Origin of the sequence: Micromonospora sp. M71_S20 (genome assembly GCF_003664255.1) — a bacterium.
Classification (GTDB): domain Bacteria; phylum Actinomycetota; class Actinomycetes; order Mycobacteriales; family Micromonosporaceae; genus Micromonospora.
Genome location: NZ_RCCV01000005.1, coordinates 1 through 56,379 on the forward strand (window position 1 = coordinate 1; position 56,379 = coordinate 56,379).

The window sequence follows — 56,379 nt, forward strand, 5'->3', positions numbered from 1 at the left end:
AGTCGGCGTAGCGGTAGCCGGTGGCCACCAGTCCCCGGTCGAGGGCGTCGAAGCCGGCGATGCGGACCAGGTGAAGTCGTCGCCCGGTGCCTCGCCCTCGCCCTTGACGTAGTGGGTCGAGCCACTGCACGGTCAGGAAACTTCAACGCGGTCCGAGTCGGTCTTCGGACCCTCGCCGCCGTCGTGCCCTGCCGGTGAAACCAGGCCACCCGGACGGGCGTGCCGGCGGCGGCGATGCCGCGCGCGTTTGGCGTCCGCCTCGCCGAGCGGGAAGAGGGTGTCCGCCTCGCCCTGCATCCAGCAGGGTCGCGCCTTGATCCGGTCGAGCACCCCGGCCGGGCTGGAGCGGCGCAGCAGGTCCACGGCGGCCTGGTCGGGCCCTACCGGTGGTGGCGATCCGCAGGTACGCGGCGCAGATGTCGGCGGCGAACCGGCCGCAGGCCGGGTCGGCGGCCCCGGCGGGGGCGCGCCCCGGTCCGGTGCCCGGACCGGCGCCCGGCCCCGGCTGGGCGGGGCCGGCGGAGGCGGGCGCCCCCTCGGGCTGGGCGGCGCTGGTCCCGGAGAGCCCGGCCGGCCCCGGAGCCGACGTTGCCGCCGCCGCCGAAGAAGAGGCCGGCCCCAGCCGGACTTGAACACGCCCTCGGTGGGCTCCTTGCCCGTGCTCTCCGGCAGGAAGGAGCGGGACAGGTCGTTCCAGGTGATCATCGGCACGATCGCGTCGACGCGCTGGTCCTGCGCCGCGAGCAGCAGCGCCAGGCCGCCGCCGTACGAGCCGCCGACGACGCCGACCTTCGGGTCCCCGGCCGCGTCGGTGCGGATCTCGGGCCGGGCGGCGAGCCAGTCCAGCAGACGTTCGGCGTCCCGGACCTCGTAGTCCGGGTGGTCCAGGTGGATCTGCCCGCCGCTGCGGCCGAAGCCCCGCGCGGTCCAGGTGAGCACCGCGTAGCCGCGTCCGGCGAACTCCTCGGCGTCGGCGCGGACGGACTCCTTGGTGCCGCCGAAGCCGTGCGCCAGCAGCACCGCCGGCACCTTGTTCGCCGCCGAGGCGTCCTCCGGCAGGTAGAAGGTGGTGTCCAGGTCGACGGGCTCGTTCCCGGCCGGCCCGGAGCGGGACGTTCACGAACGCCGCCTCGGTGCGGACGGCCGGCTCCTGCGGCAGGACGGCCCAGGTCACGGCGGCGGCGAGCAGCACCACGACCACCGTCGCGGCGACGGCGCGTCGGCGGGTGGGCAGGGCACGCCGGATCCACGCGGCCGACAACGGCGATCTCATTCGGCACACGGTACGGCCCGGATCCTGAGCGTTGGCTGAGATCCTCCGTACGTTCGTCCGGCTGATCCGATCGGCGTCGCACCGGCGCGGTCCAGACCGTCCCACCGAGATGAATTCGGATCACGTGAATTCCGATGTTCGTCGGAAATCCTCTCCGATCCATCCTTGTCACTCTCTGCCCCGGCACGCACGGTGCCCGACGGGTGACCCAACGGCTACTTCGGGCTTCATGACGCAAAGCTGACCGTCCGGCGGCCGGAACGGCCCCCGCTGGTCGGTTAGTTTTCCGGTCCGGTGCACGGGACTTCACCGTCGACCCCCGACACCCCACCGATCCCGTGCTCCCGCCGGAGGAGACAGACATGACCGTCCCCGCACCGCCGGCCCCCCGGCGGCCCACCACGGTGGGCCGCGTACTGCCGCTGCTGCTCCTCGTCGCCCTGCTCGCGCCGATGGCCCTGCTCTTCGTCCAGACCTGGCAGCTCACGGCCGATGACCGGGACCTGGCCGGGCGGGAACGGCTGGGCGTGGAGTACCTGCGCGCCCTCGCCCCGGTCACCCACGCCCTGGTCGACGCCCAGTCCGCCGCCGTCGCCGCCCGGCCCGTCACCAGCGAGGCGCTGACCCGCGCGGTCGAGGCCGCCGCCTCCGTCGACGCGCGGATCGGCGACGAGTTGCGCACCCAGGAACGCTGGGCGGGCCTGCGGGCCAGGATCGAGGCGCTGGGCGCCCGCGGCCCCGCCGACCCGGAGGCGGCCTTCACCGCGTACGGCGAGGCCACCGACCTGCTGCTGGCCCTGCACGGCAAGGTCCGGGAGACGTCCGGGCTCGTCCGCGACCCCCGACCGGACTCCTTCTTCCTCCAGCACGCGACCCGGGACCTGCCCGAGACGGTGGTGGCGACCGGACGGCTGGCCGACCTGGCCGTGCTCGCCGCCCGCCGGCCCGCCGCTGACCGGAACCGCACCGCCGTCGAGATCGCCGCCCTCCGGGTGGGCGTCCTCACCCCGGCCGGCGACCTGGTCACCGACCTGCGGGCCGCCGTGGACAGCTCGGAGAGCGCCGACCTCGGCCCGAGCGTGCTGAACCCGCTCGACACCTACCAGCGGGCCGTCGAGGCGTTGGCGGCCCACTCCGCGCCGGCCGGTCGCGACGCCGAGACCGACCAGGCGCGGATCGCCGGCGCCCGGCACAACGCGCAGACCGCCGCCGAGCAGCTCCAGCCCGTCATCCTGGACGAACTCGACGCGCTGCTCGCCGGACGCTCCCGCGACCTGGACCGGGACCGTTGGCTGACCGTGGCGGCCGGGGTGCTGGCCGTCCTGCTGTGGGCGGCGCTGGGCGCGGTGTGGCTCGCCGCCGTCCGGCGGGCCTCCGGGCGCGCGGCACAGGCCCGGCGGGAGCGGTACGGCGCCGACGCCCCGCCGGAGGACACGCCGTGGCAGCCGGGCGCCGCCCGGGGTACGGAACCGCGTCAGCTCCAGCCCGCGGGTTCGGCCCGCGAGCCCGGGAGCGCGCAGTGGGGGACCTTCGATGCTGCTCGCTAGGCTCCGCATCCGGGGCAAGCTCGCGCTGCTCGTGGTCATCCCGCTGCTGAGCATGGTGGCGCTGGCCGTGCCGGCGGTGCTCGACCGCGTGGCTGCCGCGCAACGGGCCGGCGAGATCGCCGACCGGGTCCGCGTCGCCAGCCGGATCGGCAGCCTCGTGCAGGACCTGCAACAGGAGCGCGTCCTCTCGGTCGGGCTGCTGCTCGGCCGGGTCACCCGCAGCGAGCTGATGCAGAAGACCGCCGGCGTGGACGATCGGGTCGCCGACCTGCGGGCCGCCCCGGCAGGCCTGCTGCCGCCGGAGGTGACCGAGGCCCTGCACGGCGTACGCGGGCTGACCGACCTGCGTGCCGCGGTGCTCGCCGGCACCGCCAGCCCGGACCAGATCATGGCCGCGTACGGGCCGGTCAGCACGGGACTGATCGACGCGCTGCGGCTGCCGTTCGGGGTGGACACCGACACGGCGGCCGGGCGGCAGGTGCTGGCCCTGGACGGGTTGCTCCGCGTCGACGAGGCGATGGGCGCCTGCGCCACCCTCATCGTGCTCGTCAAGGCCACCGGCTCGCCCCGGGCGAGCGCCTCGTACGTCGCCTGCATGGCGGGGCTGCGGGCGGACAACCAGGGGTTCCGCAGCCTGATCACGCCGGAGCAGCTGAAGCTGGTGACGCTCAACGACGCGGCCGTGGCCGCCCGGACCAGCGCGGACTTCCTCACCAGGAGCGCGCTGGACCCGGCCGGCGCGACCAGGGACATCCCGTTGGACGCGCTCTTCCCGTCGGTCCGCTCGATGATCACCTTCGGGCAGTTCATCGAGAAGAAGCTCGTCGCCGACGTCATCGCCGAGGTGAGCGGGCAGCAACGCCGGGCGCTGACCGAGGCGTACCTGGTGGGCGGGATCGTCACCCTGATCCTCGCCCTGGTGGTGCTGCTCAGCGCGGCCGTCGCCCGGACGGTGGCCCGGCCGCTGACCCGGCTCACCCGCTCCGCCGACCGGGTGGCCCGGGTCGCCGAGGCGGAGCTGACCCGAGTCGCCGACGACGAGACCGAGGGCGCCGCGCCGGTACGCCTCGACCCCGTCGACGTGCGCGCCCGCGACGAGATCGGCGACCTGGCCCGCGCGTTCGACCGGGTGCAGAGCACCGCCGCCCGGCTCGTGGAACGGCAGGTCGCCGGCCGGCGCAACGTGGCCCAGATGTTCGGCCACGTCGGCCGCCGTACGCAGAACCTCGTCGGCCGGCAGATCGCGCTGATCGACCGGCTGGAGCGGCAGGAGACCGACCCCGGCCGACTGGAGCACCTGTACCGGCTCGACCACATCTCCAGCCGGCTGCGCCGCAACGCCGGCAGCCTGGTGGTGCTCTCCGGCTCGGCCGGCGCCGACCCCCACGTGGCGCCGGTGCCGCTCGGGGACGTGGTCCGGCTGGCGCTCGGCGAGATCGAGGACTACACCCGGGTCGACGTGCAGGTCCCGCCCGGCGTGTCGGTGGCGCCCGGCACCGTCGGCGACCTCGTCCTGGCGCTGGCCGAGCTGATGGAGAACGCGACGGTCTTCTCCCCGCCGCACACCCGGGTCACCGTGGGCGGTGAGCCGACCGGCTCCGGCGCCCGGCTGACCGTGGTGGACCGGGGCATCGGCATGGCCCCGGAACGGCTGTCTGAGGAGAACGCCCGACTCACCCGGCGGGAGCGGCTCGATCTCGCGCCGACCGAGGTGCTGGGGCTCTTCGTGGTGGGTCGGCTGGCCCGCCGGCACGGCTGGGAGGTGCGCCTGACGCCGACCGCCGGCGGCGGGGTGACCGCGCACCTGGACGTCCCGGAGACGTCGCTGGTGGTCCACCGCGCCGAGCGGGCCGGCGTGACCGTGGCCCGGGCCGCCGTACCCGCCCGCGACCGGCGCCCGACCGACGCGCCGGAGGCCGCCCGGCCCCGCGCGGCGGCCGGCGCGGCCCCGGCCGGGTCCGACGCGGCGGTCGGCGCGGCCCCGGAGGCTACGCCGTCCGGGTTCGACGCGGCGCTGCTGAGCCGCGCCACCCGCAGCCTGGAGTCCGGCGCCTCCTGGGACGCGTTCAGCTCCGGTGGCGAGCCGGCCGGCGTCGAGCTGCGGGCACCGGCCGGCACCGGGCCACCCGCACCGGCCGCAGCCGCTCCTCGGGGCGTCCGGCAGCGGGTGCCCGGCGCCAGCCTGCCCCCGGCCGGGCCGCCGGCCGCCCCGCCGAAGCCCGGGCCGGTGGAGGTCACCGACGCGGACCCGGCCGCCGCCCGCGCCCTCGTCGAGGCCGTCGAGTCGGGCGTACGCCGGGCCGGAGTGGGCCGGCGTACGCCGGACGGTGCCGCACCGGCCGGGCTGACCCGGCGGGTGCCCGGGGCGAACCTGACCGCCACGCCGGCCCGTCAGCCCGTCAGCCCACCGGAGAACCCGGACGAGGTCCGCGACCTCCTCACCGCGTTCGAGGCGGGCGTCGCCCGCGCTCTGCGTGAAGTCAGCCAAGACCGCCGCTACGAAGAGGGAACATCACGGTGACCAGCCCCTTCCTGCACGACAACGTCGACCACCAGAACCCGGGCGCCGGGGACCTGAGCCCGGAGGCGCGCACCTTCAACTGGTTGCTGGACTCCTTCACCTCCAGCACGGCCGGCGTGCTGGAGGCCATCGCCGTCTCGTCGGACGGGCTGCTGATGGCCATGTCGGCGATCAAGGACCGCTCCAACGCGGAGCGGCTCGCCGCGGTGGTCTCCGGCATGACAAGCCTCGCCGGCGGCGCCGCGAGCTGGTACGCCCTCGGCGGGCTGAACCGGGTGGTCGTGGACATGGCCGAGGGCTACCTGCTGATCAGCGCGATCAGCAGCGGCTCCGTGCTCGGGGTGGTCGCCGACCGCTCGGCGAACCTCGGCACCGTCGCCTACGAGATGACGCTCTTCGCCGGGCGGGCCGGTGGCGCCCTCACGCCGAGACTGATCGCCGAACTGAAGAACGCCGCCCAGCAATGACCCCCGAGGTCGCCGGCGAGGGTCCGGACCCGGAACCCACGGTCCGGATCCGGCCCTACCTGCGCGCGTCGTCCCCGCACGACGCCCGGCCCGGCCTGCCGGCCACCCCGGCCGCGCCGGCGACCGAGGACGGGCCCGCCGGCCCGCGCCCGTTCGTGCTCACCGCCGGGCGGGTGGCCGGCACCGACCCGGCGATCGGGCTGGAGACGCAGGTGACCGCCCGGCCGGCGGCCGACCGGGCGGCGCCGACCTGGCTGGCGCCCGAGTTGCAGGCGATCGTCTCGCTCTGCGACGAGCCGATCTCGGTCGCCGAGATCTCCGCCCGTACCCGGCTGCACTTCGGCGTGACCCGGGTGCTGGTCGGCGACCTCCGCGCCGCCGGCCACCTGGACGTGCACGAGGGCGCCGACGCCCTCGATCCCGACATCATCCTGCGAGTGATTGATGGACTCCGTGCGATCTCCTGAATGGCCGGTCGCCCCGCTGGGCGGGGTCGCCGCCAACAGCGCCGCCGCCCGGTACGGCTCCCCGACGGGGCCGCAACCCGCCGCGTCCGCTCCGCCGCCGCACCGGGCGCCGGCCACCGGGGTGGCCGCCGTGCCCCGGCCGGCGCCGGCCGCCGCACCGCCGATCCCGGTCAAGATCCTCATCGCCGGCGGCTTCGGGGTCGGCAAGACCACCACGGTCGGCGCGATCTCCGAGATCGCCCCGCTGACCACCGAGGCGGAGATGACCACCGCCGGGATCGGCGTCGACGACCCGGGCGTACGCTCCGCGAAGACCACCACCACGGTGGCGATGGACTTCGGCTGCGTCACCATCGACCGCAGTCTGAAGCTGTACCTGTTCGGCACGCCGGGGCAGGCCCGGTTCGGTTTCATGTGGGACGACCTGGCCCGGGGGGCGCTCGGCGCCCTCGTCGTGGTGGACAGCGCCCGGCTGGACGACTGCTACCCGGCGATCGACTTCTTCGAGCGGGCCAGCCTGCCCTTCGTGGTCGGGGTGAACGCCTTCGACGGACGGCTGGCGCACGACCTCGACGCGATCCGGTGGGCGCTGGCCGTCGGCGACCACGTGCCCCTGGTGCAGTTCGACGCCCGGGACCGGCTCTCGGTGCGGGACGCCCTGCTGGTCGTCCTGGACCGCGCACTCGAGCGGGCCACCCGGGAGGGGAAGTCCTGAACCGTTCCGGCGGTTCGACCCGTTTCACGAGAAGGGGTGGTCGTGATGAGAGGTGGACTGGACGAGACACTGGCCCGGATGGCCCGCCGCGAGGAGGCGCTGCGGCGGCGGGCGGCCGACGCGGAGGCGGTCGCGGCGTCGGAGGCGCGGGGCGGATCCGACCCCGGGCGTGCCGACGTCCGGGGCGAGGGGCGCAACGCCGGACCCGGCTGGGCCGACGCGCGGCGGGGCGCGGAACCCCGTGACCCCGTGGTGGAGATCGCCGAGGCGGTCCGTCGGGTGGTGGCCGGCCACCCCGGCACGGCGGTCAGCATCCGGGTCGAGCACGACGGGCAGGCGTACCCGCTGCGGGTCGCCTGGACCGACGCGGGCGTGACGGTCGACGCGGAGGCCCCCGCGCCGCCGCCGGCGTGGCCGATGTCGGTCAAGACGGTGCCGGCCTGGACGCCGGCCCAGGAGGGGCTGACCCCCGACCCGGCGGCGCGGCTGGCCGAGCTGATCCGCCGCGACCCCTCCCTGCTCAGGGATGGTGACGCTCCTCGCGGAGCACGGAACGCGCCGGGGGCGGGCAGGGCGTGACCACGGCGGCTAGGGTCGGGCGGTGGCGGAACCCGACCTGACCCTGACCGCGAGCCTGCGGCCGGCGGCCCTCGACGCCCGACGGGGCGTCGTCCGGCTGCACCCGGAGGTGCTCACCGCGCTGGCGCTGCGTCCCGGCGACCCGGTGCGGCTGGCGGGCCGGCGGGTGACCGCCGGCATCGTCGCGCCGGCCGAGCCGACCGCCAGCACCGCGCTGCTCTACGCCGACGACCTGATGCTGGGCAACCTCGGCATCCGCGACGGCGCCCAGGTGGCGGTGAGCCGCCTGCCGGTCACGCCGGCCCGGCGGGTGCTCCTCGCCGGTCCGGCGCAGATCGCCGCCGTGGTCTCGCCCGAGATGCTCCGGCTGGCCCTGCTCGGCAAGGTGGTGACGACCGGGGACGACGTGTCGCTGCTGCCGCAGGACGTGCTGCCCGACGCCTCGGTGCGCAGCCTGGTGGAGGCCGCCCGGCGCAGCCTCTCCAACAGCGTCGGGTACGCCTGGACCAGCACGCTGCTCGCCGTGGTCGCCGCCGAGCCCGACACCGGCTCGCTGGTCACCATGGACACGGTGGTGGGCTGGGAACACGGCCAGGCGACCCACGGCTCCGCCGGCACCGGGCCCGCCGGGCGGGGGCGACGCCTCGACGCGGCCGGCCCGACGGCGAACGGGACCGCCCCCGGCTGGCCGCCCGCCACGGGCGGCGGCCTGGCGGACGTACGCCCACCGAGCGCCGTGGACGCCACCGGGCGGACCGCCGGGAGCGTCGACGACGCGCCGCCCGCGGTGGACGAGCTGCCCGGGCTGCGGGCGCAGGCCGATGAGCTGACCGAGCTGCTCGACCTCGGCTTCCACCACCGGGAGGTGCTCGGCCGGCTGGGCACGACCGTCTCGCTGGGCGTCCTGATCGCCGGGCCGGCCGGCTCCGGCAAGGCGGCGCTCGTGCGGGCCGTGGCCGCCCGGGTCGGGGCCCGGGTCAGCCCACTCTGGGCCCCCGAGGTGGCCGCGCTGACCAACCAGGCCGCCGCCGACCGGCTGCGCGCCGCCGCCGCCGAGGCGCGCGCCGACGGCCCCGGGGTGCTGCTGGTCACCGACGTGGAGGCGCTCGCCCCGGCGGACGGGCCGGGCCCGGTGGCGACCGTGTTCCGGCAGGTGGTCGCCGAGACCGTACGGGCGGGGGCGGCGGTCGTCTGCACCACCGGCCGGCCCGAGGCCGTCGACCCCGCGCTGCGCGCGCCGGACCTGCTCTCGCTGCGGATCAGCGTGCCGCTGCCGGACGCGGCCCTGCGCCGGGAGCAGTTGACGGTGCTGACCCGGCAGGTCCCGCTCGCCGACGACGTGCGGCTCGACGAGGTCGCCGGGCGTACCCCCGGCTTCGTCGCCGCCGACCTGGCCGCGCTGCTCCGCGAGGCCGGGGTGCGCGCGGCGCTGCGGCAGAAGTCGGCCGAGACGCCGACGGTGTCGATGGCCGACTTCACCGCCGCGCTGGAGGTGGTCCGCCCGACCACCATGGCCGCCTCCACCCTGGAGCTGGCCTCGGTGACGCTGGACGACGTGGGCGACCTGACGGAGGTCAAGGAGACGCTGACCGAGTCGGTGCTCTGGCCGCTGACCTACCCGGACACCTTCGCCCGGCTCGGCGTGCAGCCGCCGCGCGGGGTGCTCCTCTACGGCCCACCCGGCTGCGGCAAGACCTACCTGGTCACGGCGCTGGCCGGCTCGGGGCGGGCGAACGTGCTCTCGGTGAAGGGCGCGGAGCTGCTGTCGAAGTGGGTCGGCGAGAGCGAGCGCGCGGTCCGCGAGCTGTTCCGCCGGGCCCGGGAGGCCGCCCCCACCCTGATCTTCCTGGACGAGGTGGACGCGCTCGCCCCGGTACGCGGCCAGGCCAGCGACGGCGGCACCACCGACCGGGTGGTGGCCGCGCTGCTGACCGAGCTGGACGGCGTGGAGACGCTGCGCAACGTGGTGGTGGTCGGCGCGACGAACCGCCCCGACCTGGTCGACCCGGCGCTGCTGCGCCCGGGACGGCTGGAACGGCTGGTCTACGTGCCGCCGCCGGACGGGCCGGCGCGGGCGGAGATCCTGCGCGCCTCGGCGCGGAACGTGCCGCTGGCGCCCGAGGTGGACCTCGTGGAGCTGGGTGGGGAGCTGGACGGCTTCTCGGCGGCGGACTGTGCCGCGCTGGTGCGGGAGGCGGCCCTGGCCGCCATGCGGGAGTCGCTGACGGCGTCCACGGTCACGGCCGCGCACGTGGCGGCGGCCCGCGCCCGGGTCCGCCCGTCCCTGGACCCGGCCCAGGTCGCCTGGCTAGCCGCGTACGCCGAGAAGCGGGGCGGCTGAGCGCCGGCTCCCACGGCGCGGCCGGGAGCGAGGGTGTGCCCGCCGGGGCGCTGTCGGGCTGATGTCGTGGACGATTCGTCAGTCGGTGGGCAGGAGGGGGCCGAGGGGCCCGAGGTCGAGGTTCAGGTCCTCGGGGGTGAGGCCGAAGTACTCGCGCAGCCCCGTCATCTGCTCCTCGAGGGCCATCAGCGTGGTGCCGATCCGTTCGACCTGCTCCTCGGTGAGGTCGCCGAGGTCGACCCGGCGCAGCGCCTGTCGCTCCATGAGCTGCCGCAGCAGCTCGATCACAGTGAGCACGAGGCTGGCCAGCCCCCGCTCGACGGAGTCCCGGTCGACGGCCAGCCGGCGGTCCAGCGGCGTCACCCGGGGCGGCTGCCACCGGGTGTCGCCGAGCGCGGCGGCGAGTTCGGCCGCCTCGTCCCGGCGGGGGCCACCGCCGCCCGCGCGGCCCACGCCCGCTGTCCCGGCCCCGCCGCCCGGGCCGTCCGGGCCGCCCGCGGGATCGCCGGGGGCGGTCATGCCGGCGTTCCCGGCGGGACGTCGGCCGCAGCGGCGTCCCGCAGCTCCGGCGGGGCGAGCGCGCCGACGGAGGCGACCAGTGCCCGCAGGGAGATCCGGACCAGGTCGACGTCGGCGATGGCGATGGTGATGTCGCCGCTGATCACCACGCCGGTGGCAAGGACCCGGTCGAGCAGGTCGACCAGGGCCACCGGCCGGTAGGCCAGCGGGTCGTCGGCGCTGCTGGCCGCGAGCGACGTGGTCACCACGCCGGCTCCCGTACGGTGAGCGCCGGCCCGGGGGGCCGTTCCTCGGCGAAGGAGTACGGCGGCCACGGGCCGGTCAGCTCCAGCCGGATCTCCGGATGCCGCTCGGCGAGCGCGCCGACCAGTTGGCGGAATCCGGCGACCGACCCGTGCCCGACCAGGTACGCCCCGTTGAGCACCATGGCGGTGGGGGCCCCGGAGAGCCGGCGGTCCTGCGGCGGGTGGCGTCGGGCGGCCGTCGCGTGCCCGGCCAGTGCCCCGTGCACGGCGGAGGCGGCGTCGGCGGCGATCCGCTGCCCCTCCTCGCGGGCGGTGAGCTGGGCCCGGCGCCGCCGCAGGTACGCCGCCCCGGCCCCGCCCGAACCGGCGGGCTCCGCCGGACGGGGCGTCGCGCCCGGCACGACGTACCCCTTGACGCCCCACTCGTCGTGGCCCGTGAGCCGCTCCAGGACGGCGGTCAGCTCGACCCGGCGGGCGGTGAGCTGGCCCGCCACCCGGGCCTCGTCGTGGTGGACGGTGGCGAGCCGGGCGGGCACCACGGCGCCGCCGCGGGACAGGGCCGCGACCACCGCGTGGTGCGTCCGGGCCGCCCGCTCCAGCCAGGCCAGGTCCTCCAGGTTGCGGCGCAGCGCCTCCTCGCCGTACTCGGCCAGCGGCGCGGCGCTGACGACGGCGACCAGGCCCGCGGCCCGCACCGCGCGCACCGGAGCGCCGTCCATCCCGGCGGTCGTGGCGAGCAGGGCCGGGTCGACGTCCCGCGCCACGCCGTGCAGCCACACCCCGACGCCGAGGCTCGCCGGCCCGGTGGCGGGTACGAGGTCAGCGGTCGAACTCATCCCGCTCCTCCCTGCGGGCGGCCTCCCGGGCGACCCGGGGACGGCGTTCCGCCTCCACCTGCTCCGGGTCCCGGGGGCCGGGCTCCACCGGCGGCCGCGCCCGGGAGCTGAGCCACGGGTCGTGCTCCCACCAGTCGATGCCGATCTGCCGGGCCGTGTCGACCGAGGCGATGACCAGTCGCAGCTTGAGCGTCAGCAGCTCGATGTCGAGCAGGCTGACCCGGATGTCGCCGGCGATCACGATGCCCCGGTCGAGCACGCGTTCCAGGATGTCGCCGAGATTGGCCGGCTCGTGCCCGGCGGGCAGGACCTGACCGGAGTTCTGCACCACCGGCGGCGGCTGCACGCTCATCTCAACCCACCTCGCCCTTCCCGCGCTGGTAGCGCCGTACCCGCCGGTAGCCGAGCAGGCCGCCCTCCAGGTCCAGCTCCACCTCGTAGAGGCCGAGCAGGTCGGTGGAGCTGGGGATCCGCCGGTCCTCGATGACCTCCACCCCGATCAGCCAGCCGTCCCGCGACGACTTCAGCGAGGTCGTCCCCACCGGATCCCGGCCGGTCAACTCGACGATCTGCCGCATCCCCTCGCGCGCCGCCTCGACGGCCGAGATCGGTTCGAGGTACTCCTCCTCGTCGTCGTACCGGTCGTCGACGGGCTCACTCCTACGCGCCCGACCGCCGTCGCCGCGGATCAGATCCACCACCGCGCTCACCTCCCTCGCCGCCGCCGCGCGGCACCCGCCGCGCCCGTTCCGTACCGGCCTGCCGGGCCCGTTCCGTGGCGCCCTGCCGCGCCCGGCCCGTGCCGGGTTGCCGCGCCCGTTCCGTGCCGGGCTGCTGCCGGGTCCCGCCGTTCTCCCGGCGGGACCCGGGGCCGTTCCGGGCCGGGGTCCGGCCCTGGGCGGGCGCCGGCCGCCGGGCACCCCCGGTCAGCCGCTCCAGCACCTGCTGCTGCCCCCGGTCCCGTTCCGCATCGCTGATCTCGCCGGCGGCCGCCGCCGCGTCCAGCGCCTCCAGTTCCCGCCGGACGTCGACGGGGTTGTGCTGCCGCGACTCCGCCTCCCGGGCGATGACCTTCACCACCGCGGTCAGCCCCCGCATGGGCGCGTACGGCAGGGTCAGCAGCGTCCACAGGATGTCCACCGGTCACCCCATCAACTGGTGGGCGCTGACGAAGTCGTACGGCGCGAGCGGGCCGAGCAGCCGCATCCGGATCAGCTCGCGGCGCTGCTCGGCGTACTCCTCGACCGCCGAGACGAACTCGTCCTCCCGGTCCTGGTCGACCAGGAAGGCGGCGTTCGACGCGTCCAGCTCGTTGCTCGGCGGCCGGGGCGCGCTCGCCACGACGAGCGGACCGAGGGTGTCGACCAGTTGCCGGTTCTCCGCCTCCCGGCGCAGCTCCACCGCCTGGCTGATGATCTCGCCGAGCCGGATCCGCTGCGTCCGGGTGGCCGCCTCCGGCTGCCCACGCACCTGGTCCGCCAGCTCGGCGGCGGCGGGATTGTCCGCCAGCACCGCCGCGATCAGGTTCGCCTCGTCGTAGCGCCCGTGCACCGTGTACTGGATCCGGCCCTCGAACTCGTCGAGGGCGGCGGCGAAGCGGTCGTGGTGCGCGTCCAGCAGGTCGGCGACCGCGTCGGACCCGGTGACGACCGTGCCGAAGCGCACCGGCAGCACCGGCGCCACGGCCGCCGTACCGTCCACCAGTTCCTGGTACGCGGTCAGGTCCGCCGGCCGGCCGATCGGCTCGGTCAGGCTCACCTCGCTGACCAGCGCGGCCAGGTCGCGGTGCCGGACCGCCGCCACCTCTCCGGGCGGGTCGCCGACCCCGGCGGCGTCCGGGGTCGGCTCCACGTCGGAGGGCACGATGCCGTAGATGAACATCCCGGTCTCCTCGGCCATGTTCAGCGCTCCTCGTCCCGGCGCCGCCGGGGCCGGTCGCGGTCCCGGTCCCGGTCCCGGTCTCGGTCCCGGTCGTCCGAGCCCAGCTCGTCGACGGCGTCCTTGACCGCGCCGCCGATCGCGCCCACCGTCTTGCCGATCCCGGACGCCGCCTTGCCGGCGCCGACCGCCCCGGAGGCTCCCTCGACCAGGTCCGGCAGCCCCTTCTGGTTCTTCGGCGTGATGTCGAACCGGTCGACCGCCTCGGCGAAACGCAGATAGGTCTCCACGCTGGCGATGACGATCCGGGCGTTGATCTCCAGTAGCTGGATGCCGACCACGGCGACCGAGACCTGGGCGTCGATCACCACGCCCTTGTCCAGCACGGTCTCCACGACATCGGCCAGGCTGGAGCCCGCGCCGCCGCGTTCCAGGGCGCCGCCGGCCTGACCCTCACTCGTCGCGATCGTCACTCCCGCTCCTCCCGTCGACGGCGGACCACGGGGCGCCGGGGCGCCTCCGGGGAACGGCGGGAACGGGGCTCCTCGCGGGGCCGGGGCTCCTCGCGGGAGCGGGGCTCCTCGCGGGGCTGCGGACGGCGGGCCCGCTCCGGGGCACGGCGGCGCGGCGGGGGCTGCTCCTCCTCCGGCTCCTCGTCCTCGTACTCGTCGTACTCGCCCTCGTCGTACTCGTCCTCGTACTCCTCGTCCTCGGCCGGGCGACGGCGCTGGGGCGGCCGGCGGCGGCCACGCTCGGCGGGCCGGCGCTCCTCGCGCGGCTCCTCCTCGGCCTCCTCCTCGGGCTCGGGCTCCCGCCGGCCGCGCGGCGCGCGCTCCTCCTGCCCCTCGCCCTCCCGCTGCTGCTGCTCGCGCTCCTCCTGGCGCTCGCGCTCCTCCTGCTCCTCGCGCAGCGCGGTCTCGTGGTCGCGGACGACCTGCGAGTCCTCGATCTCGCCGCGCCAGCCCTGCACCGATTCCGGATCGAGGACGGTCTGGGTCATCACGTGCCGGACGAAGTGCTTCAGCTCCAGCCGGACGCGGCGGCCCTGGGCCCGCCACAGGTTGCCGGTGTGCTCGAAGAGACCCTGCGGGTGGTACTCCAGCACCACCAGGATCCGGGTCAGGTCGGGCGACAGCTCGTGGAAGCTGACCGTGCCGTCGACGGAACCCTTCTCGCCCTTGGAGCGCCAGTGGATCAGCTTGTCCGGGATCTGCCGGACGATCGTGGACTCCCAGGTGCGATGCGACCAGAAGACCTGTGCCTTCCAGGTCAGCTTCTCGTCCGACTCGGTGTCGACGTTCTCGACCTTCTTCATGAAGCTCGGGAAGTCGCCGAACTGGGTCCACTGGTCGTACGCGACCCGGACCGGCACGCCGACCTCGATCGCCTCCACGATGTTGGTGACCTTGAGCTTCTTGCCGCCGCCCTTGCCACCCTTGCCGCCCCTGCCGAGCGCCGACATGACCTTCTCCTTACCGCCGGCCAGCCCGGCATGGACCATCGCCTTCACCGGTGAACCGCCCTCGGCGAGCTTCTGCGTGCCGGTGGCGGCGGCGATCAGGCCGGGACCGCCGCCCTGCTTCGCGTAGTCGCTCAGCCGGCCGGTCGCGCCCGTGATCCGCTCGGTCACCACCTGCATCGCGCGTTCGCCGATGGCGCTGGCCAGGTTGCGCGCCTCGCCGGCGAGTTGGCCCCGGAGCTTGTTCCCGAGGCCGCCGGGGTTCGTCGTGTCCGGCATGGTCACCGCCCCCGCTGCTCGTTGCCGGCGCCGCAGTCCCGCTGCCCGCCACCGGCGTCGCGGTCCTGCTGCCCGCCACCGGCGTCGCGGTCCTGCTGCCCGCCACCGGCGTCGCGGTCCTGCTGCTCGGCGTCCGTGCCCCGGTCCGGTCCGTCGCCGTCGTCGGGGGTGCCGGCCCCGCCCTTGCGGCGCAGCGCGTCGGCCGAGCCGCGCAGCTTGCCGCTGATGGCGTCGATGCCGCTGCCGGCGGCGGCGGTCGCGGCCGCCTTGGAGGCGGCGGCGAGCGGACCGCCCAGGCGGCCGACGTTGCTCAGGTGGGGGGACTTCTGAAGCAGGTTGCCGCCCGCCTTCAACAGTCCGCCGGGCTCCCGACTGGCCCGACCGGCCGCGACCGCGGCGGCCAGGGTGAGGGCGGTACGCAGCTTGCGCCGGCGGCCCAGCAGGTAGCCGAAGCCGACCGCGAGCCCGATTCGTGCTCCGCTGTTCATCAGTTCTCCTCCGCTCCCCGGAGCGCCGGACACCTGACGGCAATGGTCGAAAGAAATGGCCGCCGGGGATCAGCACACGCCGGACCGCACATCAGGTGTCCCGTTTAATCGGACCCGACGGGCAGTACCCGTTGACCTATCGGCGAAACACGCCGCCGCTTTGTCGACACCATTCACACGGATTGGAGCAGCCCGTCGGCAACCACGCAAAGCGGACAGGCAGGCAGCGCCAAGCAGGAAGAACGTCAGAAAGGAAAGAATTGGGGAATGGGCGTCACAGGGCCGGCAGCGTCGAATCGAGGCATATCTCGGCGTGCACCTTGCCGCCACTCTCGTGCAATTTGGCGCCGCACTTCTCCAGCACGGAAACGGCGCCATGGTTGTCGGCGGTGGTCTCCGCGACCACCAGTCGCATTCCGGCCGCTGCCGCCTCGTTCAACAGTTCACGCAGCGCGACCGCGCCGATTCCCTGACCCCGGGCGGAGCGGCCCAGCCACATCCCGGTCTCGACCGTGCCCGGCTCGTCGCGGCGGGTCATCCGGATCATGCCGACCACCTCGCCGCCGGCCAGGATCGCGTACATACAGGTGCCGGTCGGGCCGTCCAGACCCCCGAAGCTCGCCCGGTGGAACTCCCGGAACGCCTCCCGCCGGGCGCACGACCACCCCGCAGGGGCCTCCACCGGCGGCATCACGTCGCCGGGCTCCGCTTCCGCAGCCGCTACGGAGAGCAATGGTTCCAGGTTATGCTCGTCCACCGGCTCCAGCCGCACCGTTCCCGCCACGTGCCGCAGTCTGCCGGCCCCACCGGCCCAAGTCCACCCCATCGGGCCCCGACTGGCGGTCCGGCGGAAGGTACCGGCCGGTCGGACCGCATCGTGTTCCGCCTCACGCTCCGCTGTCGGCCGCCGTCCGGCCAGGGTAAGGGGCGGGCGGGGGGGATGCGCGGGTCCAGCTCTTCGGTGGCCTCGACGCGGCGACTGCACGGCGAGGCCGAGCAGCCGGCCTCGCGCGGCGGACCGCCTGCCCGGAGGCCGGTCAGGGCTCCTCGGCGTCGAACTCGCAGAGCACCACGGAGGCGTCGTCGGCCGCCTTGTGCCGGCGCAACCGGCCCGGATGGTCACGCTCGGCGACGCGTACCCGGTCGATCAGCGCGCCCGGGCCCTCGGCGGTCGCCACGTCCAGCAGCCCCGCCCAGTCGAGGACGCCGAACTGCTCCACCAGGGCCGACGCGCCGTCGCTGAGCAGCGCGGCCCGACGTACCGCGCCCGGCCCCCGCAGCGGCAGGGTCCCGGTCACCGCGTGGAACGCCGCGTCCGGGTCGGCCGCCGCCACCCAGTAACCGTGGGTACGGTTCATCCGCGCCCGCTGCATGTCGACCGCCTGCCGGATCCGGGCGACCCGGTCGACGCCGCCGGCCGGCAGGGCCGCGACCATGGCCCGCAGCTCCGCCGTCGCGGTGTCCAGCCGGTCGTCGGAGACCACGGCGACCCGACCGCCGACGTCGAGCACCAGCGGGCTGTCGCAGAGCACCAGGTGGTCGACGTGGTCGCCGCCGTCGCGGAGCAGGCAGACCGTGCTCGACGGGGTGCCCGGATGGTCCAGGTCGCACTCGTCGCCGTGGTCGGCCCGCACCGCGAGGATCGCCGCCGCCAGGTTGCTCATCAGCGTCGCCGTCGGGCGGACCGCCTCCGCCAGCCCGAGCCGGGCCGCGAGGTGCCGGACGTACCAGGCGGTGCCGTGCACGCAGCCCGTGTCGAAGTCCTCCGGCACGCTGGCACCGTCCAGCACGCCGACCAGCGGCCCGAACCGGAAGACCAGGTCCTCGTTGACCGCCCGGCCGGGGGGCGGCGCGGACGCGGAGCGTACCCGCATCGTCCGCGCCGCCCCGACCACCCGGGTCGCCTCAGCGGCGACGGAGGTCGTCGGCGGCCTCATGCGCCTGCCCCTGCATCTGGTGGGCGGCCGACCGGCCCTCGTCCCGGATGGCGGACGCGCCACTGACGGCCGTGGAACCGACCGCGCGGGCCGCCTCCTGCGCCGGCTCGCGCAGGTTGTGGCCCATCCCGCGGCCCATCTCGCGGCCCACCTCGGTGGCCTGCTCCCGCAGGTGTCCGGCCTGCGCCCGCAGCTGGTCGGAGTGCTCGCTCACCATCTCCTTGGCCTGCCCGGCCCACCGCCGTTCAGGACGGCTGGGCGGGATCAGCGACGAGATCAGCAGCCCGGTGCCGAAGGCGATCAGGCCGGCCGCGAGGGGATTGCCCCGCGCCTGCTGGCGGGACTGCTGCCCGAGCGAACGGGCCTCCTCCCGCACCGACCCGGCCACGTGCGACACCTGCTCCCGGGACTGCTCCCCGAACGATCGCGCCGAGTCGGCCATGTGCGACATCTGGTCCCGGGACTGCTCCCCGAGCCCGCGCGCCGAATCGGCCGCGTGCGACATCCGCTGACCCGTCGCGTGCGACATCCGCTGCGCGACGCCGTGCCCGTCCGACTGCACGCCCATCACCTTCTCCTTGGCTCGGGTCAGCGCGCCGCGGGCCTGCCCGACACGCTCACCGGCGATCCGCCGCGGATTGACCTTGTCGGCCAGCGCGTCGACGTCGCTGCTCAGTTCGTTCCGGGTGTTCTCGATCTCCCGCCGGATCCGTTCCGGATCGTTGGACATGATCTACTCCCTCCCGGCTGGTTCACCGGCCTCGCATCGCGTCCGGTATCTCCCGCGCGGTCTGTTGCGTGCGGGGCAGCACCGAGCGGAGCTGCGCCTTCTCCTTGCGCGCCCTGGAGAGCAGGCCACCCGTGACAGCGGCCCAGATGACGGCCACGATGAGCGCCGCCCAGCCCTGGTCCATCACGTTGGACAGCCCCCACCACAGCGCGTACGACACGAACAGCACCGTCAGGAAGCCGGCCAGCGCCGCCCCGCCGAACATGCCGCCGAGCCTGCCAACCTGACCCGCCTCCTCGCGCAGCTCCGCCTTGGCCAGGTCGACCTCCTTGCGGACCAGCGTGGAGAAGTCCCGGGTCACGTCGCCCAGCAGCTCGCCGACCGACTGCGTCCGTTCCTTCTCGGGGGCGCTCACGGCGCCACCCCACCCGGGATGTCCGGCCCCTGCCGACCGGGCGGCGAGGCGTTGCGCACCCGGGCCGTCCCGGTGTACGCCTCCTCCGGCAGGTACGGCGCCTCGACCGTCCGCTCGTACGGCTGCGGCGCGGCCGGCCCGGTGGGCGCGGTGCCCGGCCCGGTGGGCGCGGCGGTCGGCGGGGTCGCCGGCCGGCCGGCGCCCTGCGCCCCGTCGCCCGAGGCGGTCAGGTTCCGGGTGAGCCGCCCGACCAGCATGCCGGCCAGAGTCGCGCCGGCCAGGAAGGTGCCCGGGTGCCGGCGCGCGTACGACCGCACGTCGTCGAGCAGCGCCCCTGGTTCGCGCTCGTCGAGCCAGCCGGCCGCCTGCTGGGCGACGTCCGCCGCACGGCGGACCGCCTGGCCGGCCATCCCGGAGTCCTCGCTCCGCTCCGCCATCGAGCTGAGTTCGCGCCCGATGCCGCGCAGCCCTTCGGCGGCCCGATGCTGCTGCGCCCGGGCCTGGTCACGCAACTGCGTGCCGGCCTCGCCGGTCAGGTGGTGCGCCTGCCGCCGGGCTTCCGACGCCACGTGTCCGCCCTGTTCGGCGGCCGTGTGCGCGACGTGTCCGCCCACCTGGGCCGTCTGGTGCCCGACCCGGGACGCCTCCTGCCGGGCCTGCTGTGCGGTGCCGGTCGCACCGTCCGGTGGCCGGCTCGGGTTGATCTGCGTCATCGCCCGCTCCCTCCGTCGGCCCCGGGCCGCAGGGTCACGGCCCGGAACGTGAACCGGCCGCGAGACGCGGCCCGGAACGACACCCGCGTACCCGCACGGATCGCCGACATTCCGTGCCGACGGCGGGGGTAGGAGCGGTGGTCCGCCCCGGGCACGGCGCCACGCCGCCGGCACCGGACCGTCGGTCGGAACGGGGTCGGGAGGGCCGGGACCGGTCGCGGGGTGCGACAGCGGTCAGCGACGGCGGTTGCGGGCCCGGGAGGATCGCAGCCGGCGCAGCCGCCCCACCAGCACCGGTTCGGCGGCGAGGGCGGCCGGGTTGTCCAGCAGCGCGTTGAGCAACTGGTAGTAGCGGGTGGCCGAAAGGCCGAAGGTGTCCCGGATGGCCTGTTCCTTGGCACCGGCGTGCCGCCACCACTGCTGCTCGAAGGCGAGGATGCCGCGCTCACGCTCGGTGAGGCCGTCCTCCGGCCGGGCGTCCGCCGGGGCGGGGCGGGTGACCGGGTCCGGCAAGGCGTCGGCGCCGGCCTCGCGGGGTGCCGCCACGGCGACGTCCGGCTCCGCCGCCGAGCGGGGCTGCGGGACCGTCGGCGTTCCGGCGCCCGGGCCGGTACGCGGCTGGGGAACGACGCTGCCGCTGTCCCGCGCCTCCCCGGTGGGGTCCGCCCCGACCGTCGCGCCGGTCTCGCCGGGCCGGCCCGTCACGGGCGGCTCGGTGGCGGCCGGGGCGGCGTCGGCGGGCTGCATGGCGCTCCTCGTGGGGCTGGCGGGCGGCACACCACGTCGCCGACCGGTGGGGACACCAGCCTAACCAGGGCCGACCCGGTTCGCATCGGACGACAGTGCCGGAACGTGACCGCTCCGGTTCACGTCGTGTCCGTCCTGCGGATCCACCGGATCCGCCGGGATTGCACCGGTTCGTCCTCCCTACCGAAGGTTTGGGCGGTGCGACCGTGCGGCCGGGGAGAGCCGCCGGTCGCACCGCCCGCGGTCAGGAGATGTCCCGCCGGCGCATCGCCCAGAGGGCCGCGCCGAGGATCACCACGAAGCCGACCGCCATCATCACCGAGGACTGCTGCCACGTGATGTCGAGCGTGTCCGGTTTGCACTCACCGAAGTAGGTCGCCTGGCAGGCGTTCCAGTCCTCCAGCGTCACCTTCTTCTGCATCCACGCCACGGCGTAGGTGGGCAGCAGCCAGGCCTCGGCGAAGCGCACGCCGGCCATCGCCAGCAGGATGCCGAGGCCGAACTGGCCGACGACCATCAGGGCGATCACCCCGCCCAGGGCCATCGCGGTGTGCCGCCCCAGCGAGGCGAGCGCGAAGCCGATGGTCGCGGTGACCAGGGCGAGCACCAGCCCGCGCAGCCCGGTCAGGGCGAAGGACTGCCATGCCCCGGAGGTCATCTTCGCCGTACTGCCACGGAAGGTGGCGACCAGCCAGAAGCTGCCGAACCAGAGCGCCGTCGTGGGCACCGCCAGGGCGACCAGCCCGGTGAGCAGCGCCGCCAGCTTCGTCAGCAGTACGGTCAGCCGCTTCGGCCGCCACAGCAGCAGGTTCATCATGCCGCCGGTGTTCCACTCCGCCCCGACGAAGGAGGCGCCGACGACGAACCCGACGAGCGCCAGGATCGCCGCGAGCGGCAGCAGCGTGTCGCCGAAGTTCTCCCGGAAGTCGAACGTGGAGGGCAGGAACCACGACGTCTCGATCGCCTCCCGGGGCGGCGGCTGGATGGTCGCGCAGTCCTCCGGGAACTGCTCGGCCCGGGCCGTTCCGGCGGCCTTCTCCTTCTCGCACTCCGCGCGGTACTGCGCGTTGTGGCGGACGTCCTGCTGCCACTGCTGTTCGGCGGCGCGCTCGGCCTTCGCCAGCGCGGCGGCGTCGATCTTCTCGTTTGTGAGGAAGACCCCGATCACCACCAACGCGAGCACCAGCAGGCCCAGCAGGCTCATCCAGCGGGTGAAGCGCCGCTTGGTGAGCCGGCGCAGCTCCGTACGGTAGAGGCTCACGCGCCCCACCCTCCTCCGGCGGCTCCGGGCTGCCCCGCGCCACCGACCTTCGTGGACTGGTCGACCTGCCGGTGCTGGCCGGGTACCGGCGCGGTGGCGGTCAGTTCGAGGAAGACGCTCTCCAGGTCCACGGCGATCGGGGCCAGCTCGCTGACGTAAAGGCCCTGGTCGGCGAGGAGCCGGGTCACCGTGGCCGGCTTGTCGACCCCGGCGAGCATCAGATGGTCGGGCTGGCCGGTCACCCGGATCCCGGCGCGGGTCAGCGCCTCGGCGGCGATCGGCAGGTCGGTGACCGCCTCCAGCCGCACCCGGACCGCCCCGGAGGAGTGCTGGGCGAGCACCTGCTCCACCGGCCCGAAGGCCACCCGCCGGCCCAGCGAGATGATGGTCACGGAGTCGCAGATCAGCTGGATCTCGCCGAGGATGTGGCTGGACAGCACCACGGTCATCCCCGACTCGGCGAGGCTGCGCGTCAGGGTGCGCATCTCCCGGATGCCGCCCGGGTCGAGGCCGTTGGCCGGCTCGTCGAGGATCAGCAGCCTGGGGTTCTTCAGCAGGGCCGAGGCGACGGCGAGCCGCTGCTTCATGCCGAGCGAGTAGGTCTTGACCCGCTCGCCGGCACGGTCGCGCAGCCCGACCAGCTCCAGCACCTCGTCCACGCGCTGCTGCGGCACGTCACCCGCGCCGGCGAGCAGAGACAGGGTGTCGCGCGCGGTGAAGTGCGGGAAGAACTGCGGGCTCTCGACGATCGCGCCGACCTGACCGGCGACGGCGGGCAGCGCCGCGGGCACCTCGTGGCCGAGGACCGTCATCCGGCCGCCGTCGGGCCGGATGAGGCCGAGCAGCGTACGCAGCGTGGTGGTCTTGCCCGACCCGTTGGGGCCGAGGAAGCCGTGCACCTGCCCCTCTTCGACCCGCATGTCGAAACCGTCGAGCGCGTTGCGGGTGCCGCGCCGACGGCTCTTGTACGTCTTGCGGAGACCTTCGATCTCCAGGACAGCTGGCAAGCTGCACCTCCCCCGATGGGTGTATGACACGCGACACCATACGCGGTATGCAGCGGCCCGCAATACCCGGTATGCATCCGACGCGCCGAAGAGGTGACCGGAACGGCTACGCCCCCCGCGCCAGCCGTCGGAAGAGGCGCCCCCGTCAGGAAGGCGTCCCCGTCAGGAAGGCGCCCCCGACTTCACCTCAGGCGCAGACGACCGTCACCCCGGCGGCGCGGAACGCCTCCACCACCTCCGGGTTGGCCCCGGAGTCGGTGACCAGCGTCTCCACCCGGTCCACCGGGCAGATCCGGGCGAAGGCGTGACCGCCCAACTTGGACGAGTCGGCGATGATCACGACCCGCTTGGCCCGGGCCACCATCAGGTTGTTCATCGCCGCCTCGCCCTCGTGGTGGGCGGCGGCGCCGAGCTGCGGGTCGATCGCGTCCACGCCGAGCAGGGCGACGTCCAGGGTCACCTCGCGCAGCAGCGCCCCGCCCAGCGGGCCGACCAGCTCGAACGACTTCGGGCGCACCACGCCGCCGGCCACCACGACCTTCATCCGGGAACGGACCAGCAGCTCGTTGGCGATGTTCAGCGCGTTGGTGACCACGGTGAGCTGGGCACCCTCGGCGCTGGTGTTCAGGTCGGGCCGGACGGCGAGGGCCCGGGCGACCTCCGTGCTGGTCGTGCCGCCGTTCAGGCCCACCACGGTGCCCGGCGAGACCAGCGCCGCGGCGGCGGCGCCGATCCGCTGCTTCTCCGCCGAGTGCTTGGCGGTCTTGTAGCGCAGCGGCAGGTCGTACGAGACGCCGTTGGCGACCGCGCCGCCCCGGGTCCGGGTGATCATCTGCTGCTGGGCGAGCTGGTCGAAGTCGCGCCGGATGGTGGCCTGGGAGACGTCCAGCCGCTCGGCCGCCTCCTCGACGCTGACCCGGCCGTTGTCGGTCAGCATCTCGAGCAGGGCGTTCCATCTGGCGTACCGGTCCACCCGGGCCCTCCAGTTACTGCGCGGTCGGTGATTGATTGCGTGCACAGTAGTGCGCGAAACTACGAGGGCGCAAAACCCTGGCTTGCGCGATGCCGAGGCTGGTTGCCACGACCAGCCGCTTTCGCGCAGAATAACGCGCGAAAGGCGGCTCTAACGAGCCGTATTGCGCACCGCTCCCCTGCGTAGGAGTTCTCATGTCGTACGTCGACGCCGAGATCGCGAGCCAGCCCGACTGCTGGCGGGAGGCGGCGCGACTCGCCGCCACCGTGACGAACCACCTCCCCCGCCCCGGGGAGCGGGTCGCCGTCGTGGGCTGCGGCACGTCGTGGTTCATGGCGATGGCGTACGCGGCCCGCCGCGAGCACCTCGGCCAGGGCGAGACCGACGCCTTCCAGGCCTCCGAGTTCCCCGCCGGCCGGCGCTACGACCGGCTCGTGGCGATCACCCGCTCCGGCACCACCACCGAGGTCACCGAGCTGATCGCCGCCCTGCGCGGGCGGGTGCCGACCACCGTCCTGGTCGGCGACCCCGACTCCCCCGCCGTCGCGCTGGCCGACGCCGCGGTCACCATGCCCTTCGCCGACGAGCGCTCGGTGGTGCAGACCCGCTTCGCGACCACCGCCCTGGCCCTGCTCCGCGCCCACCTCGGCGACAACATCGACGCGCTCGCCGCCGACGCGGAGGTGGCTGTGCGGGCCCCGCTGCCGATCGACCCGACCCGCATCGAGCAGGCCACCTTCCTCGGGCGCGGGTGGACGGTCGGGCTGGCCCAGGAGGCCGCCCTGAAGTGCCGCGAGGCGGCCACCTTCTGGGCCGAGGCGTACCCGGCGATGGACTACCGGCACGGGCCGATCTCGATCGCCGCGCCGGGCCGGCTGGTCTGGGCGTTCGGCGAGCTGCCCGAGGGGCTGCCGGCGGACGTGGCGGCGACGGGGGCCGCGTTCGTGCACAGCCGCACCCACGGCTGCCGCACGGTCCTGGGCAGTTGGGCCGCCGGCCGTACGCCGGTCGACCCGATGGCCGACCTGATCCTGGCGCAGCGGTTCGCCGTCGCGCTCGCCACCAGCCGGGGCCTCGACCCCGACGCGCCCCGGCACCTGACCCGTTCCGTGGTCCTCGCGTGAGCTCAGCCGACGTCGTCGTCGCGCTGGACGTCGGCGGCACCGGGATGAAGTGCGCCCTGGTCCGGGCGGACGGTGCCGTGCTGCACACCGAGCGGCACCCCACCGACGCCGGGCGCGGCCCGGACGCCGTGGTGGACACCGTCCTGGGGGTCGCCGAGGGGCTGGCCGGCAAGGCCCGCGCCGACGGGCTCGACCCGGTCGCGGTCGGCGTCGCGGTGCCCGGGGTGATCGACGAGGAGCGTGGGATCGCCGTCTGGTCGGCGAACGTGGGCTTCCGGGACGTACCGCTGCGGGACCTCGCCCACGAGCGGCTCGGGCTGCCCACGGCGCTCGGCCACGACGTGCGCGCCGGCGGCCTGGCCGAGGCGCGGCTCGGCGCGGGCCGCGACGCCGGGCACGTCCTCTTCGTCGCGATCGGCACGGGCATCGCCGCCGCCCACGTGGTCGACGGCACGGCTGCCACCGGCGCGCACGGCGCCGCCGGCGAGATCGGCCACATCCTCGTACGCCCCGGCGGGCCGCGCTGCGGCTGCGGCCGACCCGGCTGCCTGGAGGCGGTGTCCTCCGCCGCCGCGATCGGGCGGCGCTACTCGGAGTTGGCGGGCGTTCCGGCAACCGCCGCCGAGGTCGCCGACCGGGCGGCGGCCGGCGAGCCGCTGGCGGCGGACGTCTGGCGGGAGGCCGTCGAGGCGCTCGCCGACGGTCTCGCCACCGGTCAGGCCCTCTACGACGTGGAGACCGTCGTGCTCGGCGGCGGCCTGACGCGGGCCGGCGCGCGGCTGCTCGACCCGCTCCGGGCCGCGCTGCACGAGCGGATGACGTTCCATCGGGAGCCGCGCCTGGTCGCGGCGGCCCTCGGCGACGAGGCCGGCTGCCTCGGCGCCGCCCTGCTCGCCCTCGACAGTCTGGAGAAGTGATGGCTCTTCGGGTGAACGGCAAGGTGGTGACCCCGACCGGCGTGATCCGGCAGGGCTGCGTGGAGGTGGACGAGGGCCGGATCCGGGCGGTGGCCGAGTACCCGTCGGTCCGCGACGGGCACTGGATCGTGCCCGGCTTCGTCGACATGCACACGCACGGCGGCGGCGGACACACCTTCACCACCGGCGACGCCGAGCAGGCCCGGCAGGCCGCCGACTTCCACCTGCGGCACGGCACGACCACCCTGCTGGCCAGCCTCGTCAGCTCGCCCTTCGTGCTCATGCGCTCGGCCACCGAGGCGTTCGCCCCGCTGGTCGCCGAGGGGGTGCTGGCCGGGATCCACTTCGAGGGGCCGTACCTCTCCTCCGCCCGCTGCGGCGCGCAGAACCCCGAGTACCTGCGCGACCCGTCCACCGACGAGCTGGCCGAGCTGATCGAGCTGGGCGGCGGGGCGGTCCGGATGGTCACCCTCGCCCCCGAGCGGGACGGCGCGCTGGAGGCGATCAAGCTGCTCACGGCGCACCGGGTGGTCGCCGCGGTCGGCCACACCGACGCCACGTACGACGAGACCCGCGCCGCCGTCGCGGCGGGCGCGAGCGTCGGTACCCACCTGTTCAACGGGATGCGGCCGGTGCACCACCGCGAACCCGGCCCGGTGGTGGCCCTGCTGGACGCCCCGAACGTGGTCTGCGAACTGGTCGCCGACGGCGTGCACCTGCACGACGGGATGCTGGCCTTCGCCACGTCGACGGCGGGCCCCGAGCGGGCCGCCCTGATCACCGACGCGATGGCCGCCGCCGGCATGGCCGACGGCGAGTACGACCTGGGCGGCCAGACGGTCACCGTGGCGGACGGCGTGGCCCGGCTGGCCCGCGACGGCGCGATCGCGGGCAGCACCCTGACCATGGACGCCGCGCTGCGGCACGCGGTGGGCGCCGGCATCCCGATCGCGGACGCCGTGCGGATGGCGTCCACCACGCCGGCCCGCGCGATCGGCCTCGGCGACCAGCTGGGCGCGCTCCAGGTCGGGCTCCGGGCCGACCTGGTGGTGCTCGACGACGACCTCAACGTGGTCCGGGTGATGCGCGGCGGCTCCTGGGTGGAGTGACGCGGGTCGGGGCGTGAGCGTCACCGGCGCCCGGGCCGTCGCCCTGAAGGGCAGCGAGGCGACAGCCCACCCGGACGGAGGGGCTCGCGTCCACGCTGTCGAGCTGAATCGTCTACGACATCACACAGGGCGCACAGGCCGAATCGTCTACGACATCAGCTCGACAGCGGTCGCGGAATAAGTCCGCCGGAAGGACCGTCACCGCCCGTCACCACGTCGCCGCCGGATTCGGACCGGAATCAGGGTCGGGTCGCGGCGGAGTCGGAGCGGTTCGGGGTCAGGCGGTGGTCGGGACCTCGACGCCGAGCACCGCCTGCTCGTCGGGGCGGTGCACCAGCACGTCGGCGAGGAACGACTGCACGGCCGGGGCCATCCCGACGTCCCGGCCGGCCCGCTCGGAGAGCAGCCACTTGTGCTCGATGATCTGCGCGAAGAGCTCCTGCGGCTCCAGCTTGCGGCGCAGGTGCGCGGGCACGGCCCGGACCACCGGTTCGAAGACCTCGGTGAGCCAGCGGTGGGCGGCCTGCTGCTCGTCGGTCAGGTAGCTCTCGGCCCGGTACGCGTCGAGGTCGTTGAGCAACCGGCGGGCCTGGTTCTCCTCGGCGTCCAGGCCGGTCAGGCGGAGCAGCCGCCGGGTGTGGTAGCCGGCGTCGACCACCTTCGGCCGGATCAGGTACCGCCCGTTGTCGATCGTGGACATGGCCACCTCGGCGACGTCGAAGCCCAGCTCGTTGAGGCGGCGGATCCGCCCCTCGATGTCGTGCCGGGCCTCCCGCTCGATCTGCTGCTCGTAGGTGATCTCGTGCCACAGCCGCTCGTAGCGCTGCACGACCTCCTCGCAGACCACCTCCGGGTCGATCGACTCGTGCAGCAGCCCGGCGGCCTGGAGGTCGAGCGCCTCACCGAAGATGTTGACCCGGGCGATCTCCAGGTCCTCGCCGCGCTGGCCGTTGGAGAGGGAGTGGTGCAGCGCCCCGGTCTCGGCGTCCACCAGGTACGCGGCGAACGCCCCCGCGTCCCGCCGGAACAGCGTGTTCGACAGCGAGCAGTCGCCCCAGAAGAAGCCGGTCAGGTGCATCCGCACGATCAGGGCCGCCAGCGCGTCGAGCAGCCGGCCCATCGTCTCCGGGCGCAGGGTGTGCGAGAAGAGCGCCCGGTAGGGCAGCGAGAACTGCAGGTGCCGGGTGATCAGCACCGACTCGAGGGGTTCCCCGTCGTCGGTCTGCCGGTCGGCGACGATCGCCACCGCCTCGACCGACGGGAAGTCGATCCGCTCCAGGGCGCGCAGCAGGTCGTACTCCCGCTCGGCGATCCGCTCGCGGGTCTCCTTGAACGCGTAGACGTACTCACCCAGCCGGACGAAGCGGACGATGTGCCGAGAGATGCCCTGGGGCAGCGCCACCAGGTGTTGCGCAGGCCACTCCTCCAGCGGGGTCGACCAGGGGAGGTCGAGCAGCGCCGGGTCCACGAGGGCCGAGGTGATCCGCACGGGCACAAGTCTGACGGGTTCCCCCCGCCGAGCGCCTCCCTTCGTGGCTCGGCACACAGCCGGCCCCGGCCCGTCCCGGTCCGGCACGGAGCGGGGCCGGTAGCGTGGTCGGGGTGCGGGAGACCACGGCGGTACGGGGAAAGGCGCAGCTCCGGCCGGTGCGGCCGGCCGGCTGGTGGTTCGACGCGCTGCTGCTCACCGCCCTCGTCGGATTGACCGTGGCCCTCGCCGACGAGCGGCTCTTTGGGATCGACCGCGCGGTCGCCGACTGGTCGCAGGCGCACCGGCCGACGGCCGCGCAATGGACGGCGGTGGTCCTCAACTACCTCGGTCAGGGCACCCCGTTGACGTTGATCGCCCTGGGGCTCGGGGTGCTGCTCGCGGTGCGGCTGAGATCCGTCCGCCCGGTGCTGCCGCCGGTGCTCGCCTTCGCCCTCAGCTACCTGACCATCGGCCCGCTCAAGGTGTGGACCGCCCGACCCGCGCCCAGCGCGAGCGTCAAGGAACCCTTCCTGCCCGCCGAGCAGACCCTCCCGCTGTTCCAGGACGAGCTGCCGCTGCGGTTCGCCCAGTCCTACCCCTCCGGCCACGTCGCGAACGCGATCCTCTGGTACGGCGTCATCGCGCTGCTGCTCGCCCCGCTGCTGCGCACGTACGGCCGGACCGTGCCACCCCGGCTGGTCATCGTGGTCCGGGTGGTGCCACCGGTCGTCGTGCTCTGCACCACGACCTACCTGGGCTTTCATTGGCTTACCGACTCGGTCGCCGGGCTGCTGCTGGGGCTTCTCCTCGACCGGCTGGTGCACCGGGTGCCCTGGGACGACCTGCCGTTGCCGGGAGCGCTGCGGGACTGGAACCGTCCGTTCATCTCCGCCCCCTAGGGTCCCGTCGTGGATCGACTGGCGCGCCGGCTGGGCGTAGGGGACGCGGTGGTCATCGGCCTGGGGTCGATGCTCGGCGCGGGCGTCTTCGTGGTCTTCGCGCCCGCCGCGGCGACGGCCGGCGGGGCCGGCCTGTTGGCGGCCCTCGCGCTGGCCGGCTTCGTCGCCTTCTGCAACGCGACCAGCTCGGCCCGGCTCGCGGCCCGCTACCCGGAGTCCGGCGGCACCTACGTGTACGGGCGGGAGCGGCTCGGCCCGTTCGCCGGGTTCCTGGCCGGCTGGGGGTTCGTGGTCGGCAAGACGGCGAGCTGCGCGGCGATGGCGCTGACCGTCGGGGCGTACCTCTGGCCGGGGCAGGCCCGGCTCGTCGCCGTCGGCGCGGTGGCGGCGGTGACCGCCGTGAACCTGCGCGGCATCGGCAGGACGGCGACCGCGACGAAGGTGCTGGTCGCCGTGGTGCTGGCGGTGCTGGCCCTGGTCGCGGTGGCCGGCGCGGCCGGCGGCGACTTCTCGCTCGACCGGCTCGGCGACCTCGACGCCGGCGGGCGGGGCGTGCTCACCGCCGCCGGTCTGCTCTTCTTCGCCTTCGCCGGGTACGCCCGGATCGCCACCCTCGGCGAGGAGGTGCGCGACCCGGCGCGGACCATCCCCCGGGCGGTCCCGCTGGCCCTCGGCGTGGTGCTGGCGGTCTACCTGGTGCTCGCCGTGGTGACGGTCGGCGTGCTCGGGGCCGACCGGCTGGCCGCATCCGCCGCGCCCCTGGCCGACGTGGTGACCGCCGCCGGGCTGCCCGGCCTGGCGTGGCTGGTGCGGGCCGGGGCGACGGTGGCGGTGACCGGGGTCCTGCTCTCCCTGCTCGCCGGGGTGGGGCGCACCGCGCTGGCGATGGCCCGCCGCCGCGACCTGCCGGGGGCCCTCGCCGCCGTGCACCCGGTGCACCGGGTGCCGCACCGGGCGGAGCTGGCCGTGGCCGCCGTGGTGGTGGCGATCGTGCTGCTGGGCGACGTCCGCGACGCGATCGGCTTCTCCAGCTGCACGGTGCTGGTCTACTACGCGATCACCAACGCCGCCGCGCTGACGCTGGGCCGGGACCCGGGCCGGCGGCTGCCGGTGCGGACGCTGGCCGTGCTGGGGCTGGCCGGCTGCCTGCTGCTCGCGGTCAACCTGCCGCCGGCCAGCGTGCTCGCCGGCGCCGCCGTGCTCGCCGTCGGCGCCCTCTGGTACGCCCTGCGCCCCCACCGGGCCTGACGCCGCTTCCGGGCGCGCCGCACGGCGGACCGGGCGCCGTCACTCCTCCGGCTGGCGGGGTGTGGGCGCGACCGGGTCCTCCGGCGGGGGCGCGGCCTCGCGGAGCAGGGCGTTCAGGCCGGCGCGGCGGGCCACCACCGTCAGCCGGTCGCCCGCGACAATCACCAGTCGCGCGTCGGGCGCCCAGTCGAGGCGCTGGCCGGCCCGGGCGTGCGCCAGCAGGCGTACGCTCTCGGCCCGCCCGACGGCGGCGAGCGGCCTGCCGTCCAGCGACGACCCGGCGGCGACGGAGACCTCGGTGACCAGCAACGCGTGCCGGCCGACCGGGATGGTGGCGATCACCGCGCGGTCCAGCAGCGCGGCGGCGAACGACGGCGCCGCGAGGTAGGACACGCTGCGTGAGACGCCGATGCCGAACGCCTGCTGGATGCGTTCGGCGAAGTGGCCGTCGAAGAGCCGCAGCACCACCTGGAGTTCCGGGTTGACGGCCCGGCCGATGAGCGCCGCCTGGAGGTTGGTCTCGTCGTCGGTGGAGACCACCACCAGGGCCTGGCAGCCACCCACGGACGCCGACTGGAGGGTCTCCTCCAGCGCGGCGTCGCCCACGATCAGCGGCACGCCCAGCCGCCGGGCCAGCGCGCCACCGCGCGGCTCGGGCACCTTGTCGATCGCCACCACCTCGACGCCGAAGTCGCAGAGCTGCGCCATCACCCGGGTGCCGACGTTGCCCAGCCCGACCACCACCACGTGCCCGGAGCGCTCCGGCTGGATCCGGCCGGAGTGCAGGGCCAGCCGGGCGTTGACGATGCCGTCCACCACCACGGCGGTGATCAGCGGGATCAGCGCCAGCCCGGCCAGGTTGAGCACCACCTGCATGATCTGCTCGGCGGCCGGCTTGTCCGGATTGGGATCCTGCCCGGTCAGCGTGGTCACCAGCGTGAGGTAGAGCGAGTCCCCCCAGTCCTTCTCGTGCGCGGCGTAGCCGTTGAGCCAGCCGAGCACCCCGATCACCGCCAGCAGCACGATCACCGCCACGCCGATCTTGCGGGTGGCGAAGCTGCGCACCGCGCGCAGCAGCACCGTCAGCGGGCGGCGACGCCGGCGGGCCCGTCTCAGCCGGCGGGCGGCCAGCTCCGTCCCGGGCGGCGTACCGGTCGCCTCGGCGATCACCAGGTCGGCCGCGGCCTCGTCGGCGGGCAGCAGCCGAACCTGCTGCGGGTCGCGGGTGTCGGCCACCCCGCAGACCACGTCGGTCGGGCGTACGTCGTCGCGGCGGGCCACGTAGAGGGTGCGCCCGCCGTGCCGGAAGTGGGTGGGGGCGACCTCGCCGAGCGCGGCGGCCACGAAGGCGGGGGCGGCCATGGAGGCGTCGGAGAGCACCGCCGAGTCGGGGAAGATCTGCCGCACCCCGTTGGCGAGGCCGGTGTTGAACATCCGCACCACCAGGCGCAGCCCGGGCTCGACCTCCTGCGCGCACAGCGCGGCGTGCATGTTGCCGACGTCGTCCTGGTGCAGCAGGGCCAGCCCGTCGGCGCCGGCCAGCCCGGCCCGGCGGAAGGTGACCTCGTCCAGCCGGTCGGCGCGGACGACCTCGACGCCCTGGAGGTCCCGCCCGTCGGGCTCGTCCGAGCGCGGTCGCTCGGGCACGACCAGGGTGATCCGGACGCGGCCGGCCTGGAGTTCGGTGGCGAGCAGCGCCCGCACCACCCAGTAGGCGAGGGCGTCGCGACCACAGATCACGTAGTGCGCCCGCGCGTCGCCGTTGACCCGGAGCCGCCGGCCGGCACGCCGCGCACGATCCAGCAGGGGCTCCGCCATGCGCCGCATCGTAGTCAGCCGGTCGCGCCGCGCGCAGCCCTCTGATCATGAACGCTGGTCGCGTCGGCATGTCCCCTCCGGTGACGGGTAGTGCACCGGCATGCAGACGTTCCTGCCGTACCCGGACTTCCTGGCCAGCGCCCGGACGCTGGACCAGAAGCGGCTGGGCAAGCAGCGGGTGGAGACCATCCAGGTGCTGCGCGGCCTGACCTGGCCCACGTACGGCTGGCGCAACCACCCGGCGGTGAAGATGTGGGCCGGGTACGAGGAGGCCCTCACCCGGTACGGGCTGGACGTCTGCGCGGTCTGGTGCGAGCCCGGCCGGGCCGACACCTGCGCGACCACGATGACCACCGACCTCGCCGCCGCCTGCGGCCTGACCCGGGTGCGCACCCAGGCCGAGCTGGCCGAGGCCGGGGAGCTGCCGCCCTGGCTGGGCCGCGACGACCTGCACCTGAGCCACCGCTCGTCGCTGCTGCGCAAGGATCCCGGGCACTACGGCCCGATCTTCGGCGACGACGTCCCGCCCGACCTGGAGTACGTCTGGCCCGCCTCGGACCGGCAGCGGCGCTGCCTGCCGCCGCCGACGTGAGTCGGGGCGCGTGAGCCGCCTGCGGTCGGGGAACGTTCCTCCTGGCTGGTCACCGGGCAGACTGGACACCCATCCGGCGGGAAGGTGCACATGGCGCTGTCGAAGGTGGTCGGTCGACTCATCGGCGTACGCGAGCACGAGGTGGACCCGGGCGGTGGCGGCGCCCCCCGCGTGCCGGGCCAGGCCGAGGCGGTGGTGGTCGGCGGCGGGATCGCCGGCATGTCGGCGGCGGTGGTGCTGGCGGAGCGCGGGGTGACGGTGACGGTGCTGGAGGCCGCGCCGACGCTCGGCGGCCGGCTCGGGGCCTGGCCGGAGACGCTCGCCGACGGCACCCGGCAGATGAACGAGCACGGCTTCCACGCGTTCTTCCGGCAGTACTACAACTGGCGGTCGATCCTGCGCCGCGCCGACCCGGGCCTCGGCTTCCTCAAGCCGGTTCCGGGCTACCCGATCCTGAGCGAGCGGTGGCCCACCGAGGAGTTCGGCAGGCTGCCGCCCGCGCCGCCCGCGAACCTGCTGGCGCTGCTGCTGCGCAGCCCCAGCCTGCGCCTGGGCGACCTGCGGGGGATGGACCGGGACGCGGCGCTGCCGCTGCTCACCTACGATCCGGGGCGCACCTACGCCGAGTTCGACGACACCACCGCCGACGCGCTGCTCACCTCGCTGCGGCTGCCCGACCGGGCCCGCGCCATGCTCTTCGAGGTCTTCTCCCACTCGTTCTTCAACCACGAGGCGGAGATGTCGGCGGCGGAGATGATCGCCCAGTTCCACTTCTACCTGCTGGGCAACCCGGAGGGGCTGGCCTTCGACTGCCCGGACGAGGACTACGCGACGGCGATCTGGGAGCCGCTGGCCCGGCACGTTGAGAAGCACGGCGGCCGGGTGGTGACGGACGCCGCCGCCACCGCCCTGACCCGCGACGGCGCCGGCTGGCGGGTGACGACCGCCGACGGCACGTCGTACCCGGCCCGGCACGTGGTGCTCGCCGTCGACCCGCCCGCCCTCGCCGCGCTGGTCGCGGCCTCGCCCGGCCTGGCCGACCACGCGCCCCGGCTGGCGGCGCGGATGCCCGCGTTCGGCCGGCCCGGCCCGCCGTACGCGGTGGCGCGCTACTGGTGCGACGGGGACGTCTCCGCCGACCGGGCGGTGTTCAGCGGGGTGTCCCGGCAACCCACCCTGGACTCGGTGACCCTCTACCACCGGCTGGAGAACGAGTCCCGCCGCTGGGCGGAACGCACCGGCGGCTCGGTCGTGGAGCTGCACGCGTACGCCTGCGAGGCGGGTGTGCCCGCCGAGGAGCTGGCCGAACGGATGCGGGTCGAGCTGACGGTGCTCTGGCCGGAGGCGGCCCGGCTGCGGGTCCGCGAGCTGCGCGCCCGGGTGGAGGCGCAGGCGCCGGCGTTCACGCCCGGCAGCCACGCCTGGCGGCCGGGGGTACGCACCGACGCCGACGGGCTCTACCTGGCCGGCGACGGTCTGCGGACGGAGTTCCCGAGCGCGCTGATGGAGCGGTCGGCGGCGACCGGGATCATCGCGGCCAACCACGTCCTGCGGGCCGAGGGCGGCGCGGCCGAGCCCGTCCGCTCGATCCGGCCGCGGGGCCTGCTCGCCGGGCGGAGATGAGCAAAACGGACAAATAGGCCGCTCGGCTGGCCTAGGCTGACCGTCTGGGATGAGCCGGGAGGTCAGCGGGATGTCGCCGCGTACGGACGACGACCCACTCGTCGCCGACGTGCCGCGGGACGACGCGTACCCGCTGGTCCGGGACGAGCGGGCCTGCGTCGTGACCGCCCTGCGGCTCGGCTGGTGGATGGCGGACGCCTACCACCACGCGCGGACCGCCGAGCTGCGCGATCCCGGGGCCGACCGGCCGGCGGGCGCACCGGCGAAGCTGTCCAACCTGACCGAGATGTCGGGGCGGCGGCGGATGCACATGTACCTGGACGGCGTGGAGGTCGCGCTCACCCAGATCGCCGAGCTGACCCGGCGCGTCGGCCCCTTGCCCGCCACCGCCGACGCGCGGGGCCGGGTGGCCGACGGGTCGGCCGACGCCCTGCTGCTCGCCCTCGACGACCTGAACGTGGAGCTGCTGCGCTGGACGATGGCCACCAACCAGCGGGTGGGGCTGGCGTACCGGCTGGGGCGCTCGCTGGCCGACACCGTCCGGTACGGCGAGGCCGTGCGCAACGGCGACGCCGGGCAGGTGGCCCAGCGCTTCGGCGGGCGGCAGTTCGAGATCGGCCGTTGGCTGGGCGAGCTGGCCAGCGTGCTGCCCCCGTACTCGGCCGCGGTGGTCCGCCGCTCGCTGTCGGCGTGGGCCTCGGCGGTCACCAGGGCGGGCATGGGCGACCCGACCGAGGCGGGGCTGCCCGAGCTGGCCCGCGAGCTGCGCAACCAGGGCGAGCTGTGGCAGGGCGTGCTCACCGGCGGGCTGCACCCGAGGGACCTGCTCGACGAGGAGGACTACGCCGTCGTCGCCCGGAACCTGATCGTGCGGGACCGGAAGCTGGTGGTGCAGGCCGTCCGGGGGATCTTCTGGCCGGTGCTCGTACCGCTGCTCGCGGTGCTGTTCGCCGTGGTGGGGGTGAGCGCGCTCGCCGCCGCCGGGTCGCCGGTGACGCGGGCCGCCGTGGCCCTGCTCGGGCTGGGCGCCGGGCTGGCCGCGATCTGGCGCACCGTCTCGGGGCCGGCGCTCGCGGTCGCCGGGGAGGTCAACCGGCCGCTGCTGGAGAGCGAGCTGACCGCCCGGATGGCCGTACGCATCGACCGGCCGCTGGCCGCCGCGCGGGCCGCCGGCCGGGCCCGCCGGCAGCGCCGCCCCGACGAGCCGGGGCCTCGATCGAAATCCGTTGCCCCTCTCTCCCCCGCCGACCTACCGTGATCGCGCAAGGTCAACCACCGCCGCGGGAGCTGGTCATGTCGATGTCGCACGTCACCTGTGTGCCGTCGTGCCTGCCCACGCCTCCGGCGAACGGCGGTCACCGCGCCGAAGACCCCGGGGGCGGCCGGCCCGACTGACGCGTGCCCACACGACGTCGAGCCGCCCGTCCGCACCCGGACCGGGCGGCTCTTTCGCGCTCCGGCCCGCCCAGCTCGTCACCGCCACGAAGGGAGACACCGGTGGACGCCGTCCTCGTCGTCAACGCCGACCTCGGCCCGCTGCACCGGGTCACCGTCCAGCACGCGATCCGGATGCTCTGCCGGCGGGTCGCCGAGATCCACGAGGCCGAGCCGGACCGGGTGATCGGGGTGTTCCCGGTGCCCCGGGTGGTGCGCCTGGTCCGCTACGTGGTGACCCGGTGGCGGTTCAGCGCCGGACCGGCCTGGTCCCGGGCGGGCGTGCTGCGCCGCGACGGGCGCTGCTGCGCGTACTGCGGAGGGCCGGCCGGCACCATCGACCACGTCCTGCCCCGCTCGCGCGGCGGCCGGAACACCTGGCGGAACACGACCGCCGCCTGCTACGGCTGCAACCAGCGCAAGGGCGACCGGACGCCGGCCGAGGCGGGCATGCCGCTGCGGCGCGAGCCGGCGGTGCCGAGCTGGGCGTCGCTGGCGGGGCGGTGACGGGGCGGTGACGGGCCGGCCGGCGGGAACGGGGGCCGCGTCGGGGGTACGCCCCCGGCGCGGCGCCCGCCGGCCCGGCGGTCAGTGCCGGGCGGGCGGGGTCCAGCCGAAGCGGGCCGGGCGGCGCTCGTGGAAGGCGGCGACGCCCTCGCGGGCCTCGCCGCTGGCCCGGACCTGCCCGTGCCACCAGGCGATCCGGTCCTCGTCCGCCCGCCCGTCGACGATCTCCTTGGCGGCGGCGACGCTGAGCTGGGACCGGGCGACCACGGCGGCGGTCAGCTCGTCCACCCGGGCGGCGAGCCCGTCGCCCGGCAGCACCTCGTCGACCAGGCCCACCCGCAGCGCCCGCTCGGCGTCGACCAGCTCGGCGGTGAAGAGCAGGTGCTTGGCCGCGGCCGGGCCGACCAGCCGGGCCAGCCGGCGGGTGGTCGGCGCCGGGTACACCAGGCCCAGCCGCGCCGGCGGCACGCCGAACCGCGCGTCGGCGGCGGCGACCCGCAGGTCGCAGGCGACGGCGAGCTGACAGCCGCCGCCCACGCACGCGCCCCGGACGGCGGCGACGGTCGGCTTGGCGAAGGCGGCGAGCCGCTCCTCGGCGGCCACCGCGATGCTGGCGTCGCCGGCGTCCAGCAGCTCGTCCAGGTCGCCCAGGTCCGCGCCGGCGCAGAAGGTGTCCCCCGCGCCGGTGAGCACCAGCGCCCGGACGGCCGGGTCGGCCTCCAGCCCGTCGAGCAGCTCCGGCAGCCGCCGCCACATCGCGGTGGTCATCGCGTTGCGCCGCGCCGGGTTCCGGATCACCACCGTCGCCACCGGCCCGGTCACCTCGACGAGGAGTTCCGCGTCCGCCACCGTCACCACCCCTTCGACGTCCCGCCCGGCCGCCGGGACCGGCGACGCGTGCGGCGACCATAACGGCGCCGGCCCGACGGCCACCCTGGCGGGGTGGTCGCCGGGCCGGCGACGGTACGGCTAGGTCAGGAGACGTTGAGGGCGGTGTCGTCCACGACGAAGGACGTCTGGAGCGACGCGTCCTCGACGCCGGTGAACTTCAGGGTGACGGTCTGCCCCTTGTACGCGGCCAGCGAGAACGACTTCTGGCTGTACCCGGCGGCCTTGTTCAGGTTCGAGTACGTGGCGAGGGTCGCCAGCACCGTCCCGGAGGAGTTGAGCACCTGCACCCGCAGCGTGTCGTACGCCGTGCCGGTGGTGGTCTCCGCCGTGTCGATGTGCAGCCAGAAGCTGAAGTTGTACGACGTGCAGCCGGCCGGCAGGCTCACCGACTGGGAGAGCGTCTCGGTGCGGGTGCTCCCGTACCCGTTCATCCACGCGTTCCACGTGCCGGTGCGGGCCGGCTGCGAGGTGCCGTGCTGGCCGATCACGCCCGAGGTCTGCGCCCAGGTGGTGACCCCGGACTCGAAGCCCGCGTTGCCGAGCTTCTGACCCGGGCTGGTGCAGCCGCCGCCGGTGCCGTTCACCGTCAGCGTGTAGGTGGCGCTGCGGGTGACCGAGCCGGCGCCGTTCACGGTGACCGTGTAGGTGCCCGGCGGCGTGGCGGCCGTGGTGGCGACGGTGAGCGTCGAGGAGCCGCCCGAGGTCACCGAGGCCGGGCTGAACGAGGCGGTCGCCCCGCTCGGCAGACCGGCGGCCGACAGCGTCACGGTCTGCGCCGAGCCGCTGGTGGTGGCCGTGGACACGGTGGTGGAGACCGAGCCGCCCGGGTTCACCGCGCCGGAGGTCGGCGAGAGCGAGACCGAGAAGTCGTTGCCGGTCGAGCACGGCGCGTCGTTGCCGGCCACGTTCACCGCGGTCCAGGCCGCCTGGACGGTCCGGTACTCGGTGGAGCAGCTGCCGTACAGGTCGGTCGCGGCGCGCAGGCTGTACGCCCGGGCGGTGTTGGCCGGGTTGCTGGTGTTGACGTACGAGGTGTTGGAGGTGAAGTACGTGTCCAGCGCCCGCCACCAGATCTTCTCGGCCTTGGCGCGGCCGATGCCCGTCACCGCCGGGGCGGAGCCGCAGATCGGCGAGGTGCCGTACGGGGTGGCCCCGGTGCCCTCGGCGAGGTTGAAGAAGAAGTGGTTGGCCACGCCGGACGAGTAGTGCACGTCCTTGTTCTTCGTGGAGGTGGACCAGCAGCTGTCACCCGAGCCGTCCAGGGCCGGGTTGTACATGTAGCGCAGCGGCGTACCGTCGCCGTTGATGTTGATCTTCTCGCCGACCTGGTAGTCGCCCGGGTCGGCGGGGCTGTTGGCGTAGAACTCGACCATGTTGCCGAAGATGTCGCTGGTGGCCTCGTTGAGGCCGCCGGACTCGCCGGAGTAGGTCAGGCCGCCGGGGACCACGTTCTCGGTGACGCCGTGGCTCATCTCGTGGGCGGCCACGTCGATGGAGACCAGCGGCCGGGAGTTGCCGCTGCCGTCGCCGTACGTCATCCGGGAGCCGTCCCAGAAGGCGTTGACGTAGTTGTTGCCGTAGTGCACCCGGCTGGGCACGCCCCGGCCGTCGCCGAAGATGCCGTTGCGGCCGTGCACGTTCTTGAAGTAGTCGAAGGTCCTGGCGGCGCCGTAGTGCGCGTCCACTGCGGCGGACTGCCGGTTGGAGGCGGCGCCGGTGCCCCAGGTGTTGTCGGCGTCGGTGATCGTGGTGCACGTCGACGTGCCGTTGTTCATGTCGCACGTGGAGCCGTTGCCGCGCAGCGGGTCGATCATCTGGTACGTGCTGCCGGAGAGCGTGGTGTCCACGGTGACGGTCCCCGAGTAGACGCTGTTGCCCGTGCCGGCGACGGCCTCGATCTCGTCGTACGAACCGACGACCTTGCCCGTGGTGGCGTCGGTGACGACGTGGAACCGCGACGGCGTCTGCCCGTCCGGGTGCCAGCCGGTGACGACGGTCTCCCAGGCGAGCCGGCCCTTGCCGGAGCTGGCGTCGACGAAGAGCTCTGGGGTACCCACGGCGGTGAGCGTGCCGGAGAACTCGGCGCGGGCGGCCTTCTTCGCCGCTGCGGCCGGGACCTTCGCCGTGGTGGGCAGGGTCAGCGGGGCGTCCAGGCCGACCGAGGAGCCGGCGTAGCCGCCGCTCGGGGTCGTGTGGATGACGAAGTCACCGCCGTACACCCGCAGGCCCTGGTAGGTCCGGGTGTAGCGGGTGTGCGCGGCGCCGTCGGCGTCCACCTTGGTGCTGTGCACCTGGTAGGACTCGGCGCCGGTGCCCTGGACGGCGCCGGGGTTGGTGCGCAGGATGCTCGCCGCGGCGGCGGCGGGCCCGCCCGGGGCGGGGGCGGTGGGGGGTGCCGCGAGCGCCGGGGTGGCGACGACGGTCAGCAGGCCGCTGGTGAGCAGGGCCGTACCGACGGCGGCAAGGGGTCTTTTCACGTGCCCTCCTGAACGGGGGTATGCGCGACAGGTATAGTCACGCATGTAGATATAACGATGTGACGACCCAAAAGAGAAGGGGTGATCGGAATTCCGCCCGGGACACTGACCGTTCGGTGGAACCGGGGCCGGCGGGAACCGCGCCGCCGCGCCGCGCGTCCGAGCGGCATGAGATCAGCTTCGATGGCCGGCGTCAAGATCGCGCTGGTGGCGACCGTCCTGTCCGGCTGCGCGACGACCCAGCCGCCGCACCGGGTGCCACCGCCGAAGAGCCTCCCGGCGAGCCCGTCCGCACCGGCCACCGCGCCGCCCGCCTCCGCACCGACGGCCGCGGCGGCACGCGTCGTGCTCACCCGGTCGGGCGGCTTCGCCGGGCGCGGCGACACCGTGACGGTGGAGCCCGACGGCCGGTGGACCGTCGTCGACCGCGCCGGATCGCGGCGTACCGGCCGGCTCCCCGGCGCGGACCTGGACCGGCTGCGCCGGCTCGTCGCCGACCCGGCCCTCGCCGCCGAGGCCGGCCGCCCGTCGACCCCCACCGCCTGCCGGGACGCCTTCAGCTACCGGCTGACCGTCGGGACGGTGGAGACCGGCTACGTGGACTGCCCGTCCGACGGTGGCCCGCCGGCGACGGCCCGCGCGGTGGTGGAACTGCTGATCACGGCCACCGGCTGAGCCGGCCCTGCCGAGCGGGCGGGCTCCAGGCGATCAGGAACGTGTGCGTGACGACCAGGTCCCGCCGGTCCCCGTCCACCGGCGCGGTGGCGAAGCGCCGCACGGCCGCCGCCGTCAGCCGCGGCCCGTCGGCCCGCTCCGCCGGGGAGAATTCCGCCAGCAGCCGGGCGTACGCGGGCGGCAGGCCAGCCGGATCGGTGTCGTGCGGCAGATGGTCGCCGACCTCCTCGGCGGCGTACACCGGAATCCCGGGCAGCGACGCCGCGACCAGCTCGGCGGTCTCGGCGGCGCGCCGCAGCGGGCCGTGGTGGACGGCGTCGACGGGCACGCCGCGCAGCCGCTCGCCGAGCAGGCTCGCCTGCAGGCGGCTTCGGGCGGACAGGCCGGTCTCCGGCGGGTCGACGCCCGGCGGGGTTCCCGCCGGGCGGTCCTGCTCGCCGTGCCGGGCCAGGTAGAGCAGGCGGTCCCCACGTCGTCCCCCTCGTACGCGACCGACAGGCGTGCCAGCGGTGGCACACCTGCCGATCATGGCTCCCCGCCGCCAGGTCAGCCCCTGGGGAACATCTGACCGATGCGGATCTTGTTGCCGAACGGGTCGCGGATGCCGAAGTCGATCCCGTACGGGCGCTCCATCGGCTCGTCGGTGATCTCGACGCCCTTGGCGACGAGGTCCTCGTACGTCTTGTGCGCGTCGTCGGTGGTCATGAAGAGGTACCCACCCAGCGCCCCCTTGGTGAGCAGCTCACGGACCTGCTCGGCGGTGGCCGGGTCCAGTGCCGGCGGGCCCGGCTTCTCCAGCAGGATCTCGCGCTCCGGGTCGCCGGGCAGGTTCACCGTCAGCCAGCGCATGAAGCCGAGGTCCTGGTCGGTGTTGACCTCCAGGCCGAGCTTCCCGACGTAGAAGTCGAGGGCCTCGTCCTGGTCGAGCACGTAGATCTGGGAGCGGCTGATCGCGTTCATCGTCATGCCGGGAACGCTACGGGGCGGGCCTGACCTGCTGCTTATCCAAAACTGACCTCTGCTGTCCGAAGCTGCTGGGCCGGGTCCAGGCCTTGGTGAAGCACACCGGCACGGCGGCGGTCGGCGCCTTGCGCCGGCGGTACTCCGACGGCGGTTCCCCGACGATCTGCCGGAACGTGCGGCTGAACGTGCCCAGGCTGGAGAAGCCGACCGCGTAGCAGACGTCGGTGACGTCCCGGTCGGTGTGCAGCAGCAGGTACATGGCCCGCTCCACCCGCCGCCGCTGGAGGTAGCGGTGCGGGGTCTCGCCGAAGGTCGCCCGGAAGGTGCGGATGAAGTGCGCCTCGGAGACGTACGCGATCCGGGCCAGGGCGGGGATGTCCAACGGCTGGTCGTACGCACGGTCCATGGCGTCCCGGGCGCGCAGCATGGCCCGGTTCGACTCCTCCGTAGCCCTGCTCACGCCGCCCAGCATAGGGCGCCGCCACGCCGGGCCCGTCACCTCGGCGCGGTCGCCAGGATCGCGTCGAGGCCCTGGTCGAACAGCTCGTCGTCGCTCCATCGGGCATCGTCGAGATGACCGGAGGCGGTGAGGGTCGGATAGGCGGCGGGATTCGCCGTGATGTGCCGCCGGGCCTCGCCGCGCGCGTGCGGATCCGCGGTCCGCCGCCAGGTGGCCTCGGTGAGCGCGGCGCCGACGACGTAGTTGGCGAGCAGGCGGGTCGCCACCGCCAGCCGACGGCCCGAGAAGCCGCCGCGGACCAGTGCCGACTGGAGGAACTCGGTGCGCGCGAGCACGTTGGGGCCGAGCATGGGACGCCCGATCAGGCTCGCCGCCCACGGGTGCCGGAGGATGGCCGCCCGCCAGTCCCGGACCAGCGCGCGGACGTCGTCCCGCCAGTCGCCCACGTCGTGCGGGAGCCGCACCTCGCCGAAGATCTGGTCGACGGCCAGGTCGAGCACGTCGTCCTTCGTCCTCACGTGCCAGTACAGCGCGGTGGAGGTGACGTCGAGCTGCTGGGCGAGGCGACGCATCGTCAGGCCGTCCATACCGTGCCCGTCGAGCAGGGTCACCGCGGCGTCGACGATGCGTTGCCGGCTCAGCGGCGGCGTACGGCGCGGACGGGCGGACTCCGCACGGAGCCACACCGAACTGACGGCGTCGGGCCGGCCGGCCGGCTCTTCGCGCGGCGCCCGGCCGGATCGGTTGATGGTCACCCGACCACTCTAGTACGGTGATCGGGTGACTTAACGCTGGCAAGTTGCTCGACGCGCGTTAGGTCCGTCGGCCGCCACGCCACGGAGGAGGCCCGGACATGCCCCTGATGCGGATCCATCTCGACACCGACCCGACGACCGCCCGCCGGGTCCTGGCCCTGCACCGAGCCGGCAAACACCACCACGAGTCCCGGGACGCGGCCCGGAGCGAGGTCTGGCGCCACGGCCGCACCCCGGCCGCCGAGCCGGTCTTCGTCGGCGTCACCAACGGCAAGCCCCTCCGCCTGATCTACGACGTGGAGGTCCACTTCGACACGACGCCCTGACACCGGCCAGCCCGGCGGCGCACGTCCGACAGTGGGCGCCCTCGTCCAGGTCGTTGCTGTCACCTACGAGCTCTGCACGGCGGGCGAAGCGCCTGACAGTCGGCGGTGACGTGCGCCCTCTCGACGCCGGAAGGTGCGAGAATGGATGACGAACCGAGACGCAGGAGGTGAGCCGTGACGTCGAGCAGCGCCGAGCAGACACCCAGGTGGTCGACCGCTGAGCACGTACCGGCTGAGGAAATGGCGCGTCGTCAGGGCATCCGGCCAATCGCCACCATTGACGACCTGGCTCGGCCACACCTGTTCGAGTCGGACGAAGAACTGGATGACTTCCTCGCCGACCTCCACGCCTCCCGGCGAGCTGGCGCCGCGTGAGCCTCGTCGTCCTGGACACCGACGTAGCGTCGACGATCCTCCGGGGGAGACTGCATGACCGCCTCCGTGCCCGTCTGGCCGGTAGGACCCTGTGCATCACCTTCGTGACGCTCGGGGAGTTGATCAAGTGGACCGCGCTGCGGAGCTGGGGACCTAGCAAGCTGGCTGATCTCGCGCAGTGGCGGTCCGAGGTCGTGCTGCTGCCCTTCGACGAGGCGGTGGCGACGACCTGGGGGCAGCTCCAGGCGCGGGCGCAGCATCGTGGGCGGCCCCGGCCGACGAATGACTCCTGGATCGCGGCATGCTGCCTCGTCGACCGGCTACCGCTGGCGACCTTCAACGGCAAGGACTACGCCGACTTCGCCGAGTACGACGGCCTGCGCCTCTTCGACGTCTCCTAGGTTCGGCAACCCACAGCGCGGCTGTCCGGCGTCGTGCGGCTTACCGCCCCACTTCTAGGTCTACGCCCAGGCATGGCGGTCGGCCCGGCGGTGCCGGCCGGAGGCCACCAGCCGGCCGCGCCGGCCGGCGCGGCCCGCTTGCGGGCCGCCATGTGTGGGGCACTCGGCAAGCTCGGCACACGGCTGTCGTGAACCCAGATGCTGTGGCGACGTCGCGGTCGACCGCCCGGTTCGCGACAGCACCGGGCGTGACATGCCTGATGAAATTTGGAGCCCCCGGCCGGGATCGAACCGGCGACATCTCGCTTACAAGGCGAGTGCTCTGGCCAGCTGAGCTACAGGGGCGTGTGGTGCCGACGTCAGCATAGCGACTGACGTCCGGATTTCCGCCTCGGCAGGCCCCCCGACCACGGGAAACGTCGCCGATCCAACGACGTCCACCGACATCGACGGTCGATTGATGTCCGCCCGTGCCCGAGTGACCGGAATGTCTATGCGGTCCGTCCCATCCCGTGCGCCCCGCCTTGGCAGGTGGCGAAAAGCCGTTTACCGTGCAGTGACACGGACGACATCTCGATCACCGAGAGGCTGCCCGTGGGCCGGCGCGTACCCGTGCCGGCCGCTCCTTCACTCGGATCGTCCGGCACGTTCCTGCCGGTGAAAGGAAGCACCCCACCATGGCTACGGTCACCTACTCCAAGGCGTCCCGGATCTACCCGGGCACGGAGCGTCCCGCCGTCAACCAGCTCGACCTGGAGATCGGCGACGGCGAGTTCCTCGTCCTGGTCGGCCCCTCCGGTTGCGGCAAGTCCACCAGCCTGCGCATGCTCGCCGGCTTGGAGGACGTCGACCAGGGCTCGATCCACATCGACGACCGGGACGTCACCCACCTGCCGCCGAAGGCCCGCGACATCGCGATGGTCTTCCAGAACTACGCCCTCTACCCGCACATGACGGTGTACGAGAACATGGCGTTCGCGCTCAAGCTGCGCAAGACCTCGAAGGCCGAGATCGACCGGCGGGTCAAGGAGGCGGCGGCGCTGCTCCAGCTGGAGGAGTACCTGGGCCGCAAGCCGAAGGCCCTCTCCGGCGGTCAGCGCCAGCGGGTGGCCATGGGCCGGGCGATCGTCCGCGAGCCGCAGGTCTTCCTCATGGACGAGCCGCTGTCGAACCTCGACGCGAAGCTGCGTGTGCAGACCCGTACCCAGATCGCGTCGCTGCAGGCGAAGCTGGGCGTCACCACCGTCTACGTCACCCACGACCAGGTCGAGGCCATGACCATGGGCCACCGGGTGGCGGTCATGCTCGACGGCGTGCTCCAGCAGGTGGACACCCCGCGGGCGCTCTACGACACCCCGGCCAACGTCTTCGTCGCCGGCTTCATGGGCTCCCCCGCCATGAACATCAAGACCGTGCCGCTGAGCGAGCGGGGCGCCGCCTTCGCCGACCTGCAGATCCCGCTCACCCGTGAGCAGGTCGAGGCGGCCCGCGCCGACGGCGGCGACAACAAGGTGACCGTCGGCTTCCGCCCCGAGGACTGCGACCTGGTCAGCCCGACCGAGGGCGGCATGCCCGTCGTCGTCGAGCTGGTCGAGGACCTCGGCTCGGACGCCAACATCTACGGCCACGCCGCGCTCGAGGGCAGCAACGAGCGCTTCGTGGTCCGCACCGACCGGCGCACGATGCCGAACATGGGCGACACCGTGTTCGTCAAGCCGCGCGAGGGCCGCAGCCACGTCTTCAACGCGAGCACCGGCAACCGCATCTGACGTACGACAAAATGGGGGTGCCCGCCGATCGGCGGGCACCCCCATCGTCTTGTCCGGCCGTGGGCCTCTGAAGACGAAGGGGTGGCCCGCCGTCGGCGGACCACCCCTTCGCGTGTCTGCGGATCAGCCCTCGGCGGCCCGACGGCGCGCCACCTCGGCGAGGGTGACGGCCGCCGCGACGCTGGCGTTGAGCGACTCGACGTCGGAGACCATCGGGATGCTGACCGTCAGGTCGCAGGTCTCGCCGACCAGCCGGGAGAGCCCTCGCCCCTCGGAGCCGACCACCACGACCAGCGGGCCGACGGCGGCCTCCAGGTCGTAGAGGTCGGTCTCGCCGTCGGCGTCCAGGCCCACGACCAGGAAGCCGGCGTCCTGGCAGGCCTTCAGCGACCGGGTCAGGTTGGTCACCTGGGCGACCGGCACCCGCGCCGCCGCGCCGGCGCTGGTCCGCCAGGCGGTCGCGGTGATCCCCGCCGCCCGCCGCTCCGGTACGAAGACACCCTGCGCGCCGAAGGCGGCGGCGGACCGGATCACCGCGCCGAGGTTGCGCGGGTCGGTCACCCCGTCCAGCGCCACCAGCAGCGGGGCGGCCTGCTCCAGCGCCGCTGCGACGAGGTCCTCGAAGGGCTCGTACGCGAACGCCGGCACCTGGAGCCCGATGCCCTGGTGCAGCACGCCGCCGGTCATCCGGTCCAGCTCGGCCCGGCTGACCTCCAGGATCGCGATGCCCCGGTCGGCGGCCGTCCGGACGATCTCGTTGACCCGGTCGTCGGCGTCGATGCCCTGGGCGGTGTAGAGCGCGGTCGCCGGCACCTGGGCGCGCAGCGACTCCAGCACCGGGTTGCGCCCGACCAGCAACTCCGGCGTGTCCTTCGACGGGTTGGACTTGCGGCCCGGTGCGACCCGGGGGCCGCCACGACCGGTGGGCCTGGCGCCCCGACCGCCCGTGCCGCGACCGCCGCCGGTCGGCGTGCCCCGGCCACCGCCCCTGCCCCAGGTGGTGTCCTTGCTGCCCGGCTGACCGATCTTCGGGGCGCGCCCCTCCTCGGCCGCCGCCCGGCGCTCCTTGTCCTGCTTCCATGCGGTGCGCTGGGGCAGCTTCTCGGTGCCCGAGTAGGCCTTGTGCCAGGGCCGCTCGTCGGCGGGCAGGGTCCTGCCCCGCCCGGCGAGGGCGTCCTTGTTCTTGCCACCGGAGCCCTTCGGGGCTCCCGCCTTCGGCGTCAGACGCCGGCCACGGCGCTGCGAGTTGCCGGCCATCAGTCCTGCTCTCCAATAGTCCAACGGGGGCCCTGGGGGGTGTCCTCGACCACCACGCCGGCCTGCTTGAGCTGGTCGCGTACGGCGTCTGCGGCGGCCCAGTCCTTGCGGCCGCGGGCCTGTGCGCGCTGCTCCAGGGCCAGCGCGACCAGCGAGTCCACCACGCCGCGCAGGTCGTCCGCGCGGCCGCCACCGGTCCACGCCGGGTCGAGGGGGTCGACCCCGAGGATATCCAGCATGGCGCGCGCCGAGGCCAGCGCCGTGCGGACGGTCACATCGTCGCCGCCGGTCAGCGCGGTGTTGCCGTCGCGGACCACCTCGTGCAGGACGGCGAACGCGGCGGAGGTGTTCAGGTCGTCGTCCATGGCCGCCGCGAACGCGCCCGGCAGCTCACCGAGCTGGCCGGCGCCGACGCGCTCGACGGCCCGCTGCACGAACCCCTCGATCCGGCGGTACGCGACGGCGGCCTCGCGCAGCGCGTCCTCCGAGTAGTCGATCCGGGACCGGTAGTGCGCGGCGGCGTAGTAGTAGCGCAGCTCCACCGGGCGCACCCCGAGGGAGTCGACGTACGTCAGGTCGAGGGCGTTGCCGAGCGACTTGCCCATCTTGGCGCCGCCGATGCTGAGCAGCCCGTGGTGCACCCAGTAGCGGGCGAACGGCAGCCCGGCGGCCTGCGACTGGGCGATCTCGTTCTCGTGGTGGGGGAAGGTGAGGTCCAGCCCTCCGCCGTGGATGTCGAACTCGGCGCCGAGGTAGCGCCAGCACATCGCCGAGCACTCGATGTGCCAGCCCGGCCGGCCCCGCCCCCACGGCGACGGCCAGTAGGCGTCCGCCGGCTCGTCGGGCTTGGCGCCCTTCCAGAGCGCGAAGTCGCGCGGGTCGCGCTTGCCCCGGTCGGGCGCGTCCCCGGCCGACTGCATCGCGTCCGGCGACTGCCCCGACAGGGAGCCGTACGCCGGCCACGAGCAGACGTCGAAGTAGACGTCGCCGGAGTCGTCGGTGGCCGGGTAGGCGTGCCCGTCGGCGATCAGCTTGGCGATCAGCTCGTGCATCTCCGGGATGTGCCCGGTGGCCCGCGGCTCGTACGTCGGGGGCAGCACGTTGAGCGCCCGGTAGGAATCGGCGAGGATCAACTCGTTGGCGTACGCGATCGACCAGAACGGCCGGCCCTGCTCCATCGCCTTGACCAGGATCTTGTCGTCGATGTCGGTCACGTTGCGGATGAAGGTGACCTCGTAGCCGGCGGCGAGCAGCCAGCGGCGCAGCACGTCGTAGTTGACGCCGGAGCGAAGGTGACCGATGTGCGGCGGGGCCTGGAGGGTGAGACCACACAGGTAGACCCCCACCTTGCCGGCTTCCCGCGGGACGAAGTCCCGCACCGATCGGGTGGCGGTGTCATACAGGCGTAGCGTCACCGTACAAGGGTAGCCGTCCCACGCGTTCCGGGGTTGTCCGGAGCCGGGTCGTACGCTGCTGGCGTGGAGACGACGGCGCGGGGCGGGGAGACGGCGCAGACGCTGGACCGGGGGCTGCGCCTGCTGCACCTGGTCGCCGACGCGCCGGGCGGGCTGACCGTCACCGAGGCGGCGAACCGGTTGGGCGTCGGCCGGGCGGCGGTGTACCGGCTGGTCGGCGCGCTCGCCGCGCACGGCATGCTGCGCCGCGACGGCGAGGGCCGCCTGCGCCTCGGCGCCGGGGTGCTGCACCTGGCCCGGCGGGCCCAGCCGCTGCTCGCCGAGGGGGCACTGCCCGCGCTGCGCCGCCTCGCCGAGCAGGCCGGCGCGACCGCCCATCTGACGGTGGTCGAGGGCGGCGAGGGGGTCGCGCTCGCCGTGGTCGAGCCGAGCTGGACGTCGTTCCACGTCGCGTACCGGACGGGGGCACGGCACCCGCTGGAGCGCGGTGCGGCCGGGCGGGCCATCCTCGCCGGCCGGACGGGCGCCGCCGGCCCGGTGAGCACCGCCGGGGAACTCCAGTCCGGCGCGTACGGGGTGGCCGCCCCGGTGCTCGGTGTGCCGGGCCTGGAGGCGAGCGTCGGGGTGGTGGCGCTGGCCCCGCTGGACGCCGAGGTGGTCGGCGCGCAGGTCCTCGCTGCCGCCACCGCCATCGCCACCGCCCTCTCCTGAGCCACCGCGGTCCTTTCCCGAGCCGCCGCCCCGAGCGGCCGTCCTCCCCGGGTCGTCGCCCCGCAGGTCCGGGGCGGCCCCCTACCACATCAGGTGGCCGCCGCGCCGGTTGTCCACAGTCGGCATTCCTCGGGGCGGCCCCGGTTGTCCACAGGGCTGTCGGGCGGGGCCGGACGGCGGGCACGCTGCCCACATGCCACCTCCACCGCACCGGCCCGGCGTACTGGCCTGGCAGGTCTTCCGCGGCTCAGACGCGATCCGACAGGGGCTGGTCACCGAGCACCAGCTGCGCAGCTCGGCCTGGCTGCGCCTGCGTCACGACGTCTACGCCGACGCCCGGCTGGACCGGGACCACGCCCTGGCCTGCCGGGCCGCCGCCCTGCGGCTGCCGCCCGAGGCGATCGTCGCCGGCCCCTCAGCGGCCTACCTGCACGGCGTCGAGCACGCCGCCTCCTTCGCCGACGACGTGCACGTCCTCGTCCCCAGGACGATGCGCCTCGGCCCGCAGCGGGGCCTGCGCGTGCACTCCACGGGCCCGGCCACGCCGCCGTCGTGCGCGTCCGCGCGATCCCGAGGGGCGGGCGACGGTCCGGGCGTGCCGGGCCGGCCGCCCGCCGACCGCCGGCACATCGCGGCCTGTCCGCCCGGCGAGGACCCGGGCACGGCGGCCCGCCCGGCCGCCGAGCGCCGCAACGTCGCGGTCCGCCCGCCCGCCGGTGGTCGGAGCACGGCGGCCCGTCCGTCCACCACCGGCCGGGCCGGCGCGGTCCTTCCGTCCCCGGGCGGCCTGCTGGTGGCGGATCTGCGGACCGCCGGCGTGCCGCCTCGCACGGATCCGACCTCGGCGGCCTGGGAGACGGCGGTCTGGTTGGAACCGCTCCGTGCGGTCGGCATCGTCGACTCGCTGCTCCGGCAGGGGCTGACCAGCCGCGAGGCCCTCGTCGCCGTCGCCGACCGCAACGCCGAGCGGCCCGGCGGTCGCCGGGCGCGCTGGGTGTTCGAGTTGGCGGATCCGGGCGCCCGGTCGCCGGTCGAGTCCGAGTTGCGGGTGCGGCTGGTGCTGGCGGGGCTGCCGCGCCCCGCCGCCCGGCACCCGGTCCGGGTCGCCTCCGGGCTGGTCCTGCACGCCGACCTGGCGTGGCCGGCGTACCGCGTCGCCGTCGCCCAGGACGGGCGGCACGCCGAGGTCGGCAACGGGCACCTCGACCGGATCGCCGGACTGGTCGGTGCCGGATGGCTCGTGCTGCCCGTGACCGGCAGGCGACTACGCCAGGACTTCCCCGGTGTCCTGCGCGAGGTTCGCGCCGCGCTCGGGGCCCGGGGCTGGCGCCAGTGACCGGGACGCTCCCGCCACCGTCCGGCGGATCGGCCGCCCGCCGCCGGACATGCGAGGGGCCCGGCCGAACGAGTCGGCCGGGCCCCTGCCGTCCGCCGTTACGGGCGGGCGTTGGGCTTGAGCGGGGTCTTCACCGCCGCGTACGCGTCGACGATGCCGTAACCGTAGAAGCCGTTGAAGTTCAGCCCTCCGGCGCAGTAGGCGTCGAACTCGGCGTCCCGGCCCTCGTTGACGTACGACTGCAGGCGCGGCTCCGGGCAGGCGTGCTCGGCCGCCGTCCGGTAGAGGTGCTGCTCCACCAGCTTCGGCGCCATCCCGAAGCCGCCGTGACGCTCCTTCTTGCCGTGCTTGCTGACGATCAGCGCGGCGACGCCGGAGGCGTGCGGGGCCGCCATCGAGGTGCCCTGCAGGTAGGTGTAGTAGCCGCACTCACCGTTGGCCTTGCACTGCTTGAAGACCGTCTCCTCGAACCCGGCGACGATGTTGCCGTTGGCGTCGACCGAGCCCTCCTCCTGGAGCACCTTCTTCGGGTACGTCGAGAGGATCATGTTGGCGTCGGTGCGGTAGGTGTCCGTGCCGAAGCCGTCACGGAACCAGCCGCCGGGCGCCGCCACGGAGATCTGCTCGGTGCCGTAGTTCGAGAAGTCCGACTTCTTGCCCGACGGCCCGACCGACGACACGCCGATCACGTTGGGGCCCTCGGCGGGCAGGTCCCAGCAGCTGTCGTTGTCGATCTCGCGCGGATAGGGCGCGGTGTCACCGTAGTCCGGGCTCGACACGTCGGTGCGCGGGTCGCCCAGGTCCTCGTGGTTGTTGCCCAGCGCGCCGACCAGGGTGACGCCCCGGTCGTGGGCGAAGTTCAACGCCCGCTTCATGGCCTTGATGATGGCTCGCTGCTCGGCCTGGTGCTCCGGAGAGTCGGCCGGGTTGGCGGTGCAGTTGTAGAGCCACGGGTCGACGTAGAAGGACATGTTGACCACGTCCAGGCCGACCTTGCCGGCGTGCAGCAGGCTGTTGACCACCGGCTCCAGGAAGAAGTAGCCGGAGTCCTGGCCGCCCTTCAGCTCGACCAGGGAGATGTTCGGGGCGACGCCGGAGAGGCCGAAGCCGTTGGCGGCGGCGCCGATCGTGCCGGCCACGTGGGTGCCGTGCCCGCCGTCGTCGGTGCCGACCGGGTCGAGGCAGCTCGCCACCTCGCACGGGCCGTCGACGTCCACCATGTCGGGGGCGAAGTTGCGGGACAGCGCCCAGTTGAAGTTCGGCGCGATGTCGGGGTTGCTGGCGTCGACGCCGGTGTCCAGCACGCCGACGGTGACCCGGCGGTCGCCCGGCTCGACCTTGCGCGCCTGGTCCGCCCGGATCATCTCCAGGCCCCAGAGCTTCTCGTCCAGCGGGTCCATCTTCTTGCCGCGCTTGGCGCCCGCGCCCTTGGCCGCGGCGGCGGCCAGAAGGTGCTCCTGCTCGACCCGGTCCAGCTTGGGCTTGCGGCCGATCGCCTTCTGCTCGCTGGCGCCGATCAGCGCGGTCGCGGCGGTGGCCTTGGCCGCGAAGTCCGCCCGGTCGCTGGTCACCCGGAACATGCCGACGTCGTCGGAGCGGGAGACCACCGTGCCGCCGGCCGACCGGATGGCGGCGATCGCGGCGTCCGCCGAGACGCCGTCCTCGGCGACGACGGTGAAGGTACGGGCACTGCTCGGCTCGGCACTGGCCGGCACGCTCATGCCTGTCACCGCAAGTGCCAGTGCGGTCGCGGACGCGACAGCACCGGCGGTGAAGCGCTTGCTCACCACATCGGATCCTCTCGTTGAGGGACGTGGCAGCCATCAGACATCACCGGTGCGCATTCCGCCAGGGCAGCGTCGGCTATGGCGGGAATCTCGTTTTCATCCGCAGTGCGGGCGGCAGCCGGACCGTCCAGGTCGTCACGGCAGGGCGGGCTCGGTGGCGCGTGGCTCCGGGCGGTCCCCGGCACGGGGAGCGCGCAGCTCGTCGACGCGTACCAGCGCGACGCCGGCGACGATCAGGGCGCCGCCGAGCAACTGCACCACGGCGGGCAGTTCGCCCAGCACCAGCCAGGCGATCAGCACGGCGAACATCACCTCGGTCAGCCCGACGAACGACGACAGCCGGGCGCCGAGGATCCGGGTGCCGGCGATCCCGGCGAGGTACGCGACGACGGCGGCGACCAGCGACAGGCCGACCACCGGCACCAGCCAGCTGGTGCGCTGCCCGGCGAAGGTGACCTCGTCGAGGGACACGCGCAGCGGCAGCGCGCCGACCGCACCGAGCAGCAGCAGGACGGCGGCCCCGACGGCCATGCCGCCGCTGGCCATGGCCACCGAGGGCAGCTCCTCGTCGACCCGTCCCGCGAGCACGAAGTAGCCGGCGAGGCCGACCGCCGCCCCGAGCCCCCAGAGCACGCCCACCGGGTCGAGGCGGCCGGCGCCGGTCAGGTCCAGGACGAAGAACAGGCCGGCGAGGGCCGCCACCGAGCCGGCGACGGTCAGCCGGCGGGGACGCTGCCCGTGGACCAGCCACATCCAGCCCACCACCAGGACGATGCCGAGGTACTCCAGCAGCAGCGCGACGCCGACCGGCAGGTAACGGACCGCGTTGAAGAAGCAGACCTGGGCCGTGGCGACCCCGAGCAGCCCGAACACGCCGATCGCGGCGAGGTTGCGGCGCAGCACGCCCCACCTGCCGCGCAGGGACAGCACGGCCGGGACCGCCACGACCAGCGCGGCGACGCCGACGCGGGCGACCACGGCCGCTTCGGCCGACCAGCCGGCGTCGATGAGCGACCGGGCGAACGTGCCGGACGTGGCGAAGGTGACGGCGGAGAGCAGGGCGAGGCCGAGACCGAGCCCGGCGGCGGGTGGTTGACGCATCGATCCACTCCCACTGTCATGAGTAAACTGCCACTATGCTCGTGACGCTATGCGGCCACCCCGACAGGAGTCAAGTTGCTCTTCACCCATGACACGGAATGCTCCCTGACTGCCATGGCCGCGCTGGTCAACACCGACGGCCGCGCCGGTGAGGGCCTGCCCGATGTCGCCGCCCTGGACGCGTTCTTCGTCGCCCACACCTACAGCGGGCGGCACGAGCACACGGAGGGCGAACTGCGGGCGGTACGCGACCTGCGACCCCGGCTGCGCCGCGTCTGGTACGCCGACACCGAGGGGATCGTCGGCATCGTCAACGGGCTGCTGCGCGAGAACGCCGCGCTGCCGCAGCTCATCACGCACGACGACGAGCCGTACCACATCCACGCCGTGCCTCGCGACGCGCCGCTGGCGACCAGGATGGCCGTCGAGGCGGCGATGGCGCTGGCGGATCTCGTACGCACCGGGGAGCTGCGCCGGCTGCGGATCTGCGACCACCCGGACTGCGAGAACGTGCTCGTCGACCTGTCGAAGAACCGCTCCCGCCGGTTCTGCGACGCGGGCTGCGGCAACCGTGCCGCCGTCACCGCCTACCGCGCCCGCAAGGCCGCCGACGGGCGCTGAACCGAAGGTGGGGAATCGTCAGCGACACGGCCCGGGACCGGCTGCCCCGGCCTTTGGAGCTGATGTCGCAGACGATTCAGCTTCCACAGGCTCGCGGCAGCATGGTCCGCCGGGCATCAAGGTGGCCGCCCGCTCGCCTCGACCAGGCCCGCCGGCATCGCCTCCCGGAACGCCGCCGACGTGCCGAGCCCCACCGGGCCGGACCAGCCGGCGGCACCGGCGCGGGGTCAGGGGTGGGTCATCCGGAGCAGGTCGAGCGCCTCGTCGAGCTGGGTCTCGGTCAGCTTGCCCGAGTCGACGTGCCCCCGGGAGACGACCACCTCGCGGATCGAGACCTGCTTGGCCAGCGCCTCCTTGGCGATCGAGGCGGCCTCGTCGTACCCCAGGTAGCGGTTGAGCGGGGTGACGATCGACGGCGAGCCCTCGGCGTACGCCAGGCAGACCTCGGCGTCCGCGACCAGGCCGACCACCAGGCGGTCGGCGAAGAGCCGGCTCGACGCGGCGAGCAGGCGGACCGACTCCAGCAGGTTGCGGCCCATCACGGGGAGCATGACGTTCAGCTCGAAGTCGCCCTGTGAACCGGCGAACCCGACGGCGGCGTCGTTGCCGATGACCTGGGCGCACACCTGCCGCACCGCCTCGGCGACCACCGGGTTCACCTTGCCCGGCATGATCGACGAGCCGGGCTGGAGGTCGGGGATGCGCAGCTCGCGCAGGCCGGCGCGGGGGCCCGAACCCATCCAGCGGATGTCGTTGGCGATCTTGTAGAGACCGACGGCGACCGTACGCAGCTGCCCGGAGGTCTCCACCAGCGCGTCCCGGGCGCCCTGCGCCTCGAAGTGGTTGCGCGCCTCGGTCAGCGGCAGTCCGGTCGAGCCACGCAGCTTCTCGATGACCTTCGCGGCGAAGCCGAGCGGGGTGTTGATGCCGGTGCCCACCGCCGTGCCGCCCAGCGGCAGCTCGGCCAGCCGGGGCAGCGCCCCCTCCAGCCGCTCGATGCCGTAGCGGACCTGGGCGGCGTACCCGCCGAACTCCTGCCCGAGGGTCACCGGGGTGGCGTCCATCAGGTGGGTACGCCCGGCCTTCACCACGGTCTCGAACTCCGCCGCCTTGCCCTCCAGCGCCTCCGCCAGGTGGGCCAGCGCGGGCAACAGGTCCCGCGCGACCGCCTCGGTGGCCGCCAGGTGAATCGAGGACGGGAAGACGTCGTTGCTGGACTGCGACGCGTTCACGTCGTCGTTCGGGTGCACGTCCCGGCCCAGTTCCCGGCTCGCCAGCGTCGCGATCACCTCGTTGGTGTTCATGTTCGACGACGTGCCGGAACCGGTCTGGAACACGTCGATCGGGAACTGGTCGTCGTAGCCGCCGTCGGCCACGTGCGCGGCGGCGGCGGCGATCGCCGCGGCCACGTTCGCGTCGATCACGCCCAGCTCGCCGTTGACCTCGGCCGCCGCCCCCTTGATCTGGGCCAGCGCCCGGATCTGAGCCGGCTCGATGCCCCGGCCGGAGATCGGGAAGTTCTGCACCGCGCGCTGGGTCTGCGCGCGCCACAGCGCCTCGGCGGGCACCTCCACCTCGCCCATCGAGTCGCGTTCGATCCGGTAGCCCGTCGCCTCTGGAGTCGTCACGCGTACCATCCTGCCGCGCCGCGCGCCGACGTGCAGATGATCGCGGCGAGCCGGGTCGGCGCCGACGGTCACGGCGCCCCGGACGAAAGCCGACAGCGTTCCGAGAGCGGATCGACAGTCCTCACGCCGACACTCGTCACCGGGTCGCCGCCGCCGGCGACCGAACGGGGGCGGTGCGCCCGCCGGCTCCTCAGGGCGGGCGCACCGACGTCACTCGAAAAGCCGAGCGCCTCCCGCGTGTCACGTATCTAGGATCGTGGAACTACCCGCACTCCCATCGGAGGATCTTCCACCTTGCACGGACAACGGGGTTCCACCGGCCTGCCCGTCACACGCCGCCGGCGCGTTCCGCGCCGGCTTCTGGCCACCGGCCTCACCGCCCTGCTCACCGCCACCACGGCCCTGGCCGTAACCGCCACGCCGGCATCCGCCGGGGTGAGCCAATTCATCCTTCCGACCAGCGGCAGTTGGACCGACGCCCGTCAGCCGTCGACCGCTTCTGCGGAGATCGACGGCACCGTGCCGGTCGGCACCTGGACGTCCGGCGACGACAAACACACCTCGCGGGCCTACTTCACCTACGACCTCTCTCCGTTCCAGGGCAAGCGCATCATTCGTGCCCTCGGTGTCACCGAGGAGACGGCGGTCAACGAATGCTCGAAGCCACGCGAGATCGAGCTGTGGCGGACCGACGTACCGACCACCGCATTGACCTGGGAAACGTCACCCACGGTTCGCGAGAAGATCGCTGACATCGCGCCGACCGCTCCCTGTCAGGGGCAGCTGGAAGTGCTGCTCACCGAGGCGGTACGGCAGGCGGTCGAGGCCGGGCAGACCTCGATCACCTTCATGGCACGGATCGCCGGAGACCACGAGGACAAGCTGCCCTACGGCCGATGGATCAGGGAACTCGGCATCTCCATCGACGCGAACACGCCGCCGGACGTACCGACCAACCTGGAAGTCAACGGGCTCCCCTGCGCCGACGAGCTGCACATCGGGACGGCCACGCCGTACCTCGCGGCGAGGGTCACCGACGCGGACGCGGCACCGTCGAACGCCGAACCGGTGACCGCCACCTTCGCCTGGTGGCCGGTGACCGACCCGACCATGCGGACCGAGCAGACGTCCCCGGCCAAGGCCGCCGGGTCGCCTTTCTCGTACAGCGTTGCGGCCGGCCAGATGGTCAACGGGACGTACGCCTTCGCCGTCCGGGCCACCGACAGGGCAGGCGACACCTCCGCCTGGTCGGCGGAGTGCCGGTTCGCGGTCGACACCACCAGCCCCGCCCA

Annotated in this window: 55 protein-coding genes, 1 tRNA gene and 3 pseudogenes (1 of these 59 only partly in view); 25 read left to right on the forward strand and 34 right to left on the reverse strand. The window is 74.3% G+C overall.

Annotated features, from left to right (window positions below):
• A pseudogene (locus tag DER29_RS32570) lies at positions 1-1,273 on the reverse strand (alpha/beta hydrolase); the annotation flags it as partial.
• 362 nt (positions 1,274-1,635) lie between these two features.
• Here DER29_RS32570 and DER29_RS32575 point away from each other — a divergent pair.
• The 7 genes from DER29_RS32575 to DER29_RS32605 are packed head-to-tail and all read left to right on the forward strand — an operon-like array spanning position 1,636 to position 9,910.
• Positions 1,636-2,820, forward strand: coding sequence for a hypothetical protein (locus DER29_RS32575; RefSeq protein ID WP_121400080.1), 1,185 nt, complete (start codon positions 1,636-1,638; stop codon positions 2,818-2,820).
• Entirely contained in the window at positions 2,807-5,341 is a 2,535-nt protein-coding gene (locus tag DER29_RS32580) for a sensor histidine kinase (protein WP_121401496.1), read from the forward strand. Before DER29_RS32575 ends, DER29_RS32580 begins: the two co-directional genes overlap by 14 nt.
• Positions 5,338-5,808, forward strand: coding sequence for a roadblock/LC7 domain-containing protein (locus tag DER29_RS32585; RefSeq protein ID WP_088998136.1), 471 nt, complete (start codon positions 5,338-5,340; stop codon positions 5,806-5,808). Before DER29_RS32580 ends, DER29_RS32585 begins: the two co-directional genes overlap by 4 nt.
• On the forward strand, positions 5,805-6,275 hold the full coding sequence (locus DER29_RS32590) for a DUF742 domain-containing protein (RefSeq protein ID WP_121401497.1): 471 nt from the start codon (positions 5,805-5,807) through the stop codon (positions 6,273-6,275). Before DER29_RS32585 ends, DER29_RS32590 begins: the two co-directional genes overlap by 4 nt.
• Complete coding sequence (locus DER29_RS32595) at positions 6,253-6,990, forward strand: ATP/GTP-binding protein (protein WP_121401498.1); 738 nt, start codon at positions 6,253-6,255, stop codon at positions 6,988-6,990. Before DER29_RS32590 ends, DER29_RS32595 begins: the two co-directional genes overlap by 23 nt.
• 45 nt (positions 6,991-7,035) lie before the next feature.
• On the forward strand, positions 7,036-7,569 hold the full coding sequence (locus tag DER29_RS32600) for a hypothetical protein (RefSeq protein WP_121401729.1): 534 nt from the start codon (positions 7,036-7,038) through the stop codon (positions 7,567-7,569).
• 22 nt (positions 7,570-7,591) lie between these two features.
• Positions 7,592-9,910: an AAA family ATPase gene (locus DER29_RS32605; protein ID WP_121401499.1), complete on the forward strand. Its 2,319-nt coding sequence runs from the start codon at positions 7,592-7,594 to the stop codon at positions 9,908-9,910.
• A 78-nt stretch (positions 9,911-9,988) separates the two neighbouring features.
• Here DER29_RS32605 and DER29_RS34990 read toward each other — a convergent pair whose 3' ends face one another.
• The 19 genes and pseudogenes from DER29_RS34990 to DER29_RS32700 form a co-directional block, all read right to left on the reverse strand.
• Positions 9,989-10,429: a gas vesicle protein K gene (locus DER29_RS34990; RefSeq protein ID WP_199729665.1), complete on the reverse strand. Its 441-nt coding sequence runs from the start codon at positions 10,427-10,429 to the stop codon at positions 9,989-9,991.
• Entirely contained in the window at positions 10,426-10,674 is a 249-nt protein-coding gene (locus DER29_RS32615; RefSeq protein ID WP_121401731.1) for a gas vesicle protein, read from the reverse strand. The genes DER29_RS34990 and DER29_RS32615 overlap by 4 nt, the downstream gene beginning before the upstream one ends.
• Positions 10,671-11,510 carry a GvpL/GvpF family gas vesicle protein gene (locus DER29_RS32620; RefSeq protein WP_121401500.1) on the reverse strand — a complete coding sequence of 280 codons (840 nt, stop codon included), beginning with the start codon at positions 11,508-11,510 and terminating at the stop codon, positions 10,671-10,673. Before DER29_RS32620 ends, DER29_RS32615 begins: the two co-directional genes overlap by 4 nt.
• A 154-nt stretch (positions 11,511-11,664) precedes the next feature.
• A pseudogene (gene gvpJ / locus DER29_RS36445) lies at positions 11,665-11,817 on the reverse strand (gas vesicle protein GvpJ); the annotation flags it as partial.
• A 46-nt stretch (positions 11,818-11,863) separates the two neighbouring features.
• On the reverse strand, positions 11,864-12,211 hold the full coding sequence (locus tag DER29_RS32630; protein WP_199729667.1) for a gas vesicle protein: 348 nt from the start codon (positions 12,209-12,211) through the stop codon (positions 11,864-11,866).
• Entirely contained in the window at positions 12,171-12,650 is a 480-nt protein-coding gene (locus DER29_RS32635) for a gas vesicle protein GvpG (protein ID WP_121401502.1), read from the reverse strand. Before DER29_RS32635 ends, DER29_RS32630 begins: the two co-directional genes overlap by 41 nt.
• A gap of 3 nt (positions 12,651-12,653) precedes the next feature.
• Complete coding sequence (locus DER29_RS32640; protein WP_121401503.1) at positions 12,654-13,409, reverse strand: GvpL/GvpF family gas vesicle protein; 756 nt, start codon at positions 13,407-13,409, stop codon at positions 12,654-12,656.
• Positions 13,410-13,645: 236 nt separating this feature from the next.
• Positions 13,646-13,822: pseudogene (gvpJ, locus tag DER29_RS36450) on the reverse strand (gas vesicle protein GvpJ); the annotation flags it as partial.
• Positions 13,823-13,857: 35 nt separating this feature from the next.
• Positions 13,858-15,126, reverse strand: a complete 1,269-nt coding sequence (locus DER29_RS32650; protein WP_121401733.1) for an SRPBCC family protein — start codon at positions 15,124-15,126, stop codon at positions 13,858-13,860.
• Positions 15,127-15,128: 2 nt separating this feature from the next.
• Positions 15,129-15,614, reverse strand: coding sequence for a hypothetical protein (locus tag DER29_RS32655; RefSeq protein WP_121401505.1), 486 nt, complete (start codon positions 15,612-15,614; stop codon positions 15,129-15,131).
• Positions 15,615-15,888: 274 nt separating this feature from the next.
• Positions 15,889-16,398, reverse strand: a complete 510-nt coding sequence (locus DER29_RS32660) for a GNAT family N-acetyltransferase (protein ID WP_121401506.1) — start codon at positions 16,396-16,398, stop codon at positions 15,889-15,891.
• 253 nt (positions 16,399-16,651) lie between these two features.
• Complete coding sequence (locus DER29_RS32665) at positions 16,652-17,551, reverse strand: hypothetical protein (RefSeq protein WP_121401507.1); 900 nt, start codon at positions 17,549-17,551, stop codon at positions 16,652-16,654.
• Positions 17,520-18,281, reverse strand: a complete 762-nt coding sequence (locus DER29_RS32670; protein WP_121401508.1) for a DUF3618 domain-containing protein — start codon at positions 18,279-18,281, stop codon at positions 17,520-17,522. The genes DER29_RS32665 and DER29_RS32670 overlap by 32 nt, the downstream gene beginning before the upstream one ends.
• A gap of 22 nt (positions 18,282-18,303) precedes the next feature.
• Positions 18,304-18,696, reverse strand: coding sequence for a phage holin family protein (locus DER29_RS32675; protein ID WP_121401509.1), 393 nt, complete (start codon positions 18,694-18,696; stop codon positions 18,304-18,306).
• Positions 18,693-19,409: a hypothetical protein gene (locus DER29_RS32680; protein WP_121401510.1), complete on the reverse strand. Its 717-nt coding sequence runs from the start codon at positions 19,407-19,409 to the stop codon at positions 18,693-18,695. Before DER29_RS32680 ends, DER29_RS32675 begins: the two co-directional genes overlap by 4 nt.
• A 234-nt stretch (positions 19,410-19,643) precedes the next feature.
• Positions 19,644-20,156: a DUF3263 domain-containing protein gene (locus DER29_RS32685; RefSeq protein WP_121401511.1), complete on the reverse strand. Its 513-nt coding sequence runs from the start codon at positions 20,154-20,156 to the stop codon at positions 19,644-19,646.
• Positions 20,157-20,400: 244 nt separating this feature from the next.
• Positions 20,401-21,417 carry an ABC transporter permease subunit gene (locus tag DER29_RS32690; RefSeq protein ID WP_121401734.1) on the reverse strand — a complete coding sequence of 339 codons (1,017 nt, stop codon included), beginning with the start codon at positions 21,415-21,417 and terminating at the stop codon, positions 20,401-20,403.
• Positions 21,414-22,424, reverse strand: coding sequence for an ATP-binding cassette domain-containing protein (locus DER29_RS32695; RefSeq protein ID WP_121401512.1), 1,011 nt, complete (start codon positions 22,422-22,424; stop codon positions 21,414-21,416). Before DER29_RS32695 ends, DER29_RS32690 begins: the two co-directional genes overlap by 4 nt.
• 187 nt (positions 22,425-22,611) lie before the next feature.
• Positions 22,612-23,397 (reverse strand): DeoR/GlpR family DNA-binding transcription regulator, encoded by a 786-nt coding sequence (locus tag DER29_RS32700; protein WP_088998118.1) that lies wholly within the window; start codon positions 23,395-23,397, stop codon positions 22,612-22,614.
• Between the two features lie 194 nt (positions 23,398-23,591).
• On the opposite strand from DER29_RS32700, the gene DER29_RS32705 reads away from it, so the two are divergent.
• From DER29_RS32705 to nagA, 3 genes are read left to right on the forward strand one after another with little or no spacing between them, the layout of a single operon-like run.
• Positions 23,592-24,521, forward strand: a complete 930-nt coding sequence (locus DER29_RS32705; protein WP_121401513.1) for an SIS domain-containing protein — start codon at positions 23,592-23,594, stop codon at positions 24,519-24,521.
• Entirely contained in the window at positions 24,518-25,438 is a 921-nt protein-coding gene (locus DER29_RS32710; protein ID WP_121401514.1) for an ROK family protein, read from the forward strand. Before DER29_RS32705 ends, DER29_RS32710 begins: the two co-directional genes overlap by 4 nt.
• A complete protein-coding gene (gene nagA, locus DER29_RS32715; RefSeq protein ID WP_121401515.1) occupies positions 25,438-26,547 on the forward strand; it encodes an N-acetylglucosamine-6-phosphate deacetylase in 1,110 nt (369 codons plus the stop codon). The genes DER29_RS32710 and nagA overlap by 1 nt, the downstream gene beginning before the upstream one ends.
• A 277-nt stretch (positions 26,548-26,824) precedes the next feature.
• Here nagA and DER29_RS32720 read toward each other — a convergent pair whose 3' ends face one another.
• Positions 26,825-28,036: a DUF4032 domain-containing protein gene (locus DER29_RS32720; RefSeq protein WP_121401735.1), complete on the reverse strand. Its 1,212-nt coding sequence runs from the start codon at positions 28,034-28,036 to the stop codon at positions 26,825-26,827.
• Positions 28,037-28,149: 113 nt separating this feature from the next.
• On the opposite strand from DER29_RS32720, the gene DER29_RS32725 reads away from it, so the two are divergent.
• Both DER29_RS32725 and DER29_RS32730 read left to right on the forward strand, forming a co-directional pair.
• Positions 28,150-28,917, forward strand: a complete 768-nt coding sequence (locus tag DER29_RS32725; RefSeq protein WP_121401736.1) for a phosphatase PAP2 family protein — start codon at positions 28,150-28,152, stop codon at positions 28,915-28,917.
• 9 nt (positions 28,918-28,926) lie between these two features.
• Positions 28,927-30,165, forward strand: a complete 1,239-nt coding sequence (locus tag DER29_RS32730) for an APC family permease (RefSeq protein WP_121401516.1) — start codon at positions 28,927-28,929, stop codon at positions 30,163-30,165.
• A 39-nt stretch (positions 30,166-30,204) separates the two neighbouring features.
• Here the strand turns inward: DER29_RS32730 and DER29_RS32735 are convergent, their stop codons facing one another.
• Positions 30,205-31,983, reverse strand: a complete 1,779-nt coding sequence (locus DER29_RS32735; RefSeq protein ID WP_370040931.1) for an NAD-binding protein — start codon at positions 31,981-31,983, stop codon at positions 30,205-30,207.
• 100 nt (positions 31,984-32,083) lie between these two features.
• Here DER29_RS32735 and DER29_RS32740 point away from each other — a divergent pair, with 100 nt between their 5' ends.
• From DER29_RS32740 to DER29_RS32755, 4 genes are all read left to right on the forward strand, one after another.
• Positions 32,084-32,575, forward strand: a complete 492-nt coding sequence (locus DER29_RS32740; protein WP_121401518.1) for an MSMEG_6728 family protein — start codon at positions 32,084-32,086, stop codon at positions 32,573-32,575.
• 90 nt (positions 32,576-32,665) lie between these two features.
• Positions 32,666-34,198, forward strand: coding sequence for an FAD-dependent oxidoreductase (locus DER29_RS32745; RefSeq protein WP_121401519.1), 1,533 nt, complete (start codon positions 32,666-32,668; stop codon positions 34,196-34,198).
• Positions 34,199-34,247: 49 nt separating this feature from the next.
• Positions 34,248-35,456, forward strand: a complete 1,209-nt coding sequence (locus DER29_RS32750) for a hypothetical protein (RefSeq protein WP_233600310.1) — start codon at positions 34,248-34,250, stop codon at positions 35,454-35,456.
• A gap of 239 nt (positions 35,457-35,695) precedes the next feature.
• Positions 35,696-36,139, forward strand: coding sequence for an HNH endonuclease (locus tag DER29_RS32755; protein ID WP_121401520.1), 444 nt, complete (start codon positions 35,696-35,698; stop codon positions 36,137-36,139).
• A gap of 81 nt (positions 36,140-36,220) precedes the next feature.
• Here DER29_RS32755 and DER29_RS32760 read toward each other — a convergent pair whose 3' ends face one another.
• Positions 36,221-36,994 carry an enoyl-CoA hydratase/isomerase family protein gene (locus DER29_RS32760; RefSeq protein ID WP_121401738.1) on the reverse strand — a complete coding sequence of 258 codons (774 nt, stop codon included), beginning with the start codon at positions 36,992-36,994 and terminating at the stop codon, positions 36,221-36,223.
• 119 nt (positions 36,995-37,113) lie between these two features.
• Positions 37,114-39,507 carry a M4 family metallopeptidase gene (locus DER29_RS32765; RefSeq protein WP_121401521.1) on the reverse strand — a complete coding sequence of 798 codons (2,394 nt, stop codon included), beginning with the start codon at positions 39,505-39,507 and terminating at the stop codon, positions 37,114-37,116.
• A 168-nt stretch (positions 39,508-39,675) separates the two neighbouring features.
• On the opposite strand from DER29_RS32765, the gene DER29_RS32770 reads away from it, so the two are divergent.
• On the forward strand, positions 39,676-40,182 hold the full coding sequence (locus DER29_RS32770) for a protealysin inhibitor emfourin (RefSeq protein WP_148710167.1): 507 nt from the start codon (positions 39,676-39,678) through the stop codon (positions 40,180-40,182).
• On the opposite strand, the gene DER29_RS32775 is transcribed toward DER29_RS32770, so the two are convergent.
• From DER29_RS32775 to DER29_RS32790, 4 genes are read right to left on the reverse strand one after another with little or no spacing between them, the layout of a single operon-like run.
• Positions 40,166-40,711, reverse strand: coding sequence for a histidine phosphatase family protein (locus DER29_RS32775; protein ID WP_121401523.1), 546 nt, complete (start codon positions 40,709-40,711; stop codon positions 40,166-40,168). The two genes, DER29_RS32770 and DER29_RS32775, sit on opposite strands and share 17 nt — an antisense overlap.
• 17 nt (positions 40,712-40,728) lie before the next feature.
• Positions 40,729-41,148, reverse strand: a complete 420-nt coding sequence (locus DER29_RS32780) for a VOC family protein (RefSeq protein ID WP_121401524.1) — start codon at positions 41,146-41,148, stop codon at positions 40,729-40,731.
• A 10-nt stretch (positions 41,149-41,158) separates the two neighbouring features.
• Positions 41,159-41,617 carry a helix-turn-helix domain-containing protein gene (locus DER29_RS32785; protein ID WP_370040936.1) on the reverse strand — a complete coding sequence of 153 codons (459 nt, stop codon included), beginning with the start codon at positions 41,615-41,617 and terminating at the stop codon, positions 41,159-41,161.
• Positions 41,618-41,640: 23 nt separating this feature from the next.
• A complete protein-coding gene (locus tag DER29_RS32790; RefSeq protein ID WP_233600311.1) occupies positions 41,641-42,360 on the reverse strand; it encodes a TetR/AcrR family transcriptional regulator in 720 nt (239 codons plus the stop codon).
• Positions 42,361-42,458: 98 nt separating this feature from the next.
• Here DER29_RS32790 and DER29_RS32795 point away from each other — a divergent pair, with 98 nt between their 5' ends.
• The 3 genes from DER29_RS32795 (at position 42,459) to DER29_RS32805 (ending at position 43,462) form a co-directional block, all read left to right on the forward strand.
• The gene (locus DER29_RS32795) at positions 42,459-42,686 is read left to right on the forward strand and encodes a hypothetical protein (protein WP_121401525.1); all 228 of its coding nucleotides are present in this window, start codon (positions 42,459-42,461) and stop codon (positions 42,684-42,686) included.
• Positions 42,687-42,860: 174 nt separating this feature from the next.
• The gene (locus tag DER29_RS32800) at positions 42,861-43,061 is read left to right on the forward strand and encodes a hypothetical protein (RefSeq protein WP_121401526.1); all 201 of its coding nucleotides are present in this window, start codon (positions 42,861-42,863) and stop codon (positions 43,059-43,061) included.
• Entirely contained in the window at positions 43,058-43,462 is a 405-nt protein-coding gene (locus DER29_RS32805) for a type II toxin-antitoxin system VapC family toxin (protein WP_121401527.1), read from the forward strand. The genes DER29_RS32800 and DER29_RS32805 overlap by 4 nt, the downstream gene beginning before the upstream one ends.
• A 268-nt stretch (positions 43,463-43,730) precedes the next feature.
• Here DER29_RS32805 and DER29_RS32810 read toward each other — a convergent pair.
• Positions 43,731-43,807: transfer RNA gene (locus DER29_RS32810), tRNA-Thr, on the reverse strand.
• Between the two features lie 332 nt (positions 43,808-44,139).
• On the opposite strand from DER29_RS32810, the gene DER29_RS32815 reads away from it, so the two are divergent.
• Complete coding sequence (locus DER29_RS32815; protein ID WP_121401528.1) at positions 44,140-45,231, forward strand: ABC transporter ATP-binding protein; 1,092 nt, start codon at positions 44,140-44,142, stop codon at positions 45,229-45,231.
• Positions 45,232-45,354: 123 nt separating this feature from the next.
• Here DER29_RS32815 and rlmB read toward each other — a convergent pair whose 3' ends face one another.
• Positions 45,355-46,488, reverse strand: a complete 1,134-nt coding sequence (rlmB, locus tag DER29_RS32820) for a 23S rRNA (guanosine(2251)-2'-O)-methyltransferase RlmB (RefSeq protein ID WP_121401529.1) — start codon at positions 46,486-46,488, stop codon at positions 45,355-45,357.
• On the reverse strand, positions 46,488-47,903 hold the full coding sequence (cysS, locus tag DER29_RS32825; RefSeq protein ID WP_121401530.1) for a cysteine--tRNA ligase: 1,416 nt from the start codon (positions 47,901-47,903) through the stop codon (positions 46,488-46,490). The genes rlmB and cysS overlap by 1 nt, the downstream gene beginning before the upstream one ends.
• Positions 47,904-47,966: 63 nt before the next feature.
• On the opposite strand from cysS, the gene DER29_RS32830 reads away from it, so the two are divergent.
• Together DER29_RS32830 and DER29_RS32835 are read left to right on the forward strand one after the other, a co-directional pair.
• The gene (locus DER29_RS32830) at positions 47,967-48,614 is read left to right on the forward strand and encodes an IclR family transcriptional regulator (RefSeq protein ID WP_121401531.1); all 648 of its coding nucleotides are present in this window, start codon (positions 47,967-47,969) and stop codon (positions 48,612-48,614) included.
• 193 nt (positions 48,615-48,807) lie between these two features.
• Positions 48,808-49,950, forward strand: coding sequence for a hypothetical protein (locus DER29_RS32835; RefSeq protein ID WP_121401532.1), 1,143 nt, complete (start codon positions 48,808-48,810; stop codon positions 49,948-49,950).
• Positions 49,951-50,048: 98 nt separating this feature from the next.
• On the opposite strand, the gene DER29_RS32840 is transcribed toward DER29_RS32835, so the two are convergent.
• Together DER29_RS32840 and DER29_RS32845 are read right to left on the reverse strand one after the other, a co-directional pair.
• Positions 50,049-51,737, reverse strand: a complete 1,689-nt coding sequence (locus DER29_RS32840; RefSeq protein ID WP_121401741.1) for a S8 family serine peptidase — start codon at positions 51,735-51,737, stop codon at positions 50,049-50,051.
• A gap of 135 nt (positions 51,738-51,872) precedes the next feature.
• Complete coding sequence (locus DER29_RS32845) at positions 51,873-52,838, reverse strand: DMT family transporter (RefSeq protein ID WP_121401533.1); 966 nt, start codon at positions 52,836-52,838, stop codon at positions 51,873-51,875.
• 75 nt (positions 52,839-52,913) lie between these two features.
• Between DER29_RS32845 and DER29_RS32850 the strand changes: the two genes are divergently transcribed.
• Entirely contained in the window at positions 52,914-53,459 is a 546-nt protein-coding gene (locus DER29_RS32850) for a CGNR zinc finger domain-containing protein (protein WP_121401534.1), read from the forward strand.
• 227 nt (positions 53,460-53,686) lie between these two features.
• Here DER29_RS32850 and DER29_RS32855 read toward each other — a convergent pair whose 3' ends face one another.
• Positions 53,687-55,096: a class II fumarate hydratase gene (locus DER29_RS32855; RefSeq protein WP_199729669.1), complete on the reverse strand. Its 1,410-nt coding sequence runs from the start codon at positions 55,094-55,096 to the stop codon at positions 53,687-53,689.
• 426 nt (positions 55,097-55,522) lie between these two features.
• On the opposite strand from DER29_RS32855, the gene DER29_RS32860 reads away from it, so the two are divergent.
• On the forward strand, positions 55,523-56,379 hold the 5' portion of the coding sequence (locus DER29_RS32860; RefSeq protein ID WP_158619136.1) for a hypothetical protein. It continues 844 nt past the right edge of the window; 857 of the gene's 1,701 nt are visible here — the first part of the coding sequence; its start codon is at positions 55,523-55,525; its stop codon lies beyond the right edge, outside the window.

Bases quoted from the DNA above. Each gene is read 5' to 3' on its own strand.
- DER29_RS32575 (WP_121400080.1), top strand. From the start codon at position 1,636: ATGACCGTCCCCGCACCGCCGGCCCCCCGGCGGCCCACCACGGTGGGC.
- DER29_RS32580 (WP_121401496.1), top strand. From the start codon at position 2,807: ATGCTGCTCGCTAGGCTCCGCATCCGGGGCAAGCTCGCGCTGCTCGTG.
- DER29_RS32590 (WP_121401497.1), top strand. From the start codon at position 5,805: ATGACCCCCGAGGTCGCCGGCGAGGGTCCGGACCCGGAACCCACGGTC.
- DER29_RS32595 (WP_121401498.1), top strand. From the start codon at position 6,253: ATGGACTCCGTGCGATCTCCTGAATGGCCGGTCGCCCCGCTGGGCGGG.
- DER29_RS32600 (WP_121401729.1), top strand. From the start codon at position 7,036: ATGAGAGGTGGACTGGACGAGACACTGGCCCGGATGGCCCGCCGCGAG.
- DER29_RS34990 (WP_199729665.1), bottom strand. From the start codon at position 10,429: ATGACCGCCCCCGGCGATCCCGCGGGCGGCCCGGACGGCCCGGGCGGC.
- DER29_RS32620 (WP_121401500.1), bottom strand. From the start codon at position 11,510: ATGAGTTCGACCGCTGACCTCGTACCCGCCACCGGGCCGGCGAGCCTC.
- DER29_RS32640 (WP_121401503.1), bottom strand. From the start codon at position 13,409: ATGGCCGAGGAGACCGGGATGTTCATCTACGGCATCGTGCCCTCCGAC.
- DER29_RS32650 (WP_121401733.1), bottom strand. From the start codon at position 15,126: ATGCCGGACACGACGAACCCCGGCGGCCTCGGGAACAAGCTCCGGGGC.
- DER29_RS32655 (WP_121401505.1), bottom strand. From the start codon at position 15,614: ATGAACAGCGGAGCACGAATCGGGCTCGCGGTCGGCTTCGGCTACCTG.
- DER29_RS32665 (WP_121401507.1), bottom strand. From the start codon at position 17,551: ATGAGGCCGCCGACGACCTCCGTCGCCGCTGAGGCGACCCGGGTGGTC.
- DER29_RS32670 (WP_121401508.1), bottom strand. From the start codon at position 18,281: ATGTCCAACGATCCGGAACGGATCCGGCGGGAGATCGAGAACACCCGG.
- DER29_RS32680 (WP_121401510.1), bottom strand. From the start codon at position 19,409: ATGACGCAGATCAACCCGAGCCGGCCACCGGACGGTGCGACCGGCACC.
- DER29_RS32685 (WP_121401511.1), bottom strand. From the start codon at position 20,156: ATGCAGCCCGCCGACGCCGCCCCGGCCGCCACCGAGCCGCCCGTGACG.
- DER29_RS32705 (WP_121401513.1), top strand. From the start codon at position 23,592: ATGTCGTACGTCGACGCCGAGATCGCGAGCCAGCCCGACTGCTGGCGG.
- nagA (WP_121401515.1), top strand. From the start codon at position 25,438: ATGGCTCTTCGGGTGAACGGCAAGGTGGTGACCCCGACCGGCGTGATC.
- DER29_RS32735 (WP_370040931.1), bottom strand. From the start codon at position 31,983: ATGGCGGAGCCCCTGCTGGATCGTGCGCGGCGTGCCGGCCGGCGGCTC.
- DER29_RS32740 (WP_121401518.1), top strand. From the start codon at position 32,084: ATGCAGACGTTCCTGCCGTACCCGGACTTCCTGGCCAGCGCCCGGACG.
- DER29_RS32745 (WP_121401519.1), top strand. From the start codon at position 32,666: ATGGCGCTGTCGAAGGTGGTCGGTCGACTCATCGGCGTACGCGAGCAC.
- DER29_RS32750 (WP_233600310.1), top strand. From the start codon at position 34,248: ATGAGCCGGGAGGTCAGCGGGATGTCGCCGCGTACGGACGACGACCCA.
- DER29_RS32770 (WP_148710167.1), top strand. From the start codon at position 39,676: ATGAGATCAGCTTCGATGGCCGGCGTCAAGATCGCGCTGGTGGCGACC.
- DER29_RS32775 (WP_121401523.1), bottom strand. From the start codon at position 40,711: ATGATCGGCAGGTGTGCCACCGCTGGCACGCCTGTCGGTCGCGTACGA.
- DER29_RS32780 (WP_121401524.1), bottom strand. From the start codon at position 41,148: ATGACGATGAACGCGATCAGCCGCTCCCAGATCTACGTGCTCGACCAG.
- DER29_RS32785 (WP_370040936.1), bottom strand. From the start codon at position 41,617: ATGCTGGGCGGCGTGAGCAGGGCTACGGAGGAGTCGAACCGGGCCATG.
- DER29_RS32795 (WP_121401525.1), top strand. From the start codon at position 42,459: ATGCCCCTGATGCGGATCCATCTCGACACCGACCCGACGACCGCCCGC.
- DER29_RS32815 (WP_121401528.1), top strand. From the start codon at position 44,140: ATGGCTACGGTCACCTACTCCAAGGCGTCCCGGATCTACCCGGGCACG.
- rlmB (WP_121401529.1), bottom strand. From the start codon at position 46,488: ATGGCCGGCAACTCGCAGCGCCGTGGCCGGCGTCTGACGCCGAAGGCG.
- DER29_RS32835 (WP_121401532.1), top strand. From the start codon at position 48,808: ATGCCACCTCCACCGCACCGGCCCGGCGTACTGGCCTGGCAGGTCTTC.
- DER29_RS32845 (WP_121401533.1), bottom strand. From the start codon at position 52,838: ATGCGTCAACCACCCGCCGCCGGGCTCGGTCTCGGCCTCGCCCTGCTC.
- DER29_RS32855 (WP_199729669.1), bottom strand. From the start codon at position 55,096: ATGGTACGCGTGACGACTCCAGAGGCGACGGGCTACCGGATCGAACGC.